This window comes from Actinoplanes subglobosus, assembly GCF_042650585.1.
Taxonomy (GTDB): domain Bacteria; phylum Actinomycetota; class Actinomycetes; order Mycobacteriales; family Micromonosporaceae; genus Actinoplanes; species Actinoplanes subglobosus.
The window spans coordinates 1-44,792 of record NZ_JBHSBL010000043.1; the positions used below are offsets into that span (position 1 = coordinate 1).

Consider the following 44,792-nt stretch of genomic DNA (forward strand, 5'->3'; position numbering starts at 1 on the left):
CCTCCGCGCCCCACCCCGCAGCCGTACCCACCCTCCGCAGCCGGGCCCCACCTCCGTCCACGCCCCACCCCGCAGCCGTACCCACCCTCCGCAGCCGGGCCCCACCTCCGTCCACGCCCCACCCCGCAGCCCTGCCCACCACCCCATCCCCGCCCCGCAGCCCTGCCCGCCCACCGCATCCCCGCCGCGAAGCCATGCCCACCACCCGCAACCCATCTCAACGCCCACCCCGCGGGGCGCCCGGTCGCCGGGCGGGCGTGTCCGGTCACTCGCGGATTCGTCCCGGTCGCTGAACTTGTCCGGCTGGCTGTCACCGTTGTCTCAGCCGCCTCGATGCAGCGGTACGAGCGAGCCACTACGATCCGGCCCGCTCTCAGCGCTGTCTCCGCCGGCCGGAGACAGCTCCCTTCCACTTCGCGATCTTGACCGATTTGCCACCGCTATCGGTGGTAAGCAACTCAAGATCCCCGAAAGCCGCGACCCGGTCGCCGATCTCGCCTCAGCGCTCGCCCCAGCTGCCTTGAGGCCACGGTCCCGACCAGTCGTGGAGATCCGGCCGGTTCCCAGAGGTGTCGCCATTCACCAAAGGCAGCGGTGAGTGCCAGCTCACCAGGATCTACCTTTGGCGGGACAGCCCGCCGCGCCCGGTCGTCGGAGCCGCCTGGGGCCTGCGAGACCGCAAGGAATGCGGAAACAGCAGGGAACGCGAATCCGCAAGCAACGCGAATCCGCAGGGACCGCGAATCCGCAAGCAACGCGAATCCGCAGGGAACGCGAAACCGCAAGCAACGCGAAACCGCAAGAGCTGGCGGGACGGCCCGGCCGGGAACGGGTCGCTGGGATACCGTTCAGCGGGATCGCGGGTGGAGCAGGGCAGACGGGACGAGGCGGAAGCGGACGTGTCGGAGGCGACGGTGAACGGGACGACGGTGGCCGAAGTGCTGGCGGAGCTGGCCGCGCTGGAGGATCCGAAGGCGCGCGCCGTCAACGAGCGCCACGGCGACGACCACGGTGTCAACCTCGGCGCTCTCCGGGCCGTCGCGAAACGTCTCAAGACCCAGCAGGATCTGGCCCGCGAGCTGTGGGCGACCGGTGACACCGCGGCCCGGCTGGTGGCACTGCTGATCTGCCGTCCGAAAGCGTTCGAGCGGGACGAGCTGGACACCATGCTCCGCGAGTCCCGCACGCCGAAGGTGCACGACTGGCTGGTGAACTATGTGGTCAAGAAGGGCCCGCACGCCGAGGCCCTGCGGGTGGCCTGGATCACCGACCCGGATCCGGTGGTGGCGAGCGCCGGCTGGGCCCTGACCGTCGAGCGGGTCGCCAAGAAGCCCGACGGTCTCGACCTCGACGGCCTTCTCGACGTCATCGAGGCGGAGATGAAGGACGCCCCCGACCGCCTCCAGTGGGGGATGAACCACTGCCTGGCCCAGATCGGCATCTCGCACCCGGACCGTCGGGCGCGGGCGCTGGAGATCGGTGAGCGGCTCGAGGTCCTCAAGGACTACCCGACCCCGCCGAATTGCACGTCGCCCTACGCCCCGATCTGGATCACCGAGATGGTCCGCCGCCAGCAACCGGCCTGACAAAGACCGCCAGCAACCAGGCCGACAAGACCGCCAGCAACCAGGCCGACGAGGGCGGCAGCAACCACGCCGACGAGACCGCCAGCAACCAGGCCGACGAGGGCGGCAGCAACCACGCCGGCAAGGGCGGCAGCAACCGGCCCGGCGGTAACGAAATCCTGGGATGCGCCGCTGACCGTCACCACCCGCTCAGTGTCAGCGGCACGCTGGCGTGCCAGGCCGCCACGCACGCCGCGGAGTAGGGATAGGTCGACGCGGGCAGCTCGTCCCACCGGAACCACTCGATGCCGGCGCACTTGTGCGGCTCGGCGTTGACCGGGACCCCGTGACGCACCGGATCATGCCGGACCTCGAAGGTCAGCCCGACCCGCGCGTGCCCGGACGGTGTGCGGTGGTGGACGGTCGTGACCAGGCGTGGCTCGTCGGCGCCCAGGCGCAGCCCGACCTCCTCGGCGGACTCACGGCGCAGGGCGGTCAGCGCGTCCTCGCCGTGCTCGAGCTTGCCGGACGGAAGATTCCATTGACCGTCGGCATAGCCGGTGCCGGAGCGGAGCGCCAGCAGGACATGGTCGCCGTCGGTGAGCAGGAGGAGCACGTCGACCGGATGCGTCGGGGTCGCCCGGACCGGGCGGGCGGCGGGGAGTCGGTGCGTCGGCATGCCCGGATTCCATCACGGGGGTACGACACTCACGGAAGTCCAGCACCCGGCCGGGTGACACCCCGGTGGCGTTGACGGGACCGCACGGTCCTATCGAGACTCTGAGGATGAGAGCCCCGCTGCGGCCCGGCGACCCGGAGCGGATCGGCGACATCGACCTGGTCGAGCGGCTCGGTTCCGGCGGGATGGGCACCGTCTACCTGGGGCGGGCGCCGGGCGGGCGGCCGGTCGCGGTCAAGGTGGTGCGGCCGGAGCAGGCCGCCGACCCGCGGTTCCTGGCCCGGTTCCGTAGTGAGGTGCGCCGGGCCCGGCAGGTGCCGCCGTTCTGCACGGCCGCCGTCCTCCACGACGATCTGGAGCACGATCCGCCGTACCTCGTGGTCGAGTTCGTCGACGGCCCTAGCCTGGCCGAGGTGGTCCGGGAGAACGGGCCGTTGCCGCCGTCGGAGGCGTACGCCGTGGCCGTCGGTGTGGCCACCGCCCTGGTCGCCATCCACGGGGCCGGTGTCGTGCACCGCGATCTGAAACCGGCGAACGTGCTGCTCGCCGTCGGCCTGCCCAAGGTGATCGACTTCGGGATCGCCCGCGGCACGGATCTGAGCGCCGACCTGACCGGCCCGGACCACGTGGTCGGCACGATCGGCTACCTGGCGCCGGAGTGCCTGGACACCGGCGAGCGCGGCCGGGTGGGCCCGCCGGCGGACGTGTTCGCGTGGGGTGTCCTGGTCGGGTTCGCGGCCACCGGCCGGACCCCGTTCGGCGGGGAGTCACCGCTGGCGACGATCGGCCGGATCCTCACCCAGCCGCCCGACCTGGACGGGATTCCCGAGCCGTTGCGTGGCCTGGCCGCGTCCGCTCTGGAGAAGGACCCGGCCCGGCGCCCACCGGCGAACACCCTGCTGGAGGCGCTGCTGTCGGCGGGGCGGCCGGACATGGCGCCGGAGCTGCGGGAGGTGGCGCTGGCGGCGCAGGCCGGTAACCGCCGGGCCCGCCGCTGGGCCGGGCGGAGCCTGGTGGCCGTACTCATGGCGGGTCTTCTGACCGTGGCCGGGATTGCGCTGGCCCGCTCCTCGGACCGGGTGGAGCAGCAGGATCGCGCCCTCGTGCAACGGGATCTGCTGGACCGGTCGGCGAAGGCGCTGGACACCGATCCCGGTCTGGCGTTGCGGCTGGCGGTGAGCGCGGACGCGATCAGCCCGTCGGAGCGGGGCCGGGCCGCGATCGACGCGGCCCTGGCCACCGGCTACGAGAGTGAGCTGAGCCCGGACGAGGCCGTCTACGCCGCCGAGTTCCGGCCGGACGGCGCGATGGTGGCGGCCGCCGGTGCCGGCGACGTCGGGCTGTGGTCGGTGCGGGGCAGCCGGTTCACCCGGGTGGGCGCACTGGCCACCGCCGGGGAGGAGACGACGGATCTGTCGTTCAGCCCGGACGGGCGGACGATCGCGACGGCCGGGGCCCGGTTGCGGCTGTGGGACACGGCGGCGGCCTCTCCGGTGGCCGAGTTGACCGGGCAGGCGTGGGACGGGGTGCAGTTCAGCGGCGACCGTCTGCTCACCGTGGCCGACCGGATCGAGCTGTGGGACGTCCGGGAGCGGGCCCGGCCGCGGTCGGTGTGGAGCGCGCCGGCCGGGACCGCGACCCGGGGCGGCGCGCGTCTCAGCGCGGACGGACGGCTGCTGGCGGGGGTGGCCGAGGGTGAGCTGCTCACGGTGTGGGCGGCGGACGGCACGCCACGCCGGCTCTCGGTGATCACCGACGCCGACGCGGTGATCAACCTGGCGTTCAGCCCGGACGGGCGGCGGCTCGCGGCGGCGACGGTCAGTGACGGGGTACGGCTCTACGACCTCGGTGATCCGGCGCGGCCCCGGCTGATGTCGACGTTCGCGGCCGACGCCGGGACCATCACGTCGGTGGCGTTCGACCCGGCCGGGACACTGCTGGCGATCGGCAGCGAGCAGCGGACCGTCGCACTGTGGAGCGTCGCCGACCCGGATCGTCCGCAGCCGCTGCGGACGTTGCGCCGCGACGGCGGCTGGATCTCCTCGGTCGACTTCACCCCGGACGGGCACCGGCTGCTGACCGCCGGCTGGCAGGGCACGGCCCGGTCGGCGGCGCTGTGGCGGGTGACGCCGTTCGCGCCGGTGCGGCGGTCCCGGATCGCCGCCGACCCGGACCCGATCCGGCTGGTCGGCGTCTCCGCGACGGATGTGCTGGTGGTGACGTCCCTGGGCGGCGAGCGCGTCGAGTCGTGGGATCTGCGTGACCCGGACCGGCCGGTGCCGGCGCGGGCGGCGTTCCGGTCGGCCGGGGCGTCCCGGGTCCGGCCGGCGGCGAACCTGCTGTACGCCAACGGCGCGGTCATCGACCTGTCCGGCCCGGAGCCGCGCCGTCTGCTGGAGGGGGTGGTCGACGCCGACCCGGACCGTGGTCTGGCCGCGGTGCTGCGTGACGGCGAACGGGTGCTGATCTACCGGGTCGCGCCCGGCGCGGTACCGGAGGCGCTCACCGAGATCCCGGCCGCCTACGTGGCATCGGTCGTGTTCGACCAGGTCACCGGCCATCTGGTGATCGCCGACGACAACGGTGGCGCGGAGTCGGCGCTGACCGTCTGGGATCTGGCCGACCCGGCCGTCCCGCGACGTGTCACGGTTCTGGCCGCGCCGGGCGGGGTGCAGGCCGTCGATGCACGCGGCGGCCGGATCGTCACCGTCGACCGTAACGTCGTGACCTGGACCGGCGGGACCGTGCGTTCCGCGGCGCGGCCGGGGAACCGGGTCGCCGGGGTCGGTGCGGTCACCCTCTCCGCCGACGGCACGCTGCTCGCGATCACCGGCCGGTCCGGCACGGAGCTGTGGAGCCTGTCGGGTGATGCCGACCCGCTGCTGGTGGCGGTGCTGCCGGGGGAGCCGACGTCGGCCGCCTTCAGCCCGCGCGGGCCGCTGCTGGCGGTCGGCGACCCGGACGGCACCACGGTCTGGGACGTCAGCGCCCCGCAGATGACGCTGCGGGACCCGCGGGCCGAGGCGTGCCTGCGCCAGGGTGGCCTGACCGGGAACGAGTGGGCGGCATACGTCACGACCCTGCGTCACGAACCGGCCTGCCCCTGAATCGATCCGACCAGACTAACCTAGCGTTGGCGATCTATCACTATGCGTGGAAAATTCCGGACAAGAAGTCCCGCAAGGTTCGTCCATTTGGGACACTGCCGGACATGCCAGCGACGGATCTTGTGGTCGTCGACATCGCCGCATGGTGGGTCACCGCGGTGTTGCAGTCCGAGGGCTTCGACCGGCCCGTTCTCTTCGACGGGCGGGCACGCGCACCCAGCGGGGTGTTACAGGGGCCCGGCGCCTACACCGCCGGGATCAACGCCCTCACCACGGGGCTCGTGCAGCCGGAGGCGTACCGTCCCGACCCGATGACCCTCCTCCGGCACGGCGGCCCACCAGCCGCCGTCGCCGCGGTCCTCTCGCACGTCGCCGAGCGCAGCGGACGGCCGGCAGCGCTCACCGTCGTCACCGCCCAGGAGTGGGACCGCCCGGCCCGCGGCCGTCTCGAACAGGCCGCCGCCACCGCCGGGCTCCCCCGCCCGCGGATCGTCTCCACCGCCGTCGCGGCCGCCGCACAGGCCGGCCCGGGGCCCGTCCTGGTCTGCGTGGCCGGCGCGGCCTGGCCGGAGCTCACCGTCGTCGACGGCCAGCGGCACCTGGCCGCGTCGGCGGTCCGCGCGCCGGGTGCGCCGGCGATCGACGAGGCCCTGCTGCGGGTGGCCGCGACCCGGGGCGGCGCCGACGCCGACCCCGACGACTGGCGGCTGACCCGGGAGATCGAGCACGCCCGCGCCACTCTCGGCGTGCAGGACCGGGCCGCGATGCTGCTGCCCGAGCCGTATCAGGCGGTCGTGCTTACCCGCGACGACCTGGCCGCGGCCAAGGCGGTCCACCTGGACCGCCTGCCGGACACGGTGAAACTGCTGCTGGCCGACGCGGGTGTGGACCGGGCCCGCTCGGTGGTGCAGGTCGGCGAGGACGCCCAGGTCGGCGCGGTCCTGTCCGACCTCGGCCTGGCTCCGGCGGTCATCGTCCGCCATCCGCACGAGCTGCTGCGCGGCCTCGCCCGGACCGCGCCGCCGCCGCGGCGCCCGTGGTGGCGCCGCTGAAACAGCGCCCTACTGGAACACGATCGTGTGGTTGCCGTGCCGGATGACCCGGTCCTCGGCATGCCACAGGACGGCCCGGGAGAGGACCGCGCGCTCCACGTCGGCGCCACGGCGGCGCAGCTCGGCGACGGTGTGTGCATGGTTCACCCGGACCACGTCCTGCTCGATGATCGGGCCCTCGTCGAGGTCCTCGGTCACGTAGTGGGCGGTCGCGCCGACCAGCTTCACGCCCCGCTGCTGGGCCTTCGCGTACGGGTCGGCACCGATGAACGCCGGCAGGAAGCTGTGGTGGATGTTGATGATCGGCACGCCGACCTTCTCGATGAAGTCACCGGAGAGGATCTGCATGTAGCGGGCCAGCACGATGAAGTCGACGTTGCCGGTCAGCAGCTGCAGATGCTGCGCCTCGGCGGCCGACTTGTCCGGCCCCTGCGACGGCACGTGGAAGAACGGGATCCCGAACGAGCGCACCTCGTCGGCGGTGTGCGCGTGGTTCGAGATGACCATGCTGATGTTGATCGGCAGCTCACCGCGGCGGTTGCGCCACAGCAGGTCGAGCAGGCAGTGATCGGCCTTGGACGCGAAGATCGCCACCCGCTTCGGGACCGACAGGTCCCGCACCGTGTACTCCAGATCGAACCCGTCGGCCAGCTCCTGCCGCAGGTCCGCCTCGATCGCCGGGAGCGCCGCCTTCAGATCCGGCCGGCCGAAGACGGTGCGCTGGAAGAACGCGCCACCCTGCGGATTGTCCGAGTACTGGTCGAGGGACACGATGTTCGCCCCGTGCCGCCCGAGAATCGCACTGAGGGCCGCCACGATCCCGGTCCGGTCGCGCCCGTGCACGATGAGCACGGCCTGGTCGCCGGGGCCCGGCTGCGTCTCGTTCCCGGCGGGGGCGTGCTGGGTCAGGGTCACGTCGAGGCGTCCTTCCGCAATTCGTCTACAGGCCACCGAAGTCTAGAAACCTAACCCGCCCGGTCCGCGGAAGGTCACCCGGCGAGGCAAGCATCACCCCGAGATCAAAACCTTCAGGTGGTACGGCCGGCGTCCGTCACCGGCCGGGCAGATACCCGTCGGCCTTGCTGACCACGTCATGGATCGCCTGGCGGGGGTCGGCGCCGAGGCTGGCGATCGCCACGAGTGCGGTGAACACGACATCGGCCAGCTCGTTCACCACGTCGTCGGTGGTGTGGGTGACGCCCTTGCGGGGGTTCTGACCGAGAACGCCGATCCACGCCTGGGTCGCCTCGCCCGCCTCCTCGGTCACCTTCATGATCCGGCAGGCGATCTCAAGCGGGTCGCTGCCGTTCTGCTCGTCGAGGAATCCCCGCCACCGGCGGGCGGCATCCCAGATCACGTCGTCCATACGAGTCCTCATAGAGTGGCCTGATGTCACGGTTCGGGGCTTCCGCCGCCTCACCTCGGGCGCCCATCGTGCCCGACGCGCTTCCGGAGGTTCTCTTCGACCTGGAGTCGGAGGATCTGCACGAGAAGGTGATGTTCGCCGGCGCCGACCTGTCCGGCGTGTTCGCCCAGTCGGTCGAGTTCGCGCAGGTCCGTTTCCGGTCAGCGCGCCTGGCCGGGGCGACCCTGCCGAAGGTGCGGCTCACCGACTGCGCGGTCGAGCGCTGCGACTGGTCGAACGTGCGGGCCGAGAACGCGACGATGGAACGGGTCGCGATCACCGGCTGCCGGATGACCGGCCTGGCCTGGAACGGCGGGCTGCTCCGGGACGTGACCGTCACCGACGGCAAGCTCGACCTGACGAACTGGCGGATGGCCCGCTTCGACGCCGTGGCCCTGACCGGTTGCAACCTGTCCGGCGCCGACTTCGGCAACGCGGACCTGCGCGGCGCCCGCTTCACCGACTGCGACCTGACCGGCGCCCAGTTCAGCGGAGCGACCATGCAGGGCGCCCGTTTCGAGCGCTGCGACCTGTCCGGCATCGGCGGCATCACGAGCTGGACGGGAGCGATCGTCCACCCGGACGACCTGATCGGCCTCTCCTACGTGCTGGCCGGTGCCCTCGGCATCGTCGTCAAGAGCTGACCGCGATGTCCGGCGGCCCGCGCCCGCCCGCTGGCGGCTGTTCCAGCGCCTGATCGCCGCGCCCCCAACCGCGCCGACACCAGGACACCCCGGATCCTCGCCGGCCGGTCCTCCTCCGCGCATGCTCCCTCCGGACAGCGCGGCGTTCGCGGCCTGCCGGCGGCTCAACAGCCGCCGCAACGATCTGGCCCATCTGCGGCGCGGTGACCGTGACGAGGAGTTCCGCACCGCCCACGCGGATCTCGTCACGCTGCTGGAGAACGCCATGTTCCTGTGCGATCTGCTGCGCCCGTTCCTGATCGGCGGCATGTGCCATTGCACGCACTGGTCGACGTTCCACGTGGACGGGACACCGCCGGGCGCGGACGTCCGGCTGAAGAGCCTCGAACACGGGCACACCATGTCCCACCCGGGGCTACGGGAGGCGCTGGCGGTCGTCGGCCTGCTCTGAGCGGGGATCAGGCCAGGCCGGCCTCGCGGGCCAGGATGGCGGCCTGGACGCGGGAGGAACAGCCGAGTTTCGCCAGGACGCGGGAGACGTGGGTCTTCGCGGTGGCCTCGGTGATGGCCAGGTCGGCGGCCAGGTCGGCGTTGGACAGTCCGCGGCCCAGACCGGCGAGGACGTCGCGTTCCCGGCCGGTCAGCCCACTCAGGGACGGCGGATCCTGCGCGGGGCGCGGCGCGGCACTGACGAACGCGGTGAGCAGCCGGCGGGTCACCTCGGGGGCGAGGAAGCCGTCACCGGCGGCGACCCGGCGGACCGCCTCGACCAGCGCGGACGGCTCGACCGACTTGAGCAGGAACCCGGCCGCCCCGGCCCGCAGCGCGCCGAACAGGTAGTCGTCGAGGTCGAACGTGGTCAGGATCAGCACGTCGGCCAGGCCCGCCGCGGTGATCTCCCTGGTGGCCTGGATCCCGTCGGTCCCGGGCATCCGGATGTCCATCAGCACCACGTCCGGCCGCAGCGCGCTCGCCTGGCGGACCGCGACCGCACCGTCGGCGGCCTCCCCCACCACCTCGATGTCCTCGGCCTGTTCCAACATCAGCCGCATGCCGGCCCGGATCGCGGCATGATCGTCGGCAACGAGTACCCGGATCATGCGGCACCGCCCTGAAGACCGGCGCGGAGGAGACAACCGGCGCGGATCATGCGGCACCGCCCCGAAGACCGGCGCGGAGGAGACAACCGGCGCGGATCATGCGGCACCGCCCCGAAAACCGGCGCCGAGGAGACAACCGGCGCGGATCATGCGGCACCCAGCGGCAGCGTCGCGTGGACCCGCCAGCGGTCGCCGTCCCGGCCGGCGGTCAGCTCGCCGCCGAGCAGGGCGGCCCGTTCCCGGATGGACCACAGCCCGGTGCCCGCGCTCAGCGCCCGATGGTCGAGGCTAGCCCTGGTCAGGGTGTTCGTGACGGTCACGGTGACCCGGCTGCCGGCGCGGTGCACGTCCAGCCCCACGTCGGAGCCGGGCGCGTGTTTGCCGGCGTTGGTGAGCGCCTCCCGGACGATGCCGTAGACGGTGTGCGCCACCACCACCGGGATGCCGGGGACGTCACCGGTCCGCACCGCGACGTGCAGCCCACCGGCGGTCGCGGCGGCCACCAGGTCGGGCAGCCGGTCCAGGCCACCGGGCAGCACCGGGTCACCGCCGGGGGCGGAGTCGGCCCGTAGCAAAAGGATCATCGAGCGCATCTCCTCGAGGGCGGCGAGACTACTGGTCCGGACCGCTTGCAGGGCGGCACGGTCCCGGCCGGTGTCCGGCGGCATGGCCAGGGCGGCGCCGGAGTGCATGGCGGTGGTGGCGAGGTGTGCGGCGATCACGTCGTGCAGGTCGCGGGCCATCGCAGCACGTTCGGCGCCGACGGCCTCGCGGGCGATGCGTTCCGCGTCGAGGGCCCCGATCTGCTGCTGCTGGCGGATGTTGGCGGCCCACCACAGCGGCACGAACAGCACCGAGGTCAGCTGGATGAAGATGAACACGGCGATCCGGATCTCGCCGACGGCCAGCCCGCCGACCACGCTGGCCGTGCCGACCAGGACGAACACGGCGGTGGTGACCGCCGCCCGGGCCCGCGCCGACGCGAACCGGCCGACCGCGAACAGCAGGTCGAACATCACCAGGATGAACGCGATGCTGCCGCCGATCGCCAGGTCGACGGCGAACACGCAGATCCCGGCGCCGAGCGCGATCATCGGCCGGCGGCGGCCGCCCAGCATGGCCAGGCACCCGGCGGCGAGTGGCAGCAGGTGCCAGCTCTCCGGCACGTCGTAGTGCGGGATGGACCAGACGTCGGTCAGCCCGACGACGTCGAGCAGCACCCCGGCGGCGAATGTGCCGACGGCCGGCGCCCAGTCCTTCCGCCAGAGCTCACGCACCTTCACGACGCCATCCCATCACGCCGGTGATCGCGGCGGCGTCATTCCAAAGTCGTACGCGGCCGCGCATCCTTCGGCCGACGCGCCCGGCCGCCGGGCCGGGCATCGTGACAACCATGGATGCCACCCTGCTGGCCTCGCTGGCCGTCCTCGCGCTGATCGACTCGACCAGCTTCGGGACCCTGCTGATCCCGATCTGGCTGCTGCTCCACCCGGGTCCGGTGCGTTCCGGTCGCATTCTGATCTTTCTGGGTACGGTCGCCGCCTTCTACTTCGCACTCGGCCTGATCGTCACCCTCAGCGCCGGCGCCCTGTTCCCGCAGATCACCGCCCTGCTCGCCACCCGCCCGGTGCAGTGGTCGCAGCTGGTGCTCGGGGTCGCCCTGTTCTTCTGGAGTTTCGTGATGGGCCGTAACCGGAAGCCGTCCGGGGAGGGCCGTCTGCACCGCTGGCGGGAGCGGGCCCTCAACGACGAGGGTGGCGCGCTGCCGCTGGCCGGGCTGGCGCTGACGGCCGCCGCCGTGGAGGTGGGGTCGATGCTGCCGTACATTGCCGCGATCGGCCTGATCACCACGGCCGCGCTGTCGCCGGCCACGGTCGGGGTGACGCTCGCCGGTTACTGCCTGGTGATGATCACGCCGGCGCTCGTGCTGCTGGCCGGGCGGCTGACCGCCGGGAAGCGTCTCGACCCGCTGCTCACCAGGGTCAGCACGTGGATGTCCAACAGCGAGACGATCGCCTGGATCGTCGGGATCGTCGGTTTCCTCCTGGCCCGGGATGCCGCCGCCAAACTGATGCTCATCGGGGGCTGAAATTGTAGCGGGGTAATCACACAAAGACGTCGACAGTCCATTTTGAAGATGACGATCATGACCTATAGCATGATCGCGTCGTTACGGCTCCCGGACGCGGGAAACCGTTGCCGCACTGCCTTTGCATGCAGGCGTCCAGGTGCGGTTTCCCACGCGTTTCCGGAGGTCATCGTGGCCTGGTTCGTCAGCCAGTCGCTCGTCTTCATCCTGCTCGCATTCGCTCTCGGTGTCATTGCCGGACGCCTTTCCGTGTGGCCCGCCAAAAAAGCGCCGGAACCGGTCGTGGAAATCGACGACGAATTGGAGAGGATCGAGGGGATCGGCCCGGCCATGGCGAATGCGCTCCGGGCCGCCGGGATCCGCACCTTCGAGCAACTGGCCACGTCCGATGACGACGCCAAGCGCGACGCGATCAGGGCGGCCGGGCTCAGTTTCGCGCCCAGCCTGGCCACGTGGAGCCGCCAGGCACGGCTGCTCGCCGACGGCGACGAGGCGGCGTTCGAGGAACTCACCGCCCGCCTGATCGCCGGCCGCGACACGATCACCCCGACGGCCGACAAGCCACGACCGAGGCCGAGGCCGCGCCCGGTAGGAAACAAAGCCGATACCGAGGCCGGCACCGACGGCGACGCGAAGGCCGGGAACGACACGAAGGCCGGCACCCGATGAGCCGCGCCGTCAGCCGCTGGATCGCCGGCCTGGCCGTCCTTCTCGGACTGGCCGCGATCGTCACCGCCCAGCTCGGCCCCAACCGTCACCGGATCGAGGACGACCTGACCCGGCGCGCCACCGCCGCCCTGGCCGCCGCGGGACAGAGCAACGTGTCGGTCTCGTTCACCGGCCGGGACGGCCTGGTCACCACCTCCGAGGCGGACTCCGGCCGGGCCCGGGCCGCCGTCGAGGCCGTCACCGGGGTGCGTGCCGTCGACACCCGCGTGATCCCGGCCGGGGTGCTCCCACCTGCCGGAGCCCCGGCCGCCCCCGAGAAACTGCTGGCCATGACCGAGAACGTCAAGGCCACACTCGACCTCTTCGTGCTCGGCGAGCAGCTCTCCGCCGTACCCCCGCTGCGTTTCGGCACTGGCGGTGCCGAACTGACCACCGCGTCGCGCGGCAGCCTCCGCAAGGTGGCGGCCCTGCTCGCGGACCATCCGGACGCCCGGATCCGGATCGACGGCCACACCGACGCGCGGGGTTCGAAGGCCACGAACCTCGAGCTCAGCCGCGAACGCGCGGAGGCGGTCCGATCGGCGTTGCGGGAGTTCGGGGTGGCCGCCGACCGGATGACCGCGACCGGTCACGGCGAGGCCCGCCCGGCGGTGCCGAACGACACCGCCGAGCATCGGGCCACGAACCGCCGCGTCGAGCTGTCCGTGGCCTGACCCCGCCACCCACGGCGAAGAGCCGGGCCGGGAGACGGCTCAGGAGACGGCCAGGATGTTCTCCGCCGTCCGCGACGCCAGCGCCATGATCGTGATCATCGGGTTGGTGCCGGACGGCGTCGGGAACGCCGAGGCGTCGCCGATCCACACGCCGGGCGTGTCGTGCAGTTCGCCGCGCGGATCGGCCACACTGGTCGCCGGGTCGAGGCCCATCCGGCAGCTGCCCATCTGGTGCGCGGAGAACAGCGTCATCCCCCCGGCCTGCAACGGCACCCGTTTGACCTGCTCGATGTAGGACTCCAGGTTCTCGCCCTCGGCCCACGCCCCGAGCCCGCGGGCGAAGACCTGGATCCGCCGCGCCCCGGCGGCCCGGTGCAGGTGGATCTGCGCCTCCAGCGCCCGGTGCGTGGCGCGGATGTCGCGTTCGTCGGTGAGGTCGTACCAGGCGACGGTGTCACCGGCCGGGTCGAGGGTGACCCGCCCGTGCCCGCGGTCGCGGATGAGCCCGATGAACGACCCGTAGTTGCGGTAGCCGGCCATCGCCTCCTTGTGCGCGGCGGGTGAGGTGAACGGCACCGACGAGGCGCCGAGGCCGGTCGCGTACTGCACGCTCTCCATCAGGAAGCCGTAGCCGTCGTCGACCTCGGCGAACTCGTTGACGAGCCCGGCCTGCGGCGGCCCCCACCAGCCGCGCATGTCGTCGCCGTAGTCACCCATGGTGACGGTGCACGGGTGCAGACGCAGGTACTGCCCGGTGGCCGGCCCGCCGATCCCGGAGCGCAGCAGTACCCCGGGCGATTCGAGGGCACCGGCCGCGACGACGACGACCGGCGCACGGACCGTGACGGTGGCCTGGGATCCGGTCCGTCCGACCACACCGGCGGCGCGCCCGTTCTCGACGAGGATCCGGTCCACCCGGCAGTCGTCGATCAGCCGCGCGCCGTGGTCGAGGACCGCCGGCTCCAGGTAGACCTTGAGCGTCGACTGTTTGGCCCCGGACGGGTCACCGTAGCCGAGGTGACCGGCGACCGCGGCGTCATGGCGTTTCTCGTCCCAGTTGCGGAAGATCGTGGCGAACGACCAGCCCAGCGCTTCCGCACCGCGGGCCATCGCCTCGTGGATCCGGTTGAACTCCGAGCACCGGTCGGTGACCGAGAGCTCCCGCCACACCGTGTCGAGGTGACGGTCGAAGGCACCGGTCGCCACGTCGGTGAGCCCGTGCTCGGTGGCCCACTGCCGCCGTACCCCATCCCTGGTCTTCAGGCAGTTGGTCCAGTTGATCACCGTGCCTCCGCCGACGCCGGCGCCCGCCACCAGCGTGATGTTGCCGTCGGCGGAGGGTGCCGGGCCGCCGCGCCAGTAGGACGCCTGGTAGGCGGCGAGTTCCAGTTGGTGGAAGTCGGCCTCGGTGCGGTGCCGGCCGGCCTCCACGACGACGACCCGCAGACCCGCGGCGGCGAGCCGGCCGGCGATCAGTCCGCCTCCGGCGCCGGATCCGATCACCACGGCGTCGGCGTCCAGGTCCTGGTCCCCGTCGATTCCCAGAGCGGCGACGGTACGGCCACCCGGCGCCGTGACAGCCGCGGGCCCGGGATATCCGAGCCGGCTCCAGTTGGCGTTGCGCCCGTCCGGCCCGGTCAGGCCGTACGTCATGAACAGGATCATGGTGATCAGTGGCCCGGTCTCCGGGATCGCCTGGAGCAGCTGCTCGCGGGCCGCCTGGGGCGCGGTGGTGAAGCCGTTGGCGGCGAGCGCGTCGAAGAGGGCGCCGAGGCCCTCCTGATGATCGGCCGGCAGGCCCGCGATCAGGGCGAGGACTCCCTGATCGGCGCCGGTGTCGGTGGCGGTACGGGTCCAGAAGCCGTCGTGGTCGTCGGGGTGTGGGATCGAGGGAACCACGGTGTCGCAGAGCAGTCGAAGAACGTTTACCTGTTCCGGAGTGAGCACGTCCCGGTCCTCCTGCTTCGGTGGAGAAGTGCCCACAATGTAAATCGGGATTCGCACTTTGCGGGAGTCCCCTTCCTGCCGATCATGCTGCTCGGGGACCGTGCGACGATGGGCCGGTGGAACTCTCGGTCTCGATTTCCGACGGTGTGGCCCTGCTCGAGATGCGGCGTCCGCCGGCCAATCACTTCGATGAGGCGCTGATCGGGCAGGTCGTCGACGCGGCGACGGGTCTCGATGACGACCCGGCGTGCAGGGTGATCGTGCTCGCCTCGGAGGGACGGCATTTCTGTGCCGGGGCCGATTTCGGGGGCGGTGATTTCGCGCGCGATCACGTGGTGGCGGCGGAGCGGCTCTACCGGCGGGCGGCGGAGCTGTTCGACGTGCGGACCCCGATGGTCGCGGCAGTGCAGGGCACCGCGGTCGGTGGTGGTCTCGGGCTGGCCTGCGCCGCCGATTTCCGGGTCGCCGAGGCGTCCACCCGGTTCGTGGCGAACTTCGCACGGCTCGGGTTCCACCAGGGGTTCGGCACGAGCGTCACGCTGCCGGAGATCGTCGGGCGGCAGGCGGCGGCCGACATGCTGCTGACCGGCCGCCGGGTCGGCGGCGAGGAGGCGCTGCGCATCGGGCTGGCCGACCGTCTGGCCGAGCCGGGCACGTTGCGGGAGACGGCTTTCGCGCTGGCCGGGGAGATCGCGGCGTCGGCGCCGCTGGCGGTCCGCTCGATCCGGGCGACGCTGCGGGCCGGCCTGGCGTCGCGGGTGCGCGAGGCCCTCGACCACGAGCTGGCCGAGCAGAAGGTGCACTGGGCGACGGCGGACAGCGCCGAGGGGATCGCCGCGAGCCTGGAACGCCGTACGCCCACCTTCCGGGGCATCTGACGGCCACCTGGCGGTCTCCTGACCGAAACAAAGATGCAACCACTGCAAGAACTTGCAAAGGCATCGACACTCACTAAGCTGATGCTGCCTGCTCCACAGAGGAGGCTCCGGCTGGTTCACGCTGTTCAGCCGGATCATCGTCACTTCGGGAGAGCTATGCGCTCTGTCAGCAAGTTCTTGCTCGCCCTGCTCGTCGGGCTGGCCGGCGTTCTGGCGGCCGCCGGCCCGGCCTCGGCGTCCCCGCCCCCGCCCACCGACCTCGGCGGGCTCGACCTGGGCGCCTACTGCCGGTCCATCGGATATGCCGACGCGACCCTGACCGGGTCGACCGCGTACGACTGGCACTGCGTCAGCGCCGGCGGGCAGCAGGGTGACCTCGCCTTCGACGCGGCCTGCCGGTGGACGTACTCCTCCGACCACGCCGTCGACCGGATCGGCGACTTCTACGACGCGACGTCGGTGCGCTGCTGGCTGGTGCAGCCGGACGTGGTCACCCCCGACTTCGCCGAGTACTGCACGGGCAAGGGCTACAGCGACGCCGCCCTGCTGGGCACGACCGTCTACGACTGGCACTGCGTCCAGTACAGCCGGGCCGGCCCGACGTACTACGACATCGACATCGCCACGGCGTGCACCACGCTCACCCACGGTTACGCCAAGCTGGACCGGTTCGTGAACTTCCACGACGCGTCCACCTGGCAGTGCCGGGTCTGATTCAGGCCCGATAGGCGCGGGTCTCGGTGGCCTTCACCGCCACCCAGACCTCGCGCCCGGGCGACAGGTCCAGTTGGGCGGCGGCGGCCGGCGTGATGTCGGCCGCCACGCTCACCGGCCCGTCCAGCCGGACCCGCAGAGCGTCCCCATGATGCTGGACATCGGCGAGGACCGCCGGCCAGGTGTTGCGCGGGCTGCCGTCCGGACGGCTCGGATGCAACGCGACAGCGGACGGCGGAAACGCCACGAAAGCGTCCCCGTCCACCGTGTCGGTGCTGGTCAGCGCGAAATCGTCGGCGATCGTCACGGTGTGACCGTCGCCGCGTCCCCGGTACAGGTTGAGACCGACGAGCCGGGCCACGTAGTCGGTGCGCGGCCGCGCGGTGATCGTCGCGGCGCCACCCTCCTGCACCACCCGGCCGTGCTCGACGATGACCAGCCGGTCGGCGAGCACGAGCGCGTCGAGCGGATCATGGGTGACCAGCAGCGTCGCACCCGGATGAGCCGACAGGTGCCGGCGCAGCTCACCACGGGTCTCCAGCCGGGTCCGTGCGTCGAGAGCGGCCAGCGGCTCGTCGAGCAGCAGCAGCACCGGATCGACGGCCAGCGCCCGGGCCAGCGCCACCCGCTGCGCCTGCCCGCCGGACAGATGGCGGGGCTTGCGGCGGCTGTAGTCGATCAGCCCGACCCGGTCCAGCCAGCGATCGGCGACGGCATGCGCGGCCCGGCGGTCCATCCCGTGCCGGCGCGGGCCGAACGCCACGTTGTCACGGGCGCTGAGATGCGGAAACAACAGATAGTCCTGGAAGACGACACCGGTCGGGCGCTGCTCCGGTGGCACGTCACGGAGGTCCCGGCCGTCGAGGACCAGGTGGCCGTCGTCGAGGGGCGCGAGCCCGGCGAGCGCCCGCAGCGCGGTCGTCTTGCCTGCCCCGTTCGGCCCGAGCAGCGCGACCGTCTCCCCCGGCGCGATCCGCAGCTCGATGTCCAGCAGGAACGTGCCCCGGCGGACCACCAGGCGGGCGTCCAGAAGCGCGCTCACGGCGCGGTCAGCCAGCGGTCACGCAACCCGGCCAGAATCGCGACCGACACGACCAGCAGGATCAGGCTCAACACGACCGCCCCCTCCAGGTCACCGCTCTCCATCGTCTGATAGACGGCCAGCGGCATCGTCTGCGTGATGCCCGGATAGTTTCCCGCGAACGTGATCGTCGCCCCGAACTCCCCCAGCGCCCGCGCCCAGCACAGCACCGCACCGGCCGCGATCCCCGGCGCCACCAGCGGCAACGTCACATGGGTGAAAGTGGTCCAGCGGGTCGACCCGAGCGTCGCGGCCGCCTCCTCGAACCGGCTGTCGGCGCCGCGCAGCGCCCCCTCGACCGCGATCACCAGGAACGGCAGCGCCACGAACGACTCGGCGATCACCACCCCGGCGGTCGTGAACGGCAGCGTGATCCCGAACGTCGTGTCCAGCCACTGCCCGACCAGCCCGCGCCGGCCCAGCGCCAGCAGCAGCGCGATGCCACCGACGACCGGCGGCAGCACCAGCGGCACGGTGATCAGCGCCCGCACGAGACGCCGGCCCGGGAACGTCACCCGGGCCAGCATCCACGCCAACGGCACGCCCAGAACCAGGCACAACACCGTCGCCAGCGTCGACGTCACCAGCGACAGCCGCAGCGCCTCGACGACCTCCGGCTCAGCGAGCCGAGCCGGCAGCGTCGACCACGGCGTGCGCGCCAGCAGCCCGATCAGCGGCAGGATCAGGAACAACAGGCCCAAAACCGCAGGCACCAGCAGGGGTACGGGTACACGCGCCGTTTTCATGATCCTCAAAGTGTTCCTCAGTGCCTGCGCCCGGCGCGCCCGCCCCGCCGTCCACCCTCGGGGCGCCGGAACCGGCCCCGGTCGGCAACGTCGTCCCGCCCCACTGTCAGGGCGCCTGGAACCCGGCTTCGGTCAGCACCTTCGTCCCGTCCGCCGACAGCACGTACGCGATGAACGCCTGGGCGCCCGCCGCGTTCTTCGCGGTCCGCAGCGCGACGATCGGGTAGTCGTTGATCGCCTTCGCCGACTCGGGGAACTCGACCGCGTCCACGTCGGCGACGGCCGCCTTCGCGTCGGTGCGGTAGACCAGCGCCGCGTCGACCTCACCCAGCTTCAGCTTGGACAGCGCCGCCTTCACATCCTGCTCCAGCGTGACCGGGGTGACCTTGAGACCGGCCGCCTCGATCGCCGTCCTCGCGGCCGCGCCACACGGGACGGCCTCCGCGCACAGCGCCACCTTGAGGTCGGGTTTCGTCAGGTCGGACAGACCGGCGACGCCCTTCGGGTTGCCCTTGGCGACCGCGATGACCAACTGGTTCTTCACAAACGTGGTCGGGCTGCCCTCACTGTTGCCGGCGTCGACGACGACCGCCAGATTCTTCGGGGAGGCGGAGGCGAACACGTCGGCCGGCGCGCCCTCGTTGATCTGCGTGGCCAGGGCCGAACTGCCGGCGAAATTGAACGCGACGGTCGTCCCCGGGTAGGCGGACTCGAACTGCTTGCCGATGGTGGTGAACGACTCGGTCAGCGACGCCGCGGCGAAGACGGTGATCGACCCCGTCACCGCACTGCCGGAACTCGCCGCCCCGGGCGCGTCGGCACCGTCCCCACCGCCGCATCCGGCGAGCGCGATCAGGGCCGCGAGCCCGATGGCCACAATCCTCAACTGGACCTCCCCTTATGTGCCACCGTGGGATGCGAACGCTCCACCACGACGGTGGTCGATTTGATCACTGCCACGGCGACCGAGCCGACCTGCAGGTCCAGCTCGTCGACGGCTTCCCGGCTCATCAGCGACACCAGCCGGAACGGCCCGGCCTGAATGTCCACCTGAGCCATGACGGTGTCCTTGACCACGGCGGTGACGATCCCCCGGAGCCGGTTGCGCGCCGACGACTCGTCGGCCCGGTCATCCGGATCGTTGCCCTTGGCCCGCACGAACCCGGCCAGCTCCACCCCGTCGATCACGCGGTGACCGGCCTCGTCACGCCCCGCGGGCAGCCGACCGGCGTCGATCCACCGGCGCACGGTGTCAGCACTGACCCCGAGCAACTCCGCAGCCTCACCGATCCGAAACTCCGTCACGCCAAGACCCTACCGCCTCCGCATCTGCGGCCACAGTCAACCTTGAGCGCTCGCAGATTCGTCCACTATCCGCTGTAGGGCCCGCACTTGCACGAAGCGATCAGGTGCTACCGGACCGCCGGCCGACCGTCGAGGCCGCCACTCCGCCGCCCCACCTCCGACCAGGCCCGCCCCACCCGGGCCACGAAAGTCGGGGCCGCCGTTCCGGTGGGCAGTCGCCCACAAACGGCAGGACGGCGGCATCTCCCGCAGATCTTGCGCGACTCATCACCGAAGGCGGTGGTCGAGCGCCACAAACGGCAAGAGACCGCGGCACCTCCCGCAGATCTTGCGCGACTGACCACCGGAAGCGGTGGTGAGTCGCGCAAGATCTGCTCAGGCACGGCGGCCGGAGTCGGCGCGGTCGGCGCGGGCTACGCGGTCGGCGCGGGCTACGCGGTCGGCGCGGGCTACGCGGGCTACGCGGTCGGGGCCGGCTGCGGGAGGGCGGCTACCAGGCGTTCCACCTGGGCGCGGATCTCGGGGACGGCGGTGGCCTCCCAGGACCGACCGCGGCGGAGGGGGCCGACCAGCCACAGTCCGGGGCTGATCCGGCCGTTCGGGTCCGCGTCCAGCCCCAGGCCGTGCGGGCCGGTCTCGACGAGGCCGTCGGTGAGCAGGCCGGTGAGCAGCGGGCCGGCCGAGGACGGCAGCGGGCCGGGGCCGGTGCAGGAGATCACCGCGGCGTACCTGCGTGGGGGCTCGCCCTCGATCCGGACCAGCAGGCCACCGCGCGGGTCGGGGTCGACCGAGAGCAGACGGCCGGAACGGACCCGCAGCGTGCCCTGCTCGCGGAGCTTCCTGACGCGGGCGGCGACCGGCGGTGCCATCCGATGCCGGTGCACCTCCCAGTACCGCTGCACATGCCGCAGGAACCTCTCCTGCGCGGCCGGGTTCAGCCCGTTCCACAGCCGGTCCGCGTTGTGCCGGACATACTCCACGACCGCGGTCCAGTCGGCCCCATCGGCGATGGCGGCGCGGACACGGCGCAGCAGCGGCCCGACCTCGGCCGCCTCCGGCAGCGCGAGATCAACGGCGGGCGCGGGTCGCTGCGGGTGGGTCTGCGGCAGGAGTCCGCGGCGAGAGAGAGCCTCCACCTGTACGCCACGCGCCTGCTCGTTCAACGTCAACGCCACGTCGATCGCCGTCAGCCCGGTACCGAGCAACAACACTCCGCCCACCACGTCCCGGCCCGGGTCACCGGCGGCAGGATCACGCCCCGAGGCGACGGCAGTACCGGACGAGCGCGCCGACTCCGAGGCGGCCGACGCCGGGACAGAGGCGGCCGCGGTGGAGGTTACCGGGACGGAGGCGGCCGAGGCGCGGGCGACCCCAGCGGCCGAGGTCGGGACGGAGGTGGCCGGGGCCGGGGCCGGGGCGGAGGTGGCCGGGGCCGGGGCGGAGGCGGCCGGGGCGGAGGTGGTTGCGGCGTGGGCTGCGGCCAAGGCTCGATCGAGGGCGCCCGGAGCCCACGGGTCGGCGACGAAGGCGGAGTGGCGGAGGGCGGCCTCGGTGACGGCGGACGGTGGGCGGGGCGGTGGGTTACCGAGGGCGAGGATCACCTGGTCGGCGTGGATGTGGCAGCCGTTGGCGTCGGTGATGGTCCAGCCGGCCTGCTCCCGGCGTACCCCGATGGCTGTTGATCGGTGATGCACGAGCCGGGAGCCGGCCGCGGACGCCGCGGTGGCGAAATGGTCGGCCAGATAGTCGCCGAACCAGGCGCGCGGCAGGAAGGTCGCCGCGTCGGCCGGAAGGCCGCGGGCGCGGCACCAGCGCAGCAGATGCTGGGGGTCGGTGGCGTCGGCGGACATGTTCGCGACGCGGGAGTTGAGGAGGTGCCAGGGCTCGGCGGCCCCGTAGGCGACACCCCGGCCGGGCCGATCCGCAGGGGCAATGAGAACTGTCCGCCATGCGGGATTTTGCGTTATCGCGGCTGCGGTGAGCGCCCCGCTGAACCCACCGCCGATGATCGCGACAGTGTTCCGAGCTCGTCCGGTTGCTGCGGCCGTGACCGTATTGCGTGCAACGATGCTGGTCATTGCGTTGCCACCTCGGTCGCCGGCCGCTCGGTACAGCAACAGTGCATCGGTTCCTCCCGCGGTTCGCTTCCCGATCAAGCAAACCACATAACCCGTCGGCTTTATAGGCTATACGGCGCGAATTCAGTTGTTAACTTTTCCGCCCTTCCCCACACCGTCCATCGTGGATATGGTGATCACCGCCTTTGGCACTACGGGGGGTAATCAGAGCGCAACAAACAGATACCCCCTTCCCCTCATCCGGAAGGACAGTTCGTCTTGTCTGAGACTCCGTTGTGGCTGCAGGGCCGGTCGGCCGTCATCGAGGCCGCGGATCCGTCGGAATTCCGGCACGGCACGCCCGACTACCACCTGTCACACATCGTGATGCCCGGCCAGCGCACCACCGAGCACGCGCCCGGTTCGCTGGAGGCGATCGTCGAGTCGATCGTGCAAGTCTTCGAGATGGAGGTCTCGCACAAGAAGGACCCCGCGACCTGGGTCTCGATGGTCTCCGAGAAGTTCCGCACCAACATCAACGGCGGTGGCTGGGCGTCCGCGCAGGACATCGCCGACCAGGGCAGCTACAACGTGCTCATCGGTGACAGCCCGTTCTACCGGGTCGGCAAGGAGTCGTTCGACAGCCAGCACGACATCTTCCACGGCGCGTTCCCCAACGGGTTCTACTGGGAGGTCCTCCAGGTCCTCAGCCCGCCGCCGGTGATCGCGTTCAAGTGGCGGCACTGGGGCGCCTTCGAAGGCGAGTACCACGGCCACCAGCCGACCGGTAAGACCATCGAGATGTTCGGCATGAGCGTCGCCAAGGTCGACGACGACCTGAAACTCCTCGAGGTCGAGCACTACTACGACCCGAACGCGTTCCTCGGCACCCTCACCCGCGGCTGCCCGGTCGCGCACTGACGTTCCCGGTCCGGCCCGCCAGCCACTCCAGCACCTGGGTGACGTGGCGGGCCGGCTCGCCGATCGGGTGGAACACGTGCTCGATCAGCCCGCCCGCCACGACCAGCGTCAACCGCTGGTAGAGGGTCATCCCGCCGGCCTCGAAGGTGGGCAGGCCGAGCGCGTCGGCCACGGTCAGACGAGGATCGGCGAGCATGGCGTACGGCAGCCGCAACCGGTGCACGACCTCCCGCTGGTAGGCACGGGACTGTGCGGACAGGCCGAACACACGGGCCACTCCCGCCTCCCGAAGTTCGCCCAGCCGGTCACGGAAGTCGCAGGCCTCGGCCGTGCAGCCGCGGGCGCCGGGGATCGTGTCCCACCCGTCCGGCATGTCACCGTCCGGCCGCCCCGTCATCGGGTAGACGAAGACGATCGTGCGGCCGTCACCGAGCCGGTCCAGGCGGGGCCGCCGCCCGTCGGTCGCGGCCAGCACCGATCCGGGCATCGGCTCGCCCCGCAGTGTCGCCGGATCAGTCCGGCGCAACGATTCCCGGCCGATGCCCCGGTGCGTCGCCATCCGGGCGGTCGCCTTGACCAGGCTCGCGCGCAGGCCGTCCCGCTGCTCGGTCAGCCGGGCGATCCGCTCGTCCAGGTCCACGATCGCCCGCCGATACCCGGCCAGCGCGGCCGGACACTCGTCGGCCTCGTCACCGCCTCCGGCCAGGCACTCCACGAACGGGCGCGTCTGCTCGACGCTCAGCCCCAGCCCGGTCAGTGCCCGGATCCGCTCGACCTGCCGCACGGCCACCGGCTCGTACACCCGATAGCCGTTCGGCTCCCGCCCCGGCACGACCAGTCCGGCCGCCTCGTAGTAGCGCAGAGCCCGCACCGTCGCGCCGGTCGCCGCCATCAGTTCACCCACTCGCACGGCGACGACGCTAAACCCGCACCCATGGGTCCGGGTCAAGCCCGTTGACCGACCTCTCTACCGTCCGAAGAATGACCGGCATCCTCCTCCTCATCGGCGGAACCGTCCTCGTCCTCATCATCGTCATCGTCATCGCCGCGACGGTCCTGGTCCGGCGCAGCAGGGCGAACCACTCCCCGGACCGCGACGAACTGCTGCGGCGGGCCAGGCAGGCCTCCGGAAAGATCAACCGCGAGAACGAGCGGAACCGGCGCGGCTCTCTGCGGGGCGGCGGCCTCGGAGGCGACTCCACTCCGATGGACTAGACCAGTGGGAGTGGGGCGGTGGGCTTGGTGAGGCCGAAGGCGAAAGTGGTCTGGATGGAGGCCAGCGCCGGGATCGTGCGCAACCGGGTGCGGACGAACGTCTCGTAGGAGGCGAACGAGTCGATGGCGACCTTCAGGAGGTAGTCCTGGTCGCCGGCCAGGAGGTAGGCCTCGACGATCTCCGGGACGCCGCGGATCTCGGATTCGACGCGTTCGACCACGTCCTGACCGTGGGTCTCCAGGGTGATGCGGACGAACGCGGTGATCGGCAACCCGACCGCCTCCTGGTCGACGACCGCCCGGTAACCGGCGATCACCCCGGCCTCCTCCAGGATCCGGACGCGGCGCAGGCAGGGTGACGGGGACAGGCCGACCCGGTCGGCGAGGTCCTGGTTGCTGAGGCGGCCGTCACGCTGCAACTCCAGCAGGATCCGGTGGTCGATCTCGTCCATGGCTTTCACGTAGCAGATTCTGCCAAAAGGAGGGGCCTGCGAGCACGAATTGGCAATCGGCTGCGCCCCGCGAAAGCCTAGCCTTCCACGAGTGAAGAGAGGGCTGGCCGCGATGGCGGTGACCGTCGTCGTGTGGGCGGGGTTCGCGTTGAGTGTCCGCGGCATCGGGGCGTCCACGCTGACCACGGCGGATGCGGCGCTGATCCGGTTCACGGTTCCGCTGCTGGTGCTGGCGCCGTGGATCCCGCGGACGCTGCGGCGGCTCCGCGACGAACAGCCGGTCGTCCTGGCCGGGTTGTGCGTGGGGGCGGGGCTGCCCTACTTCCTGGTGGCGGCGGCCGGTGGGCGGCTGACCAGCGCGGCCCTCGTCGGGTTGGTCATCCCGGGGACGGTGCCGGTTTTCGTGACGCTTCTGGCGTACACCCTCTGGGGTTGGCGGATCAGGCTGCCGCAACTGGCCGCACTCGGCGGGATCGTCGCGGGCGTCGCCGTCGCGGGCGGCGAGCCGCCCGGCTCCGGCACCCTCGTGCTGCTTCTGGCGGGGCTGATCTGGGCGGTCTACACCCTGTCGCTGCGGGTCACCCTTCTTGATCCATTGGGTACGGTCATCGTGCTCTGCCTGCCGTCTTCCCTGCTCACCGCCCTGCTCATCACGACCGGCACCGCTTCGTCGACGTTGCCGACGGCGCGCCCGGCCGACGTGGCGCTCTACCTGATCGTGCAGGGGCTGGGCGTCGGTGTCCTGGCCGCCGTCTGCTACCCGATCGCGATCAGGCGCCTGGGCAGCCGCACCGCCGCGACGCTGGGCGCGCTGAGCCCGGTCCTGACCGCGCTGGCCGCCGTACCGCTGCTCGGCGAGCCCCTGACCGGCCTGCCCGCCCTCGCTCTCGTCGTCGCGAGCGTGATCACGTTCAACGTGCTGAAGACCGAACCGAAGTCGCTGCTGACGACCGCACCGAAGTCCGAGCCGCAGACCGCACCGAACACCGAAGGAACCGCACCGCATGCTGCTGACGACCCCGCGCCCGACGATCGACCCGCTGTGGCAGCTGACGGCGGACTGCGCCGCTGACGTCCGCCCGGACCGGCTGGACCTGCTCGTCGGTGTCTACCGCGACGATTCCGGTACCGCGCCGGTGATGGCCGCGGTCCGTGCGGCCGAGCTTCGGCTAGCTGATCGTTCCCGGTCAAAGGCGTATGTCGGCCCGACCGGCAACACCCGCTTCCTGGACGAGATGACCACGCTGCTGCTGGCCGACCCGGCATTGTCGGCGCGCGCCGACGGGGTGCAGACGGTCGCCGGGACCGGCGCATTACGGCTGCTCGCCGAGCTGCTGGCGGCGACCGGCCCGGATCGGACGGTGCACGTGGGCACGCCCGCCTACGTGAACCATCCGGCCATCCTGGCCGCCGCCGGCCTGCGCACGAAGACCCATCCGGTGAGCGCCGACGGCGCGGCGATGCTGGCCGCCGTGGACGCCGCGCACCCCGGTGACGTGCTGCTCCTCCAGGGGTGCTGCCACAACCCGACGGGGTTGAGCATGTCCGCGCCGCTCTGGGACGAACTGGCCGCGACCCTCGCCCGCCGGGGTGTGGTGCCCTTCGTCGACCAGGCCTATTTCGGACTCGGCGACGGCCTGGACGAGGACCTGGCCGGGATGCGGCGGCTGCTGCGGGTCGTGCCGGACGCGGTCGTCGCGGTGAGCGCGTCGAAGGCGTGGGGGCTGTACAGCGAGCGGACCGGATGCGCGCTCGTGCTCAGCACCGACGCGGGCCGGCGGCGGCAGGCGCGCTCACTGCTGGAGACGATCGCGCGGGTGGGCTACTCGCAGCCGCCGGCGCACGGTGCGGCGATCGTCGAGGAGATCCTCACCGATCCGGAGCTGACCGTGTGCTGGCGCGACGAACTGGAGGGGATGCGCCGCCGGCTCGGCACACTGCGGGACGCCCTGGCCGGCCGCACCGGCTTCGCCGGTCTCGGCGAGCAGCGCGGCATGTTCCTCACCCTGCCGCTGGACGCCGCGGCGATGCTGCGGTTGCGGTCCGAGCACGGGGTGTACGGCCTGCCGAGCGGCCGCATCAACCTGGCCGGGATCCCGTCCACCCGAATCGAGGTGGTCGCCTCCGCCATCAGGGCAGTTACCAGACAAAGCCGCAAAATGCCGGTCGGAGCGGACTACCGTACCCGGTAATCGGTGCACGGGAAGGGTGGTCCACGGTCATGCTCCCGCGAGGCGGCGCCCTGGCCGTCGCCACCGCGGCCGGCGCCGGTCTGCTGGGCTGGCTCACCGGCCGCTACCTGCGCGGACACGGCGGCTACACCCAGGAGCGGGAGATGCTGGCCGCCGTCGCCGACCAGTCCGCCGACGCCATCATCGCCTGCAAGCTCGACGGCACGCTGACCGTCTGGAACAGCGGCGCCGAACGCATCTACGGCTGGGCGGCCCACGAGGTGCTGGGCACGTCGTTCCGCGGAATACTGCCTCCGGATGCCGGACCGGCGCTGGACCGGGCCCTCGACGTGCTGGCCGCCGGCGGTCACATCCACCTGGAGCAGAGCCGCCGGATCCGCCGGGACGGCAGCACGCTGCTGGTGTCGGTGACCGTCTCGCCGATCCGCAACGAGCACGGCGCCGTGGTCGCGGCGGCCGCCACCGAACGCGACATCACTGAGAAACTCCGGTTCGAGGCCGCCGAGAAACAGGCCATGGAGCGGTCGGTACGGGCTGCCCGGCTGGAGAGCCTCGGCCAGCTCGCCGGTGGGGTCGCCCACGACTTCAACAACCTGCTCGCGATCATCCTGAACTACGCGGACTTCCTGGCCGACGCGGTCACCGGCGAGGCGGCCGGTGACCTGTCCCGGATCCGGGACGCCGCCGACCGGGCCCGCTCGCTGACGGGGCAGCTGCTGCTGTTCGCGAAACGGGAACCCACCGAGGTCGAGGTGGTCGACCTCAACCAGGTGGTGACCGGCTCCGGCGAGCTGCTGACCAGGACGATCGGCGCCGACATCCGGCTCGTGTGCCGGCCCTGCACCTTCCCGGTGCCGGTGCACGCCAACCGGGGGCGGCTCGATCAGATCCTGCTGAACCTGGTCATCAACGCCCGCGACGCGATGCCCGACGGTGGTGTCGTGGTGGTCGAGACCGACGTCACGGAGATCCGGGACGCGGCGGACGTACCGCTGCCGCCCGGTCGTTATGCCCGGCTGACGGTGAGTGACACGGGGACCGGGATGACCGCGGAGGTCCGTGATCGGCTCTTCGAGCCGTTCTTCACCACCAAGCCGTCCGACCGCGGCACCGGGCTGGGACTGTCCACCGTCTACGGGATCGTCGGCGACGCCGGCGGTCACATCGGTGTCGACTCGACGCTGGGCATCGGCACCACCTTCCGGATCCTGCTGCCGCACGCCGCCGACCGGGAGCCCTCCGGCGAGCGCGGGCCGGAGCGGGTCTGCCCGGCCGGCGACGGGCAGCGGGTACTGGTCATCGAGGACGAGGACTACGTACGCGACCTGGTCGTCCGCATCCTCCGGGAGAACGGTTACCGCACGTCGGCGATCAGCGAGGACGCCGTGGCCGGTGCCGACCTGGCCGACGTCGCCCTGCTGATCACCGACGTGGTGCTGCCCGGCCGTTCCGGGCCGGCCGTCGCCGCCCAGTTGCGGGAACGCCGGCCGGACCTGCGGGTGTTGTTCATGTCCGGTTACAGCGACGCCGAGCTGCGGCGCCGCTACGACATACCGCCGACCACACCGATCGTCCAGAAACCGTTCACCGCCGTGGAACTGCTCGCCACGGTCGGCGAGGCGCTAGCCCCACACCTCGTCGGCGGTCTCGGCGATCAGGCGTAGCTTGGCGACCTGCTCGTCGTAGGTGAGGACGTTGCCCTCGACCGTCGACGAGAACCCGCACTGCGGCGACAGGCACAGCTGCTCCAGCGGGACGTGGCGGGCGGCCTCGTCGATGCGGCGTTTCAGGTCGTCCTTGGACTCCAGGGCACCCCGTTTCGTGGTGACCAGGCCGAGCACGACCGTCTTGCCGGGCGGGACGAAGCGGAGCGGGGCGAAACCGCCGGAGCGGTCGTCGTCGTACTCCAGGAAGAAACCGTCGACGGCCAGCTCACTGAAGAGCGCCTCGGCCACGAAGTCGTAGCCGCCCTCGGCCGCCCACGACGACCGGAAGTTGCCGCGGCACATGTGGGTGGTGACGTTCAGCCCCGCCGGACGGTCCGCGATCGCCGCGTTGATCTGCCGGATGTAACGCAGATGCTGGTGCTCGGCGTCGTCACCGCGGTCGGTGAGCAGCCGCCGCTGCGCCGGATCGTTGAGGTAGGCCAGGCTCGTGTCGTCGAGCTGCAGGTAGCGGCAGCCGAGCGCGGCGACCCGGCGCACCTGGTCGGCGTAGGCGGCGCTGAGGTCGGCCCAGAACCGCTCCTGGTCCGGGTAGATCGCCGGATCGATGGCGGCCCGGCCACCCCGGTAGTGGACCATGCTCGGCGACGGGATCGTCAGTTTCGCCGTGACGCCGTCACCGGTCTCGGCGTTCAGGAACGCGAAGTCGTCCCCGAAGATCGTCTCGTCCAGAGTGATCGGCCCGTCCACGGCCAGCGCCGCCGACTCGAAGTCGAGCTCGCCGCTCTCGTTGCGGAAGTGCACCTGGATCTTCTCGTCGGTCGGCCGGATCCCGCCGAGCCGGTAGATGAAGTCCATGTGCCAGGAGGTACGCCGGAACTCGCCGTCGGTGGCCGAGCGCAGCCCCACGTCCCGCTGCATCCGGACCACCTCCCGGATGGCGTCGTCCTCGACGAACCGCAGCTGCTGCTCGCTGATCTCCCCGAGGGCGCGCTGCTGCCGGGCCCGGAGCAGGCGTGGTGGCCGCAGCAGGCTGCCCACGTGGTCGGCTCGGAACGGAGGTTTGTCACGGAGCGTCATTGGCGTGGCCTCCTTCAGTGGGGGTTCCGCCTGCCAACCTACGCCGCAAAATGATCAATGACTATCGATGCCGCGCCGCTCCGGCACGGGGCCCGGAGATGAATTCGTCGGATGGCTGACACGGAAGAGTAGCGATATGGCGTGAGTGGATGGTCACATAGGAGAATCGTCGGCCGTGCGGGCGAGGCCGCACCCGGGGAAGGATGGCTGCTCGGGCATGGTGGTGGAGGCCGGCACGACCGGAACGGGATGGCGAAGCCGCCGGGAACAGGCCCTGGCCCGGCGGATCGATCGGCTGCGGGACGACCACGCGAGAGACGAGTTCGAGAAGGCGGCGCTGCGCCTGCGCCTGATGGAGGCGGCCGAGGAGCTGTGGGCCGCCGTCGACGCGGTGCAGCAGCGGACGGACGCCGAGGGCGAGGCCGCCTGGGAGGCACGGGAGAGCGAACGGGTCCGGGCCGAGCACGCCACGCTGCTGGCCGCCCTGGCCGCCGCCGAGGCCGACCTGGACCGGGCCCAGCGCAACGCTGACGACGCGGAGTACCGGGCCGACCGGGCCGAGAGACGGGCCCGGGCGGCGGCACACGCCGCGGTGACCGCCACCGAACGCGCCGACCAGGCCATCCAGCGCGCTGAACTGGCCGAACGGGACCTGGCCGAGGCCCGGAACACGATCGAGGAGACACGGAAGCAGGTCGGCCCGGGCACGACGGCGATCCGCCAGGGCTGGGCGACGGAGCAGACTCCGGGGCCGTTCCGTATTCCGGCCAGCCCTCCGGACTTTCCGGTCACCCAACCCGGCTTCGCCCGCGCCCAGGTGAATCTCTTCCTCGACTGGGCCCACGGTGCGCGGGCCGGCAGTCCGCCCAGCGCCCGGTTCAGCATGGTGCGGGAGGGCTTCGCGCCCAACGCGGTGATCGCCTATGTGCGGGCCGTCGCCGGGGTCCTGCGGACGCAGCAGCGGACGAAAGTGCTCAACGAACTGCCCCGCGAATGACGATGGGCGCGCAGGTGAGACGGATCCGGCGGGCGCTGTGTGTCGGCGTCCCGGCCTTCGGCTCCGGGGCGAGACCGGTCCGGCAGCCGCTGCCGTTCGCGCCGGACCGGGTGGCGGCGGTCGGCGAGGCGCTGCGGACCTTCGGCTACGACGTCACCGTGAACGCCGACCCGGAGAAGCTGACCGGAGCCGAGCTGGCCCGCGCCGTCCGCGAGGCCTCCGACGGGCTCGGCACCGACGACGTACTGATCATCCACATCGTCACCCACGGCCGGCTGATGGCCGACGGCGCCCTCTACCTCTACGGCGGCGACGGTCTCTTCCACGAGACCGGCCAGATCGATCATTTCGTACGTCAGCTCGGCCACTCCGACGGACCACAGGTGCTGCTCCTGCTGGACGTCTGTCACGCCGGCGCCGCCACCCGGCAGCCGTGGCAGCTGCGCACCGGCAACGAGAGGTGCTGGGTGCTGGCCGCCTGCGCGCCGGAGGACCTGGCCTTCAACGGCCGCTTCTCGGAGGCCGTCGCCAACGTGCTGCACGGGTTCGGCAGCGGCGGCGCGCACGTCGACGCGGCCCACGCGCATCTGCGGTTCACGATGGTCGCCGCGGCGATCCGCCGTGAGGTGAAACGCCTGGTGGACCGGGACGACGCCATGTCGCAGGAGGTCGTCGGCACCCTGCGGGACGTGTCGGCCGACGACCCGGACCTGCCGTTCTTCCCGAACCGGTCGTTCACGGCGACCGCCGGACGGCGGGTCCGGGTGGACGTGCCGCAGACCGTGGAACCGTTCCTCGCCGACGTGGACGAGGCCCTCGACCCGGTGCACTTCATGAACCGGGCCGGCGGCCGGGTCGCCTCCGGGGCGCCGGCCGACGGCCCCGGCTGTTTCAGCGGCCGCAACGAGCAGCTCAGGGAACTGACCGACTGGTGCAACGGCCACGGACCGCGGCTGCGGGTGGTCACCGGCAGCCCCGGGGTCGGCAAGTCGGCGCTGGTCGGGGTGGTGGTCTGCGCCGCCCACCCGGACCTGCACAAGCCGACCCAGCGGCTGTGGAAGGACGTGGCCTGGACGCCGTTCGTGAACCGGCGGCTGGTCGCGGTGCACGCCCGCCGGCGGACCATCACGCAGATCGTGGCATCGCTGGCCACCCAGCTCGGGCTGCCCGACCGGGACGAGTGGACGGTGCCGGGTTTCCTGACCGCCGTCGCCGCGCTGGAGAAGCCGCCGTTCGTGGTGGTCGACGCCCTGGACGAGGCACACCGGTACGAGCAGGTGCTGGAACATCTGCTGCTGCCGATGGCGCGGGAGGAGCGGCCGGACGGCGAGCCGCTGTGCCGGCTGCTGGTCGGGATGCGGCCGTGGCCGGTCTTCGACGAGTTGCGACGGCTCGCCGAGGAGAGCGGCGGCCTGCTCGACCTGGACCGGGTGGACCGCGACCGGCTGCTGGTGGACCTCGAGAACTACGTCGTCAGCCTGCTGCGGCACCACCGCCCCTACGACCATCGCGACTTCGCGGCGGCACGGGGCGCCTTCGCCGCGCATCTCGCCGACGCCCTGGTGTCGGCCACCCGCGACGGCGGGTCCACGCACTGGGGTGAGTTCCTGGTCGCCGGCCTCTACACCTATCACGTGGCCACGGCACTCGAACCGGTCCGGGACTTCCAGGCCGCGGCCGCGCTCGGGGAGTCGGCACCGCGAACCCTGCCGGACCTGCTGGAGCTGGATCTGCGGCAGCGCACCAACCCGTGGCTGCGGTCGGTGCTGACGGTCATCGCCTACGCCCACGGCGAGGGCATGCCGGCCGAGCTGATCCAGGACGCCGCCGCGGCGTTCCGGCCGGACGGGATCACCGCCGTCGACGGGCCGCAGCGCAACCTGATCGCCGAGGCGCTGAACACCGTCCGGTTCTATCTGCGTGCCACCACCGACGTCGACGGGACCACCCTCTACCGGCTGTTCCATCAGGGTCTCGCCGACTATCTGCGGCGCGGCGGCGACGATCCGGCCGTCCTCGCGGCAGCGCTGCTCGCACCGTTGGAGAGCATGGACGGGTCCGGGCGCCGGTGGGATCTCGCCGAGCCGTACCTGCGCCGGCACGCCGCCGCGCACTGTGCCGAGGCCGGGCGGTCCGATCTGCTCGACGACGACGTCGAGTTCCTGGTCCACGCCGGCACGGCGGAGGGCGCGACGTGGATCGACGCGGCCGAGCACCGGCGGCTGCGGGAGGCCGCCGGTCCGTCGACGACGAGCCTGCGGTACGCCCTGGCGGTGCACGCGTCGGAGCAGGGCGATCGTGCGGCCGCGCGACGGCTGGCGAACCCACCCGGCGACGGCCGGTTGCGGTGGCGCCCGGAGTGGGTGGTCGGCGGATCACCGGCACCGTCCGATCCCGGGCTGATCAAATCCGGACCGGCCATCGAATTCCGTCTGGTCAAACTGTCCGGCCGGCCGTACCTGACGGTGCTCACCGCCGCGGGCGAACTGTCGGTGTGGGGCGGGGCGGATCGCCGGCCGGTCTGGTCACGGCAGCTGCCGCCCGGGCACGCGCCGGCGATCTCCGCGTCGTTCGACGGGATCCTGCCCGTCGACGGACCCCTGGACGACGGCTACGGACTGCTCATCCGTTCCGGAAAGCACATCCCGTTACGTCACCGACCGGACTACACGCGGCCCCCGTCCGCCATGGCTGGCACCGAGTCGGGCTTCCATCAGCTGTGGCCCTCTCCGGGTGGTCTCCTCCTGTACCGCTACTCCGGAGGCGAACGTCTGGTCGCGGGATGGCAGCCGACCGAACTGCCGGTGACCGCCTGCGCCGCCGTCGCCGCCGGGCCGTGGCTGCACATCGTCTACACCGACGGCCGCTCGATCCGGGTGCTCAGACGCAACCTGCGCAAGGACCTGCCCGCCACCGAACGTGTCGTCGGCACCATGGATCAGGTCGACGAGCTGGCCTGCCTGCTCTTCGACGACGAACTGTTCGTCGCGGCGCGCGGCTCCGAGGTCCGGGTGTGGCCGGCACCCGCCGCCGCCCCGCGCCGGAAACAGCCGGTCACGTGTATGACCTGCGACGACGGCCGGATCACCATCGGTCTGGCCGACGGCACGGTGACCCGGTTCGACGCCGTGACCGGCACGATCCACACCCGGGCCGCCGTCCACTCCGCCGCGGTCACCGCGATCACCGCCGGCCCCGGCGACCTCACCGCGTCCGCGGACACGACCGGCACCGTGGCCGTCGTCGACTGGGCGGCCCGGCGCACCCTCTACCGTGGACCGGCCGGCCCGGTGTCGGCGATGACGATGACGCACCTGGGCGGCCGGCTCCTGCTGATCGGTGAGACGGCCGGCCGGCTTCTGATCACCGATGTACGCGATGGCCGTACCACCTCTGCCGAAGGCCTGGCAGCCGTGACGTCTCCGCGGACCGCGACCGGGCTGGGTGTCGAGGCGCGCGGAAGCGCGGTGTGGATCAGCGACCCGGAGGCGGACCGTCTGCTGGACCGGATCGAGGTCGGCGCCACCGTCGACGAGGTGGTCGTGCGGGACGGCCGCCGGCTGCTGGTGCGGGCCGGCGGCCGGGTCGTCCTGCTGGCGCCGAATGACGATCAGGCGAACGACGATCAGCCGTAGGACGATCAGGCGAACGACGATCAGCCGTAGGACGATCAGGCGAACGACGATCAGCCGTAGGACGATCAGGCGTAGGGTGCGATCGCCGCCGCCGTCAGCCCCGACCTGAGGTACGCGGCCATCGTGTGGAACTGCAGCACCCCGATGTGCGTGCCGCTGTGCAGGTCCACGTCGAACCGCCCGCCCAGCTCCTTGGGCACGGCGATGATGTCGCCGGGGTCGGCGATGTTCACCCAGCGGCCCACGCCGGGTGGGCGGGCTCCGCGGCCGCCGACCGGCTCCGGGTCGAGGGTCTCGAAGACGATCTCCGGCATGGCCAGCGGCGACCCGAGCGTGACCAGCAGCGGAACCTCCAGGTCGGGCCGGGCGTGCAGGGCCTCATAGGTGACGACGGTGCCCAATGAGTGCGCGACCAGGACCGTCGGCCGGTGTTTCTCGACGGCGTCGATCACGGTCTGCCGGACGCGGGCCCGGACCGCCGGACGGGTGGTGTAGACGAACACCTCCCGGAGGAACGCCGACATGATCCGGGCCACCGTGGCCCGTCCCGGGAAGCGGGGTTTACCGGCCAGCCAGTCGAGGCCCTGCCGGATCGGCCACGTGCCGTAGCCCTGGTGAGCCTCCTGCGGCACGCCGAGCTGGGTCATCCAGGCCCACGCCCACTCCCGCTCCTTCTCGGTCAGGTGGTCGAGGCTGTCGTCGCCCTGGCTGTGCGTGGCCAGCAGGTGCGCGTAGTAGACGGCCGCGATCTGCGGTGCCGGCCCGCCGAGGCCGGCGTCGGTGTAGCCGGCCGCCAGCGCCGCGTGCCAGTCGGTCTCACGGGCGCCGGCGGCCTCCTCGGGCGCGAGGTCGCTCTCCAGGTTCCAGATGCCGTGCACTCCGAGTACGGATGCGTCCATCCATCGTGTTTATCAGAACCCCGCCCGCAGGGTCCTCCCCCGGGCGGTGGCCAGGAGGTATCCGGTCGCTCCGACGGCCAGCCAGGCGAGGGTGCCGGCCACCCCGGACGGGCCGAGACCGGCGTCGGCGGTGATCGCGCGGATCGCCAGGACCGGGCCGTGGCCGGGCAGGATTCCGTCCATCGTGGTCACCCAGGCGGGGACGCCGGACATCACGGCGGCGGCCAGCGTGATGACCGGGACGATGATCGCGAGGATCCGGCCACCGTTGCCGAAGGCGACCGCGATCGCCTGGTTGACCAGCAGGAACGTGATCGACACGAGGACGTCGACGAGTAGCAGGGCGGCGAGTTCGACGGCGCCCGGCCGCAGGATCGCTCCGGCGACGGCGGTGACCAGGACCGCCTGGGTGACGGCGAGCAGCAGCGGGAGCCGGGCGTTGAGGACGGCGAGCCGCCAGGTGCTGCCGTGCCAGGCGAGCGGGTCGCGGGCGGCGGCCGGGGTGACCTGGAAGATCAGCATCGCGCCGATCCAGAGGGCGATGGCGATGACCGCGCCGGCGATCAGGTCGCCGATGCCGGCGTCGTCGCCGGTCACCCCGGCGACCGGGGTGGCCGCGACGGTCTTGAGGTGGTCGCGGTCGGTGTCGCTGTAGGTGGGGACCTGGTCGCGGCCGTCACCGAGGGCGGTGGCGAGTCTCCCGGAACCGTCGGCGAGCTGCTGCCCGGCGTCGCCGGCTTTCGTCGCCCCTCCGGTGAGCCGCTCGGCGCCGGTGGCGGCGTCACCGGCGCCGGCCGCGAGCTGCCCGGCACCGTCGGCGGCGTCGCCCGTTCCGGTGGCGAGACGTCCGGCGCCCTCGGCCAGCGTCCCGCTGCCGGTGGCGAGCCGGCGGGCACCGCGGTCGACGGAGGCGGCACCGGCGGCGGCCTGCTGTGCGCCGGAGGCGAGCTTCCCGGCCGCGGCGTCGGCCTGGCCGATGGCGGTGACCAGGCGCGGGGTCTGCTGGGCGAGCTGAGCGGTTCCGTCGGCGACCTTCTCGGAGCCGTCGGCGAGGGCGGTGATGCCGTCGCGGACCTCGACGACCCGGCCGCGGACGTCGTCCTTGGCGTTCTCGGCCTCGCCGGCGCGGTCGACGATCCGGCCGGCGAGGGCCTGGAGCTGGTCACACAGGTCGGCGGGGGTTTCGCATTGTTCGGCGAGCTGCCGGATGCGGGCGGCCTCGGCGGTCAGGTCGGGCAGCGCGTCGATGCCGTCGACGGCCCGGTCGGCGATCGGGACGACGGTGCCGGCGAGTTCGGCGTTGCCGTCGGCGACCTGGCGTGCCCCGTCGGCCAGGGCGCGGGTCTGTCCGGGCAGGGCGGTGGTGCTGTCGGCGAGGGTGCCGAGGCCGGTGGAGAGTTTCCCGGCGCCGGTGGCGAGTTGCCCGGTGCCGTCGGCCAGTGCGCCGGTGCCGGCGGTGAGGGCGGCCGCGCCGGACTTCAGTTTCCGGGCGCCACCGGCGAGATCTCCCGCGCCGGCGTCGAGGCGGTCGAGACCGGCGGCGAGGTCCCGGCTGCCGCTGTCCAGGCGGGCGAGACCGGTGGCCAGGTCGGCGCTGCCGTCGGCGAGCCGGTCGAGGCCGACGACGAGCCGGTCGCTGCCGTCGGCGAGTTTCCCGGCGCCGTCGGCGGCTTCGCCGAGCTGGTCGTGCATGCGGTTGAAGCCGAGGTAGACGTTGTCCAGGTAGGTCTCGACGACGGTCCGGTTGAGGGTGGTGACGGCCGCGTCGGTGAGGGTGCGGGTGATGATCGGGTCGACGCCGGCGACGGTGCGGGAGGCGGTCACGTCGACGCGCGCCTGTTCCGCCGCGGACGCGGTGTCGCCTCCGGTGGAGACGGCCGCCGCGGAGAAGTTCGACGGGATGGTGACGGCGACGGCGTAGCCGCCGGTCCGCAGACCCTCGGCGGCGTCGTCGGCGTCGGTGAGCACCCACGTGTAGTTGTCGCCGGTGTGGTTGACGAGACGTCCGGCCAGCTCACGGCCGAGCGGGATGGTCTGCCCGTCGCGCTGGACCGGTTCGTCGTCGTTGACGACGGCGGCGGTCACGGTGCCGAGCCGCTCGGCGGGACGATCGAAGGCGCCGATCAGGGCGCCGGTGATGAGCACCGGCACGAGAAGGATGCCGACACGGCGGAGCCTGGTCATGCGTACACCTCGGTGGGGTTCAGGTCGACGGTGCGGGTGGCGCCGAGGCGCGGGTCGTGGTCACGGGCGGTGACGATCACCGTGGTCCCCTCGCGGGCGGCGGCCCACAGCGCCCGCTGCGCGGCGTCCCGGTCCGCCTGTCCGGCGATCCGGTCGAGCCCTTCGACCAGCAACAACGGCGGCGCGAGGCCGGCGGCGGCGACGGTCTGCCGGGCCGGTTCGGCGAGGGCGGGGCATCGGATCAACATCACCTTCGCGCGTACGGCCGGAGCGCGCTGTGGCAACACGAGCCCGAGCGTCTTCGCGGCTCCGGGAAGGCCGGTGATCCGCCCGCCGACCGCGTAGAGCAGGTCCCGGGTCGCCGACGGCTCCCCCACGACCTCGACGACCTCGCCCGGCCCGGCCCGCAGCGGCTCCGGCGTGAACCCGGCGATCGCGACCGCGTCGGTGGCACCGGGTTCGGGCCAGTCGGCCAGCGCCAGTTCCCGGGTGAGGCCCTCGCCCTCGACGTCGAGGGAGGGCAGTGCCCGGTCCAGGCGGGACGGCAGCCACCAGGCTCGGTCGCCGAGCAGCCGCAGCACCGCCGGGACCAGCGTCATCCGGACCAGGAAGGCGTCCACGAACACACCGACGGCCAGAGCGAACGCGATCGGCTTGATGGTGGTGCTGCCCTCCGGCACGAACGCCGCGAAGACGGCGAACATGATGAGCGCGGCGGCGACCACGACCGGGGCGGACGCCCGGAACCCGGCGTCGACGGCGTGGTCGGCGTCGCCGGTGTGGACGTACTCCTCGCGGATCCGGGAGACGAGGAACAGCTCGTAGTCCATGGCGAGACCGAAGAGGACACCCATCAGGATGATCGGCAGGAAGCTGATGACGCTGCCGGTGTGCGACACGTGCAGGACGTCGGTGAGCCAGCCGCGCTGGAAGACGAGCGCCGTGGCACCGAAGGCCGCGCCGACCGACAGCAGGTAGCCGGCGGTCGCCTTGACCGGGACCGCGATCGACCGGAACACCATGGTCAGCAGCACCAGGGACAGGCCGACGACGAGCAGGCCGAACGGGACAAGGGCACCGCCGAGCCGGGCCGAGACGTCGATGCCGACCGCGGTGATCCCGGTGACCGCGGTGTCCGCGCCGTAGGTGTCGCGGAAGTGGTCCGCGAGGTCGCGCAGCCGGTGGACGAGGTCGGTGGTGGCCTCCGAGTCGGGGGCGCTGTCCGGGATGACCTGGACGATGCCGACCTGGCCCTTCGGGTCCGGGGTGGCCAGGGCGACCAGGGCGACGCCGGGCAGTCCGGCGATCTCGGCGCCGAGCCGGTTCATGTCGCCGACCGGATCGCGGCTGGAGATGATGTCGGCGGTGACGAGCAGCGGGCCGTTGAAGCCGGGTCCGAAGTGCTCGGTGATGGTGTCGTAGGTGACGCGGGCCGGGCTGCCGTGGGCTTCACTGCCGTTGTCGGGCAGGGCGAGACGGAGCTCGGTGGCCGGCAGGGTGGCCGCTCCCAGTCCGAGAACGATCACGAGGATCGTGATGATCGGGCGGCGGGTCGCCAGGCGTACCCAAGCTGTCCAAGGGGTCTTGATCCTGATCTTGCGCCGCCGTGGTGCCCGGGGGCGCAGACGCTCGCCGGCCACGGCCAGCAACGCCGGGATGAAGGTGACCGCGATGAGCACGGCGATGACCACCGCGAGGGCGGCGGCCAGGCCCATCGTGGTGAGGAACGGGATGCCGGCGACCGCCAGCCCGAGCAGGGCGATGATGACGGTGAGACCGGCGAAGACGACCGCGGAACCGGCCGTCGCGGTGGCCCGGGCGATCGACTCGTCGGTGTCGAGGCCGTCGCGGAGCTGGTCCCGGTGCCGGGAGAGGATGAACAGCGCGTAGTCGATGCCCACCGCGAGGCCGAGCATCACGGCGAGCATGACGGCAGTGGACGGCACGCCGGCGACCGCGGTGACCCCGTAGAGCAGTGACGCGGACAGGCCGACGCCGAGGACGGCGGTGAGCAGCGGGATCCCGGCAGCGATCATCGAGCCGAAGGTGATCAGCAGGACCATGAGCGCGACGAGCAGGCCGAGCCCTTCGGTGGGGCTGAGTTTCGGGACCCGGTCGGCGAAGGCGTCGCCGCCGGCCAGGACCCGCGCGGCCGGCCCGATGTCCTGCCGGAGTCCGTCGGCGACCGTGGCGAGACGCTCGCGGGTGACCGGCTGCACCTCGGTGACCGAGACGTCGAGCTGGACGGTGATGACCGCGGCGGTCCCGTCGCCGGAGACCGCGCCCTTGATGCGCTCGTCGTAGGGCGAGACGACGGCGACGACGTGCTCGACGCCCTCGGCGCGGTCGGCGGCCCGGGCGACGGCGTCACGGACCGCTTGGTCCCGCACGTCACCGCCGTCCGGGAGGGTCAGGACGATCTTCGCGGACGCACCGCTGACCTGCGGAAAGACCCGGGAGAGGGTGTCCAGGGCGGTCTGCGACGGCGAACCCGGGATGGTGAACTCGTCGTCGGCGCCGGCCGACATCAGGTTGCCGGCGCCGGCCAGGGCGAGGATCGCGAGGAGCCAGAGCGTGATGGTCCGGGCGCGGTGCCGGACCACGGCCGCGGCGACGCGATACAGGGTCGTGGACAGGGCCGACCTCCGGTGAGCGATAACCTGCACAGTCTCGTGCAGGTTATCTAGTTGCTCACCGGTGTGCAATTAGAGGGCTATTGACCTCCGTCACGCTTCCGGAGTTCCTCCTCGCGTCGCCGGAGGTCGGCCTCCCACTTCTTCATCAGGTCCTCGTCCTCCCGCTTGCCGCGCTCGGCGACCCGCCTGAGGAACTCGGGGTCGTCGTCGGGGGCCATCGGGCGGGGACGCTCGTTCTCCGGGAAGCCACTGCCGGGCTTCCAGACCGTGCCGTTGCTGAGCCGGATCGGACGCGCCGGGCGCCCGGCGACGAACCACGCGATCGGGCCGATCGGCGAGAAGAGCAGGATGAGGACGACCCAGACGATCCGCGGCAGGGCCCAGATCTCGTACTCCTCGGCGGACAGGCAGGAAATCAGCGCGGCGATGATCAACACGAGATCGATCAGCGCAAACAACGAGTAGAGGCGAATCACGCCGGAGATGATGACAGAGCTTCGGCCCCGGCGTGGTCCCCTCCGCCGTCTACCCGGCCCGGCATGTCCCCGGGGCCCTTTTCCGGCAATCGGCCCGGCGAGCCGGGACGGGTGGCGATGATTCCTTTCGGGGCAGATTCCAGACGAGGGGGACGACGTCATGAGCGAGCCCGTACCATCGGCGGCCCGCCTGGCAGGAAACGTACGCATCAGCACCAAGATCCTCGTGGTCGTGCTGGTGGTGGCAGCACTCGGCGGGGCGGTGGGGCTGTTCGCCCTGCGCCAGATGAGCACGCTCTCGGACGCCGCCGAGGGAGAGTACGCGCAGACGCTGAAGGCGCAGGCCATCGCCGACGTGCGCTCGGCGTTCAACCGGGCCCGGATCAACGCCCTGGAATACCTGCTGGCCGGTGACGACGCGACCCGGGCCACCGAACAGAAGGAGTTCTCCGGCGAGGCCGACACCGTCACCTCGGTTCTCGCCGGATACCGGGAACTCGCCGGCACCGACGTCGAACGGCAGAACCTCAAAGCCTTCACCGACGGATGGGACACCTACCTCACCGTGGTGACGGACCGGTTGTTCCCGCTCGCCGAGAGCGGCCGGCTCGATGAGGTCCGCACCATCCGCCAGAACGACATCCAGCCGCTCGTGGCCGGGATGCGCGACAACCTGACCAGACTCTCGGACGCCGCCGTCGCCGAGGCGCGTGGCTCCCACGAGGGCGCCAACGACGCCTACAGCAGCGGCCGGACCATCATCATCATCTCGATCGTGATCGTCCTGATGATCGGCGCGGCCGTCGCGGTGCTGTTCGCCCGCGGGCTCACCCAGCCGCTCGCCCACTGCGTCGAAGTGCTGCGCCGCATCGACGAGGGCGACCTCACCGCGCGGACCAGCGTCGGCGGCGACGACGAGATCGGCGAACTCGCCGCCGCCCTCAACCACACCGCCGCCACCGTCGCCACCACCGTGCGGCAGGTCCGCGACGACGCCGACGCCCTGGCCACCACCTCGGCCCGGCTGTCCGGCATCGCCGAAGAACTCACCCGGTCCGCGCAGACCACCGCCGAACAGGCCGGATCGGTCTCCGCCGCGGCCGAGGTGATCTCCTCGAACGTGCAGACCGTCGCCGCCGGCACCGAGGAGATGAGCGCGTCCATCCGGGAGATCGCCACCAGCGCCGGGGCCTCCGCCCAGGTCGCCGGATCGGCCACCACGGCCGCCCAGCGAACCAGCGACACGATGGCCAAACTCGGTCAGGCCAGCGCCGAGATCACCGAGGTGATCAACGCGATCACGAGCATCGCCGAGCAGACCAACCTGCTGGCCCTCAACGCCACCATCGAGGCGGCCCGGGCCGGAGAGTCCGGCAAGGGGTTCGCCGTGGTCGCGAGCGAGGTCAAAGACCTGGCCCAGGAGACGGCACGGGCCACCGAGGACATCAGCAGGCGGATCGCCGCCATCCAGTCCGACACCGATGCCGCGGTCTCCGCGATCGGTGACATCGGAGACGTCATCGCGCAGATCAACGACTACGCCACCACGATCGCCGCGGCCGTCGAGGAGCAGACCGCCACCACCGGCGAGATGGGCCGCAACGTCGCCGAGGCCGCCACCGGCTCCGGGCACATCGCGTCCGACATCACCAACGTGGCGGCCACCGCCAACCAGACCACACAGAGTGCGGACGAGGCCCGTACCACCGCTGCCGAGCTCGCCGGGATGGCACAACGGCTCGGCAGCGCGGTGAGCAGCTACCGGGTCTGAGACGCCTCGGCCAGGTGCAGACGGGGCCAGGTGGCCAGGTCGGCGAGGAGCCGGCGGTCGTGGGTGGCGACCACGACCGCGGCCGGCGTGGTCAGCAGTGCCTCGGTCAGCTCGTCGACCAGAGTGGACGACAGGTGGTTCGTCGGCTCGTCGAAGATCAGCAGGTCCGGGGCACCGGCCAGCCGCAGGGCCAGGTCGAGACGCCGCTGCTGACCCTGCGAGAGCAGCCGCACCGGCGTGCGCAGCGCCTCGGCGTCGAGCAGGCCCATCGTGCCCCCGCCGGCCAGCAGCCGGTGTGCCGTGGTGTCCTCCGGCCAGTCCGGGACCTCCTGGGCGACCAGGGCGACCCCGGTGCCCGGGGAGCGATGGACCGATCCGATCGGCGCCCGCAACCGGCCTGCCAGCAACGCCAGCAGGGTCGACTTGCCGGCGCCGTTCGCCCCGGTGACCAGCAGCCGATCGCCGCCGTCGATGCTGAGAGTGACCGGCCGGTCCAGGCGGCCCGGCATCCGCACCCCGTCGGCACGCAGCAGCGGCACACCCTTGCGAGTGTCCAGTTCCGGCCATCGCAGCACCGCCGGCGGCGCCGGAACGGTGATCCGATGTGCTTCCAGAGCCTCCCTCTCCCGGTTCAGCGCCTGCACCACACCGGGGGTGTGCGACTGTCGTCTGTGCTTGTTGACGCCCTTGTCCGGGCGCCAGCCGGTGCTCAGCCGGGACCGGGCACGATCGACCGCCTCGGCCAGCCGGCGATGCTCGGCCTGCTGCTCGTCGAACTCCTGCGACCATCGTTCACGGTCACGGCGGCGGCCGCGCTGCCACTCGTCGTACCCGCCCGCGTAGGTCCGGGCCCGCCCGTCCCGACTCGGGTCCAGGTCGGTGAACTCGCGAGCCACGTCCCGCAGCAGTTGCCGGTCGTGGCTGACCAGGGCGATCCCGCCCGGATGGGCCCGCAGCCGGGCGGTCAGGAACGACAGTCCCGCCGCGTCCAGATGGTTGGTCGGCTCGTCCAGCAACAGCAGGTCGTGATGAGCGCCGAGCAGGCACGCGAGCCGCACCCGGTACCGCTGCCCGACCGACAGGGTCCGCAGCTCACGGGCCCGCTCGGGGCACGCGTCGAGAGCCTCCAGCGCGATGTCGACACGTCGCTCGGCGTCCCACGCGTCGAGTCGGCCGGCGGCCTCCAGGGCCCCCGCATAACGGTCGTCCGCGCCGGGCCGGCCGGCCGCCAGGTCACCCGCCGCCTTCTCGAAATCCTCCAGCGCGGTACGGGACTCCCGCAGCGCCTCCGACGTGAGCGTGCCGACGGTGTCACCCGGCCGGGCGTACAGCGCCTGGGCGGCCAGCCCGACCGTGCCGGCGCGTTGCACGGCACCGGAATCCGGGGTGATCAGACCGGCGAGGACGTGCAGAAGGGTGGTCTTGCCGCGACCGTTCTCCCCGACGACGGCCAGCCGGGTGCCGGCCGAGACGGTGACGGAGACCTGATCGAGGACGAGGCGGGCGCCGAGACGAACGGTGATGCCGTCGGCACGAAGATGCGCAAAGGACATGGTGAGGTGTGCTCCGCAGCTCGAGAGTGAGCCGGGGCAGCCTGATCCGGCCGGCCCGGCAGGACGCCGAGACGACGGGCTTGGTGCACGAAAATGCAGGTAGCGCCGCCGTCAGCGGCCGCTGCGTAGCCTCATGAACGCGATTCCCTCATGCATGCCGCCGAGGCTAGCCGAGGCCCGTCCGCGCCTGCCACTCCATTTTCGGATGTTCTCATCATCCCGATGGTGGAGGTATCTTGGCGGGCATGGTGCGGTTGGCGAGGGTGCAATGGTCCGGTTGACGAGGGTGCAGCAGCAGGCCCGCACGAGGGCCGCCGTGCTCGACGCGGCGGTCGAGGAGTTCGCCGAGTTCGGCTATGCCGACGCCAAGATCGACCGGATCGCGGCCCGCGCCGACCTCACCCGCGGCGCCGTCTACTCCAACTTCGCCGGCAAGCGGGCGCTCTACCTGGCGGTCCTGCTCGGCTACGCCCCGCCGCACGCCGCGCTACCGCCCGCCGAGCTGCCCGAGATCATCCCGGTCGCCACCGCCGCCGAGGGTTTCGCCCGCGCCTGGCTGGAGCGTCTCCCCCTGGCCGGCGACACCGCGGCCGGCGGCCGTCTGCGATCACGATCGGTCACCGGTGTCTTCGACGACGAGCCCGGCCGGGCCGCCCTGGCCGAGATCACCCGGCTGGAGGCGCTGCTGCTGGCCCTCGGCCTGGAGTCGTGCCCGCCGATGGCGGTGCGCCGGGTCCGCCTGGCCGAGCTGATCCTCACGCTGCTGCACGGCGCCGACGAGCTGGCCGGCACGGCCCCCGGTTTCGGCGACCTGTTCGACATCACCAGGGCGTGCGGCCACCTTGCCCGCATCCACCTGGCCGACGAGTGGGATCCGCCCCACCTCCCGTTCATCCGCCCCGCCGAGCGGTGCGACGACCCGTGGGATCCGGCCGACGGCGTCGTCGACGACGGCCTGCTGGTCATCCTCGGCACCGCCCGGTTGAGCGCCACCGAGGAGGTCGTCCGCGCCGCCCTCCCCACCGACCACATCACGGTCGCCGTGGTCGCCGGCGATCCGGCGGAGACGGGTGCCCTGGTCCGGCTGCGCGTGACCACCATGGCCGCCTGCTTGCGGCGGGCCTTCCCCCCGGGCGTGGCCCGGCCACTCCACATAGACCTCGACGACGGCCCAGCCCTGGCCGCCGCCATCGCCGCCTCAGCCGGTTCCTCCGCTGCCACCGGTTCCTCCGCGGGCCCCGCCGCTGACACGTCCCCCGGCCCGGCCACCTCCGACGGTTCCTTCCCCCCGCCTGCCGCATCCCCCGCCACCGCCCCCACCTCCCCCTCCACCACAGCCGCCCCCACCGCGATCCCACCGCCAGGC

39 protein-coding genes are annotated in these 44,792 nt (G+C 72.1%); 19 read left to right on the forward strand and 20 right to left on the reverse strand.

Annotated elements, in window-relative coordinates:
* The first annotated feature begins 929 nt into the window (after positions 1-929).
* Positions 930-1,586, forward strand: coding sequence for a DNA alkylation repair protein (locus ACFO0C_RS48115; RefSeq protein ID WP_378073675.1), 657 nt, complete (start codon positions 930-932; stop codon positions 1,584-1,586).
* Here the strand turns inward: ACFO0C_RS48115 and ACFO0C_RS48120 are convergent.
* Positions 1,535-1,771 carry a hypothetical protein gene (locus tag ACFO0C_RS48120; RefSeq protein WP_378073621.1) on the reverse strand — a complete coding sequence of 79 codons (237 nt, stop codon included), beginning with the start codon at positions 1,769-1,771 and terminating at the stop codon, positions 1,535-1,537. The genes ACFO0C_RS48115 and ACFO0C_RS48120 overlap by 52 nt on opposite strands.
* Positions 1,765-2,244: an NUDIX domain-containing protein gene (locus ACFO0C_RS48125; RefSeq protein WP_378073623.1), complete on the reverse strand. Its 480-nt coding sequence runs from the start codon at positions 2,242-2,244 to the stop codon at positions 1,765-1,767. Before ACFO0C_RS48125 ends, ACFO0C_RS48120 begins: the two co-directional genes overlap by 7 nt.
* Positions 2,245-2,351: 107 nt before the next feature.
* Between ACFO0C_RS48125 and ACFO0C_RS48130 the strand changes: the two genes are divergently transcribed.
* The gene (locus ACFO0C_RS48130) at positions 2,352-5,351 is read left to right on the forward strand and encodes a WD40 repeat domain-containing serine/threonine-protein kinase (protein WP_378073625.1); all 3,000 of its coding nucleotides are present in this window, start codon (positions 2,352-2,354) and stop codon (positions 5,349-5,351) included.
* A gap of 104 nt (positions 5,352-5,455) precedes the next feature.
* Positions 5,456-6,403 (forward strand): hypothetical protein, encoded by a 948-nt coding sequence (locus ACFO0C_RS48135; RefSeq protein ID WP_378073626.1) that lies wholly within the window; start codon positions 5,456-5,458, stop codon positions 6,401-6,403.
* A 9-nt stretch (positions 6,404-6,412) separates the two neighbouring features.
* On the opposite strand, the gene purU is transcribed toward ACFO0C_RS48135, so the two are convergent.
* Both purU and ACFO0C_RS48145 read right to left on the reverse strand, forming a co-directional pair.
* A complete protein-coding gene (gene purU / locus ACFO0C_RS48140; protein WP_378073627.1) occupies positions 6,413-7,318 on the reverse strand; it encodes a formyltetrahydrofolate deformylase in 906 nt (301 codons plus the stop codon).
* 136 nt (positions 7,319-7,454) lie between these two features.
* Positions 7,455-7,769 (reverse strand): MazG-like family protein, encoded by a 315-nt coding sequence (locus ACFO0C_RS48145; RefSeq protein WP_378073628.1) that lies wholly within the window; start codon positions 7,767-7,769, stop codon positions 7,455-7,457.
* A 23-nt stretch (positions 7,770-7,792) separates the two neighbouring features.
* Here ACFO0C_RS48145 and ACFO0C_RS48150 point away from each other — a divergent pair, with 23 nt between their 5' ends.
* Positions 7,793-8,452 (forward strand): pentapeptide repeat-containing protein, encoded by a 660-nt coding sequence (locus ACFO0C_RS48150; RefSeq protein ID WP_378073629.1) that lies wholly within the window; start codon positions 7,793-7,795, stop codon positions 8,450-8,452.
* Between the two features lie 121 nt (positions 8,453-8,573).
* Entirely contained in the window at positions 8,574-8,903 is a 330-nt protein-coding gene (locus tag ACFO0C_RS48155; RefSeq protein WP_378073630.1) for a hypothetical protein, read from the forward strand.
* Between the two features lie 7 nt (positions 8,904-8,910).
* Here ACFO0C_RS48155 and ACFO0C_RS48160 read toward each other — a convergent pair whose 3' ends face one another.
* Both ACFO0C_RS48160 and ACFO0C_RS48165 read right to left on the reverse strand, forming a co-directional pair.
* Positions 8,911-9,552 carry a response regulator gene (locus ACFO0C_RS48160; protein WP_378073632.1) on the reverse strand — a complete coding sequence of 214 codons (642 nt, stop codon included), beginning with the start codon at positions 9,550-9,552 and terminating at the stop codon, positions 8,911-8,913.
* Positions 9,553-9,698: 146 nt separating this feature from the next.
* On the reverse strand, positions 9,699-10,835 hold the full coding sequence (locus ACFO0C_RS48165) for a sensor histidine kinase (protein WP_378073634.1): 1,137 nt from the start codon (positions 10,833-10,835) through the stop codon (positions 9,699-9,701).
* A gap of 110 nt (positions 10,836-10,945) precedes the next feature.
* On the opposite strand from ACFO0C_RS48165, the gene ACFO0C_RS48170 reads away from it, so the two are divergent.
* The 3 genes from ACFO0C_RS48170 to ACFO0C_RS48180 all read left to right on the forward strand — a co-directional run bounded on the left by ACFO0C_RS48170 (position 10,946) and on the right by ACFO0C_RS48180 (position 13,023).
* Complete coding sequence (locus ACFO0C_RS48170; RefSeq protein ID WP_378073635.1) at positions 10,946-11,641, forward strand: GAP family protein; 696 nt, start codon at positions 10,946-10,948, stop codon at positions 11,639-11,641.
* 171 nt (positions 11,642-11,812) lie between these two features.
* On the forward strand, positions 11,813-12,310 hold the full coding sequence (locus ACFO0C_RS48175) for a helix-hairpin-helix domain-containing protein (protein WP_378073637.1): 498 nt from the start codon (positions 11,813-11,815) through the stop codon (positions 12,308-12,310).
* The gene (locus tag ACFO0C_RS48180; RefSeq protein WP_378073638.1) at positions 12,307-13,023 is read left to right on the forward strand and encodes an OmpA family protein; all 717 of its coding nucleotides are present in this window, start codon (positions 12,307-12,309) and stop codon (positions 13,021-13,023) included. Before ACFO0C_RS48175 ends, ACFO0C_RS48180 begins: the two co-directional genes overlap by 4 nt.
* Positions 13,024-13,062: 39 nt before the next feature.
* Here ACFO0C_RS48180 and ACFO0C_RS48185 read toward each other — a convergent pair whose 3' ends face one another.
* Complete coding sequence (locus tag ACFO0C_RS48185) at positions 13,063-14,970, reverse strand: GMC family oxidoreductase N-terminal domain-containing protein (RefSeq protein WP_378073640.1); 1,908 nt, start codon at positions 14,968-14,970, stop codon at positions 13,063-13,065.
* A 116-nt stretch (positions 14,971-15,086) separates the two neighbouring features.
* Here ACFO0C_RS48185 and ACFO0C_RS48190 point away from each other — a divergent pair, with 116 nt between their 5' ends.
* Positions 15,087-15,848, forward strand: coding sequence for an enoyl-CoA hydratase/isomerase family protein (locus tag ACFO0C_RS48190; RefSeq protein ID WP_378073642.1), 762 nt, complete (start codon positions 15,087-15,089; stop codon positions 15,846-15,848).
* A 156-nt stretch (positions 15,849-16,004) separates the two neighbouring features.
* Positions 16,005-16,562 (forward strand): hypothetical protein, encoded by a 558-nt coding sequence (locus tag ACFO0C_RS48195; protein WP_378073644.1) that lies wholly within the window; start codon positions 16,005-16,007, stop codon positions 16,560-16,562.
* A gap of 1 nt (position 16,563) precedes the next feature.
* Here the strand turns inward: ACFO0C_RS48195 and ACFO0C_RS48200 are convergent, their stop codons facing one another.
* The 5 genes from ACFO0C_RS48200 to ACFO0C_RS48220 form a co-directional block, all read right to left on the reverse strand.
* Positions 16,564-17,604, reverse strand: a complete 1,041-nt coding sequence (locus ACFO0C_RS48200; protein ID WP_378073645.1) for an ABC transporter ATP-binding protein — start codon at positions 17,602-17,604, stop codon at positions 16,564-16,566.
* The gene (locus ACFO0C_RS48205; protein ID WP_378073646.1) at positions 17,601-18,389 is read right to left on the reverse strand and encodes an ABC transporter permease; all 789 of its coding nucleotides are present in this window, start codon (positions 18,387-18,389) and stop codon (positions 17,601-17,603) included. Before ACFO0C_RS48205 ends, ACFO0C_RS48200 begins: the two co-directional genes overlap by 4 nt.
* 106 nt (positions 18,390-18,495) lie before the next feature.
* Positions 18,496-19,275, reverse strand: a complete 780-nt coding sequence (modA, locus tag ACFO0C_RS48210) for a molybdate ABC transporter substrate-binding protein (RefSeq protein WP_378073647.1) — start codon at positions 19,273-19,275, stop codon at positions 18,496-18,498.
* Positions 19,272-19,694 carry a TOBE domain-containing protein gene (locus ACFO0C_RS48215; RefSeq protein ID WP_378073649.1) on the reverse strand — a complete coding sequence of 141 codons (423 nt, stop codon included), beginning with the start codon at positions 19,692-19,694 and terminating at the stop codon, positions 19,272-19,274. Before ACFO0C_RS48215 ends, modA begins: the two co-directional genes overlap by 4 nt.
* A gap of 458 nt (positions 19,695-20,152) precedes the next feature.
* Entirely contained in the window at positions 20,153-21,772 is a 1,620-nt protein-coding gene (locus ACFO0C_RS48220; RefSeq protein ID WP_378073650.1) for an FAD/NAD(P)-binding protein, read from the reverse strand.
* Positions 21,773-22,030: 258 nt separating this feature from the next.
* Between ACFO0C_RS48220 and ACFO0C_RS48225 the strand changes: the two genes are divergently transcribed.
* On the forward strand, positions 22,031-22,672 hold the full coding sequence (locus ACFO0C_RS48225; RefSeq protein ID WP_378073652.1) for a SnoaL-like polyketide cyclase: 642 nt from the start codon (positions 22,031-22,033) through the stop codon (positions 22,670-22,672).
* Here the strand turns inward: ACFO0C_RS48225 and ACFO0C_RS48230 are convergent.
* The gene (locus ACFO0C_RS48230) at positions 22,644-23,582 is read right to left on the reverse strand and encodes a MerR family transcriptional regulator (RefSeq protein ID WP_378073653.1); all 939 of its coding nucleotides are present in this window, start codon (positions 23,580-23,582) and stop codon (positions 22,644-22,646) included. The two genes, ACFO0C_RS48225 and ACFO0C_RS48230, sit on opposite strands and share 29 nt — an antisense overlap.
* A 71-nt stretch (positions 23,583-23,653) precedes the next feature.
* Between ACFO0C_RS48230 and ACFO0C_RS48235 the strand changes: the two genes are divergently transcribed.
* Entirely contained in the window at positions 23,654-23,887 is a 234-nt protein-coding gene (locus ACFO0C_RS48235; RefSeq protein WP_378073655.1) for a hypothetical protein, read from the forward strand.
* On the opposite strand, the gene ACFO0C_RS48240 is transcribed toward ACFO0C_RS48235, so the two are convergent.
* Positions 23,884-24,339 carry an Lrp/AsnC family transcriptional regulator gene (locus ACFO0C_RS48240; RefSeq protein ID WP_378073677.1) on the reverse strand — a complete coding sequence of 152 codons (456 nt, stop codon included), beginning with the start codon at positions 24,337-24,339 and terminating at the stop codon, positions 23,884-23,886. The two genes, ACFO0C_RS48235 and ACFO0C_RS48240, sit on opposite strands and share 4 nt — an antisense overlap.
* Positions 24,340-24,430: 91 nt before the next feature.
* Between ACFO0C_RS48240 and ACFO0C_RS48245 the strand changes: the two genes are divergently transcribed.
* The 3 genes from ACFO0C_RS48245 to ACFO0C_RS48255 are packed head-to-tail and all read left to right on the forward strand — an operon-like array spanning position 24,431 to position 28,195.
* The gene (locus tag ACFO0C_RS48245; RefSeq protein ID WP_378073656.1) at positions 24,431-25,411 is read left to right on the forward strand and encodes a DMT family transporter; all 981 of its coding nucleotides are present in this window, start codon (positions 24,431-24,433) and stop codon (positions 25,409-25,411) included.
* Positions 25,344-26,531, forward strand: coding sequence for an aminotransferase class I/II-fold pyridoxal phosphate-dependent enzyme (locus tag ACFO0C_RS48250; RefSeq protein ID WP_378073658.1), 1,188 nt, complete (start codon positions 25,344-25,346; stop codon positions 26,529-26,531). Before ACFO0C_RS48245 ends, ACFO0C_RS48250 begins: the two co-directional genes overlap by 68 nt.
* 29 nt (positions 26,532-26,560) lie before the next feature.
* Entirely contained in the window at positions 26,561-28,195 is a 1,635-nt protein-coding gene (locus tag ACFO0C_RS48255; protein ID WP_378073660.1) for a hybrid sensor histidine kinase/response regulator, read from the forward strand.
* On the opposite strand, the gene ACFO0C_RS48260 is transcribed toward ACFO0C_RS48255, so the two are convergent.
* Positions 28,154-29,275: a 5-methyltetrahydropteroyltriglutamate--homocysteine S-methyltransferase gene (locus tag ACFO0C_RS48260; RefSeq protein ID WP_378073661.1), complete on the reverse strand. Its 1,122-nt coding sequence runs from the start codon at positions 29,273-29,275 to the stop codon at positions 28,154-28,156. The genes ACFO0C_RS48255 and ACFO0C_RS48260 overlap by 42 nt on opposite strands.
* Before the next feature lie 217 nt (positions 29,276-29,492).
* Between ACFO0C_RS48260 and ACFO0C_RS48265 the strand changes: the two genes are divergently transcribed.
* The gene (locus ACFO0C_RS48265; RefSeq protein WP_378073662.1) at positions 29,493-30,272 is read left to right on the forward strand and encodes a hypothetical protein; all 780 of its coding nucleotides are present in this window, start codon (positions 29,493-29,495) and stop codon (positions 30,270-30,272) included.
* Between the two features lie 14 nt (positions 30,273-30,286).
* Positions 30,287-33,907 carry a hypothetical protein gene (locus tag ACFO0C_RS48270; protein ID WP_378073664.1) on the forward strand — a complete coding sequence of 1,207 codons (3,621 nt, stop codon included), beginning with the start codon at positions 30,287-30,289 and terminating at the stop codon, positions 33,905-33,907.
* Positions 33,908-33,972: 65 nt separating this feature from the next.
* Here the strand turns inward: ACFO0C_RS48270 and ACFO0C_RS48275 are convergent, their stop codons facing one another.
* From ACFO0C_RS48275 to ACFO0C_RS48290, 4 genes are read right to left on the reverse strand one after another with little or no spacing between them, the layout of a single operon-like run.
* Positions 33,973-34,806: a hypothetical protein gene (locus ACFO0C_RS48275; protein WP_378073666.1), complete on the reverse strand. Its 834-nt coding sequence runs from the start codon at positions 34,804-34,806 to the stop codon at positions 33,973-33,975.
* Positions 34,807-34,818: 12 nt separating this feature from the next.
* A complete protein-coding gene (locus ACFO0C_RS48280) occupies positions 34,819-36,990 on the reverse strand; it encodes a YhgE/Pip domain-containing protein (RefSeq protein ID WP_378073668.1) in 2,172 nt (723 codons plus the stop codon).
* Positions 36,987-39,656 (reverse strand): MMPL family transporter, encoded by a 2,670-nt coding sequence (locus ACFO0C_RS48285; RefSeq protein ID WP_378073669.1) that lies wholly within the window; start codon positions 39,654-39,656, stop codon positions 36,987-36,989. Before ACFO0C_RS48285 ends, ACFO0C_RS48280 begins: the two co-directional genes overlap by 4 nt.
* Positions 39,657-39,703: 47 nt before the next feature.
* On the reverse strand, positions 39,704-40,102 hold the full coding sequence (locus ACFO0C_RS48290) for a PLD nuclease N-terminal domain-containing protein (protein ID WP_378073670.1): 399 nt from the start codon (positions 40,100-40,102) through the stop codon (positions 39,704-39,706).
* Between the two features lie 160 nt (positions 40,103-40,262).
* Here ACFO0C_RS48290 and ACFO0C_RS48295 point away from each other — a divergent pair, with 160 nt between their 5' ends.
* Entirely contained in the window at positions 40,263-41,873 is a 1,611-nt protein-coding gene (locus ACFO0C_RS48295; RefSeq protein WP_378073672.1) for a methyl-accepting chemotaxis protein, read from the forward strand.
* Here the strand turns inward: ACFO0C_RS48295 and ACFO0C_RS48300 are convergent.
* On the reverse strand, positions 41,861-43,426 hold the full coding sequence (locus tag ACFO0C_RS48300; RefSeq protein WP_378073673.1) for an ATP-binding cassette domain-containing protein: 1,566 nt from the start codon (positions 43,424-43,426) through the stop codon (positions 41,861-41,863). The genes ACFO0C_RS48295 and ACFO0C_RS48300 overlap by 13 nt on opposite strands.
* A gap of 286 nt (positions 43,427-43,712) precedes the next feature.
* Here ACFO0C_RS48300 and ACFO0C_RS48305 point away from each other — a divergent pair.
* Positions 43,713-44,792, forward strand: a 1,080-nt coding sequence (locus ACFO0C_RS48305) for a TetR/AcrR family transcriptional regulator (RefSeq protein WP_378073678.1), incomplete at its 3' end; no start/stop codon positions are given.

Bases quoted from the DNA above. Each gene is read 5' to 3' on its own strand.
- ACFO0C_RS48265 (WP_378073662.1), top strand. From the start codon at position 29,493: ATGGTGGTGGAGGCCGGCACGACCGGAACGGGATGGCGAAGCCGCCGG.
- ACFO0C_RS48195 (WP_378073644.1), top strand. From the start codon at position 16,005: ATGCGCTCTGTCAGCAAGTTCTTGCTCGCCCTGCTCGTCGGGCTGGCC.
- ACFO0C_RS48240 (WP_378073677.1), bottom strand. From the start codon at position 24,339: ATGGACGAGATCGACCACCGGATCCTGCTGGAGTTGCAGCGTGACGGC.
- ACFO0C_RS48145 (WP_378073628.1), bottom strand. From the start codon at position 7,769: ATGGACGACGTGATCTGGGATGCCGCCCGCCGGTGGCGGGGATTCCTC.
- ACFO0C_RS48170 (WP_378073635.1), top strand. From the start codon at position 10,946: ATGGATGCCACCCTGCTGGCCTCGCTGGCCGTCCTCGCGCTGATCGAC.
- ACFO0C_RS48125 (WP_378073623.1), bottom strand. From the start codon at position 2,244: ATGCCGACGCACCGACTCCCCGCCGCCCGCCCGGTCCGGGCGACCCCG.
- ACFO0C_RS48135 (WP_378073626.1), top strand. From the start codon at position 5,456: ATGCCAGCGACGGATCTTGTGGTCGTCGACATCGCCGCATGGTGGGTC.
- ACFO0C_RS48300 (WP_378073673.1), bottom strand. From the start codon at position 43,426: ATGTCCTTTGCGCATCTTCGTGCCGACGGCATCACCGTTCGTCTCGGC.
- ACFO0C_RS48260 (WP_378073661.1), bottom strand. From the start codon at position 29,275: ATGACGCTCCGTGACAAACCTCCGTTCCGAGCCGACCACGTGGGCAGC.
- ACFO0C_RS48180 (WP_378073638.1), top strand. From the start codon at position 12,307: ATGAGCCGCGCCGTCAGCCGCTGGATCGCCGGCCTGGCCGTCCTTCTC.
- ACFO0C_RS48205 (WP_378073646.1), bottom strand. From the start codon at position 18,389: ATGAAAACGGCGCGTGTACCCGTACCCCTGCTGGTGCCTGCGGTTTTG.
- ACFO0C_RS48150 (WP_378073629.1), top strand. From the start codon at position 7,793: ATGTCACGGTTCGGGGCTTCCGCCGCCTCACCTCGGGCGCCCATCGTG.
- ACFO0C_RS48235 (WP_378073655.1), top strand. From the start codon at position 23,654: ATGACCGGCATCCTCCTCCTCATCGGCGGAACCGTCCTCGTCCTCATC.
- ACFO0C_RS48130 (WP_378073625.1), top strand. From the start codon at position 2,352: ATGAGAGCCCCGCTGCGGCCCGGCGACCCGGAGCGGATCGGCGACATC.
- ACFO0C_RS48275 (WP_378073666.1), bottom strand. From the start codon at position 34,806: ATGGACGCATCCGTACTCGGAGTGCACGGCATCTGGAACCTGGAGAGC.
- ACFO0C_RS48220 (WP_378073650.1), bottom strand. From the start codon at position 21,772: ATGACCAGCATCGTTGCACGCAATACGGTCACGGCCGCAGCAACCGGA.
- ACFO0C_RS48255 (WP_378073660.1), top strand. From the start codon at position 26,561: ATGCTCCCGCGAGGCGGCGCCCTGGCCGTCGCCACCGCGGCCGGCGCC.
- ACFO0C_RS48250 (WP_378073658.1), top strand. From the start codon at position 25,344: ATGCTGCTGACGACCCCGCGCCCGACGATCGACCCGCTGTGGCAGCTG.
- ACFO0C_RS48280 (WP_378073668.1), bottom strand. From the start codon at position 36,990: ATGACCAGGCTCCGCCGTGTCGGCATCCTTCTCGTGCCGGTGCTCATC.
- ACFO0C_RS48160 (WP_378073632.1), bottom strand. From the start codon at position 9,552: ATGATCCGGGTACTCGTTGCCGACGATCATGCCGCGATCCGGGCCGGC.
- ACFO0C_RS48295 (WP_378073672.1), top strand. From the start codon at position 40,263: ATGAGCGAGCCCGTACCATCGGCGGCCCGCCTGGCAGGAAACGTACGC.
- ACFO0C_RS48155 (WP_378073630.1), top strand. From the start codon at position 8,574: ATGCTCCCTCCGGACAGCGCGGCGTTCGCGGCCTGCCGGCGGCTCAAC.